Raw genomic sequence first — 57,671 nt, 5'->3', positions numbered from 1 at the left:
TGATGTGCTCCTTCGCCCGCGTCGACGGCTACCGTTCGGCGATGAACGCAGCGGGCATCCCGGTCGACGAGCGGTTCGTGCGCTTCGGAAACTTCCAGGTCGACGGCGGTCGGGAGATCGCGCTCGAGTTGCTCTCCGGTCCCGACCGTCCGACCGCGATCTTCGCGGGCAGCGACCTGCAGGCCCTCGGCGTGATCGAGGCGGCACGCACGCTCGGCATCCAGATCCCCAGCGAGCTCTCCCTGGTCGGGTACGACGACCTTCAACTCGCCCAGTGGTCGAGCCCCGCGCTCACGACCATCCACCAGCCGCTCACCAAGATGGCCGAGGAGGCCGCGCGACTGGTCGTGCGTATGGGTGAGGGTGAACTCGAGTCGATCCCGCGCATGGATCTCGCAACGCGTCTTGTGGTGCGCGAGAGCACCGCACCGCCGCAGGTCTAGGAGCGCGCGCGGTACTGCTCGAGAATGACCGGGCGGTGATCGGGCGCGGGCGCCGCCGCGAGCTCAAGCTCCCAATCCGGCAGCTCGCGCGTGAGGATCCACGCCGCCTGGCGCGCTGCCCCCGCCGCGACATACTCACCCGGTTTCGGGATGACGACCGGCGCATCGAAGACCTGCGCGGCGATCGCCTGTACTGCCCCGTTCTGGGCGGCACCACCGATGAGCAGGATGCGCTCGGCGACCACCCCGTTGGACTCGAGCGCGGCAAGGCCGTCGGCGAGGGCGCTGAGCATTCCCTCGATCGCGGCCCTGGCCAGGTTCGGGCGGGAAGTCGAGGCCAGGGACATCCCGAACAGGCTTGCCGTGGCGTTCGGAAGGTTGGGGGTGCGCTCTCCTTCGAAGTAGGGCTGCAGCACGAGGCCGTCCGCTCCAGCGGGTGCCTCGAGCGCGAGCGTGCCGAGCTCGGTGTGGTCGACGCCGAGCAGGCCGGCGATCGAGTCGAGAATGCGCGCGGCGTTGAGGGTGGCGACGAGCGGGAGGTAGAGGCCGGTGGCATCCGCGAAGCCCGCGACCGTGCCGGACTCGTCCAGCGCGGGCTCGGCGGAGACCGCGAAAACCGTACCGCTCGTGCCGATCGAGACGATCACGTCGCCGGCTCCACCACCCAGGCCAAGGGCGGCGCCGGCGTTGTCACCTGCGCCCGGACCGACCAGCGTCGCGGTGTCACCGACCGTGCCGACGCACTCGTCGGGTGCGGCAACGCGGGGCAGGATCACGTCGTGACCCAGCGCCCGCACCAGCAGGTCGCGGTCGTACTCGCCGCGCTCGGCGCTGAAGTACGAGGTGCCGCTCGCGTCCGAACGGTCGGTGACCAGCTCGTCGAGCTGGGCGTTCTCCGGCCCGAATCCGCGCAACCGCCAGGTCAGCCAGTCGTGCGGGAGCGCGACAGCCGCGACCAGAGCCGCATTCTCCGGCTCGTTGTCGCGCAGCCAGCGCAGTTTCGTCGCCGTGAAACTTGCGACCGGCACGCTGCCGGTGCGGGACGCGAAATCCGCAGCCCCCACCTCGGCGATCAGGTCGCTCGCGGCCGGGGCGGAACGTGTGTCGTTCCAGAGGAGCGCGGGGCGGATCACCCGCCCCGCGACATCCAGAACCACCATGCCGTGCTGCTGCCCCGCGATCGAGACGGCCGCGACGTCGTCGAGCCCGCCCGCCGCCGCGATCGCCTGTTGCAGCGCGACCCACCAGCTTTCCGGGTCGACCTCGCTGCCATCGGGATGGGCGGCACGCCCCTCCCTCACGATCGCGCCAGACACGAGGTCGCGCACGATCACCTTGCAGCTCTGGGTGGAGCTGTCGACGCCGGCTACCAGGGGCATAACTTCTTCCTTCGTTCGCTGCTCTCGACCGTTGGGCTGGGTGGTGCTTCCTTGGTCGATCTCGCCATAGGTGCGGGTCGGCTTTTAGAGGTGCGCACAAGGTCGCGAAGCTAGGGGTGTCCCTACTGCGCGCGCGGGATAAAAGGTCCGCAGGAATTTTTATCCGCGCGCGCCCATGAGGTGCTCCATGGCCAGCTGCTGCAGGCGCACGAAGCCGAAGCCCTTGCCGTCGAAGTAGGCGGCCGAGTCGAAGTCCTCGTAGGAGGAGCGGTCGGCGATGAGGGCGTCGTAGCTCTCGCCGTCGTTCAGCGTCGGGGTGTTGACCTCGTCCACCTTCGCGGCGAGCAGCGCCTCCTGCACCTCGGGGTCGGCGCGGAAGGCTCCGGCACGCTCCTTGAGCAGCAGGTACATGCGCATGTTCGCGGAGACCGAATCCCAGACACCGGTGATGTCCTCGGTGCGCGACGGCTTGTAGTCGAAGTGGCGGGGCCCGGTGTAGGTCTTGCCGCCATCCTTTCCGCCGAACTCGAGCAGGTCGACGAGCGAGAATGCGTTCTGCAGGTCGCCGTGGCCAAAGACCAGGTCCTGGTCGAACTTCACGCCGCGCTGGCCGTTGAGGTCGATGTGGAACAGCTTGTCGGAGTACAGCGCCTGGGCGATGCCGTGCGTGTAGTTGAGGCCCGCCATCTGCTCGTGACCGGTCTCCGGGTTGAGGCCGACCATCTCGGGGCGCGCGAGCGTCGCGATGAAGGCGAGCGCGTGCCCGACCGTCGGCAGCAGGATGTCTCCGCGCGGCTCGTTCGGCTTCGGCTCGATCGCGAACTTCAGGTCATAGCCCTTGTCGGTCACGTAGTCGCCGAGCAGGTCGACGGCCTCGCGGTAGCGCTCGAGCGCTCCGCGGATGTCCTTCGCGGCGTCGTACTCGCTGCCCTCACGGCCACCCCACATAACGAAGGTCTTGGCGCCGAGCTCGGCGGCGAGGTCGATGTTGCGGATGACCTTGCGCAGCGCGAAGCGACGCACGGCGCGGTCGTTCGAGGTGAAGCCGCCGTCCTTGAAGACGGGGTGGCTGAACAGGTTGGTGGTGATCATCGGGATAATGATGCCCGTGTCGGCGAGAGCCTTCTTGAGGCGGTCGATCTCCGTCTGGCGCTCGGCCTCGGTCGCCTCGAACGGAAACAGGTCGTCGTCGTGGAACGTCATACCGTACGCACCGAGTTCGCTCAGTTTGTTGACCGCGGTCACGGTGTCGATGTGCGCGCGGGTCGGTCCGCCGAACTGGTCCTGGGCGTTCCAGCCGAGGGTCCACAGGCCGAACGAGAACTTGTCGTCGCGAGTAGGGGTGAGAGTCATGACAGGAACCTTCTTAATCGGTGACGGAAAAGGGTAAGAACGAGGGGATCAGGTGGTGCTGCGCGAGCCGCGTGAGGCGAAGCGCTGCTGGATCAGAACGGCGGCAATGATGATCGCGCCCTTCGTGATGGCCTGCACCGAGGTGTTGAGGTTGTTGAGGAAGAAGATGTTGATGAGCACGTTGAAGATCAGGATGCCCAGCACGGTACCCACGATTGAACCGCGTCCACCGATCAGCAGCGTTCCTCCGACGACCACCGCGGCGATCGCGTCGAGCTCGTACAGCGTGCCGTGCGTGGAGGTACCGGCGCCGGTACGGCCGAGGATCATCACCGCTGCGATGCCCGAGGTGACGCCCGAGAGGATGTAGACGTAGACCATGTGGCGCTTCACGTTGATACCGGCGAGGCGTGCGGCTTCGTGGTTGCCGCCGATGGCGACCGTGCGGCGGCCGAAGGTGGTGCGATTGAGCAGGATCCAGCCGGCGATGGCGACGATTACGAACATCCAGATCAGGTTCGGTACGCCGAAGACGTCGCCGCGGGTGAACTCGAGGAAGCCGCGCACGTTGACGCCCTGGGTCGTGCGGTTGGACAGGATCTCGGCGAGGGCTCGGGCGGCCAGCAGCATGGCGAGGGTCGTCATAAATGCGACGACCTTGCCGTAGGCGATGATCACACCGTTCACCGCGCCGGCGAGAGCGCCGACGGCGATGGCGATGATGATCATGAGCGGCCACCAGCCCGTGGCCGCCAACTGCACCGCGGCCATGGTGGCGACGATCGAGCTGAGGCCGAGTACGGAGCCGACCGAGAGGTCGATGCCGCCCGCGATGATGACGAACGTCATGCCGATCGAGATGACACCGGTGATCGAGGCGAGGCGCAGGATCGAGAGCACGTTCTGGAAGCTCGCGAAGCGGTCGCCGGCCGTCACCGTTCCGATGATGATCAGGATGATGAGCGCGACGACGAGGCCGATGTTGCGTCCGGCCGAGCTCGCGAGGAAGCGGCGGATCGCGGCGACCGTCGGGTTCTGGGGGCGCGCGGTGTCAGGGTGGAGGCTGACCTCAGCGGGCGGGGTGGTCTGCTCGCTCACGCGGCACTTCCTTTCATCACCAGGTCGAGAACCCCTGACTCATCGATTTCACTGGACTTCACACTGGTGAGCACTTCGCCGTCGGCGATGACGAGAACGTGATCGGCGAGGCCGAGCACCTCCTCGATCTCGCTCGAGACGACAACGATTGCGGTTCCGGCTGCCGCGAGTTCGCGGATCAGGCCGTAGATGTCGGCACGGGCGCCGACGTCGACGCCACGCGTCGGCTCGTCGAGCAGCAGCACCTTGGTGCCGTGCACGAGCCAGCGGGCGAGCATGACCTTCTGCTGGTTTCCGCCGGAGAGCAGGCCCGCGGCACGGTCGGGGTCGGCCGGGCGCAGTTCGAGAGCTTCGAGCTGGGTGCGCGAGGTGCGACGCTCGAGGCCTTCGCGCAGCCATCCGAACGACGCGAACCGCGCGAACGACGACAGGGTCACGTTGCGGTAGATGGGCTCCTCGAGGAGGAGACCCTGGCTCTTGCGTTCCTCGGGGGAGAGGCCGATGCCGCTCGCGACGGCGGCGGGCACCGAGTTGGAGCGGATCTTCCTGCCGCTCACCTCGACGGTTCCGCTGCTGCGCAGCGCGCCGTAGATGGCTTCGAGGATCTCGGACCGGCCGGAACCGACGAGCCCCGCGAGGCCGACGATCTCCCCGGCCCGCACGCTGAAGCTGAGGGGAGTGAAGACGTTCTTGACCGCGAGGTCGGTGACGGTGAGCACCTCGGGGGCGTCATCCCGAATCGCTTGGGCGGGTGGGAAGACGTTCGCGATGTCGCGGCCGGTCATGAGCTTGATGAGCTCGGGCGTTGACGTCGTGGCGACGTCGAGGCCGCCGGCCATGCTGCGGCCGTCCTTGATGACCGTGATGCGGTCGCCGATCTCGCGGATCTCGGCGAGACGGTGCGAGATGTAGACGACGGCGATGCCCTCGCGGGTGAGGTCCTCGACCACGCGGAAGAGGTTCTTGACCTCTTCGGAGTCGAGCACGGCGCTCGGCTCATCCATGATGATGAGCTTGATGTCGCGGGACAGCGCGCGGGCCATCGAGACGATCTGCTTGTTCGCGGGGGAGAGCGAGCCGACCTCGGTCGTGGGGGAGAGGTCGCCGTGGCCGAGGCGCTTCAGTAGTTCGCGTGTGCGCTTGTTAGCCTCGCCGGAACGGAGGTAGCCGACCGTGGCCAGCTCGTGGCCGAGGAAGATGTTCTCGGCGATGGTGAGACCGTCGACGACGTCGAGTTCCTGGTACATCGTCGCGATGCCCATGCCGAGCGCTTCGGTCGGGCCGCCGATGGTGACCGGCTCTCCGAGCCAGGTGAACTCGCCCTCGTCGGGCGTGTAGACACCGGAGAGGATTTTGATGAGCGTGGACTTGCCGGCGCCGTTCTGGCCGAGTACACAGTGCACTTCACCCGGAAGGATCGACAGGTCGACGCCTTTGAGCGCCTGTACTCCGGCGAAAGCTTTTGTGGCGCCCCGTACCTCCAGCAGGGGTGTCCCATGGTCGACTTTGATCATTCACGCAACATAACAGGTTTTGAGGGCTCTGGCGAGAGAAATCCGGGCCGTCAACCGCTTTCCGCCCCATTAATGGGGCACTGAGTCGGCGGGCCACTAGTAATAGCTGTATGTCGGGATGTCTCGACTCGCGACCGATTTTCCCCGAGATCCGGCACTCTTCCGCCAAGTTGCGGGGAGCGTGGCACCGCTCCCATGGCAGCAATCAACTGGTGTCGGCCCTCGCGGCAATGCTGACCCCTCGCAAGCGACTTTCGACGATTCTCAAAATAAGCCTGTGTGTGTGGGCATTTGTTCTGTTATGTTGCATGAAACGTCAATGCGGACACGAGTGATGCAGAACGGCCTGAGTGCCGGAAAGCTCGCCAATGGCACCTCCTCATTGGCTCAAGAGATATCTGCAATTCACTTATCAAGGAGGAAGTACATGCTGGCAACACGCAAGCTCCGCCGCAATCTGTTCATCACGGCGGGTGCAACGTTCGCCGTTGCCGCGCTGCTGACGGGCTGCACCGCAGCACCCGGCACCGGAACCCAGACGGGCGGTGGAACCGTCGAAGGCAACGAGGCTACGGGTGACACCATCGTCATCGGCTTCTCCGGCCCCGCGGCCGACCACGGATGGCTCGGCGCCATCAACTCGGCCGCCAAGGCCGAGGCCGAGAAGTACCCGGACATCGACCTCAAGATCGCGGAGGGCACGAACGACGCCAGCCTGCAGATCAGCCAGGTCGAGGGCTTCATCAACGACAAGGTCGACGCCATCGTGCTTCTGCCCACCGATGGTGCTGCACTCACCGAGGTAGCGATCAAGGCGATGGAGGCCGGTATCCCGGTCATCAACGTGGACCGCGAGTTCTCGAGCACCTTCGCCGCACGCGTCACCATCCTCGGTGACAACTTCGGCATGGGTGTGACCGCCGGTACCTACATCTGCGAGCAGCTCGGCGACAACCCCGACGCGATCGTCGCAGAGGTCGCCGGCATCGACTCCCTTCCGCTCACGCAGCAGCGCAGCGAGGGATTCGCCACGGCACTCGAGGACTGTGGACTCAAGGTGAACAACCGCGTTGCGGCTGACTTCACCATCGCCGGTGGAGAAGCCGTCACCTCGCAGCTGCTCCAGGCCGCTCCGAAGATCGACGCCATCTGGAACCACGATGACGACCAGGGTGTCGGTGTCCTCGCGGCAATCGACGCAGCCGGCCGTGACGAGTTCTTCATGGTGGGTGGCGCGGGTTCGCGTGCGGCCATGGACGCGATCCAGGCCGACAGCGGAGTGCTCAAGGCAACCGTCATCTACCCGTCGACGCAGGCTGCTGACGGAATCCGTCTCGCCCGCCTCGTCGCGCAGGGCAAGTCGCTGAGCGACATCGTCGAGGTCGAGGTGCCGTCGCGCATCGTGCTGAACGCGCCGATCGTCACGAAGGACAACGTCGACAAGTTCATCGACTTCTCCTTCACATAACGAGAACAGTAGTAAGGGGTGCCCGCACGGTTCGCCGTGCGGGCACCCACCCCCGACTCCCCAGCCCTACCCGTCAGCAGAAAGAATCCGACCAACATGACACAGGCACAGGGCCGCTTGCGAGTGGCGATGGTGGGCTACGGCTTTATGGGAGCAGCACATTCCCAGGGGTGGCGCGTCGCCCCCCGATTCTTCGATCTTCCGGCCACGCCGACGATGGACATTCTCGTCGGGCGCAATGCCGAAGCCGTCTCTGCCGCCGCTGACAAGTGGGGCTGGGCCGAGACCGCGACCGATTGGCGCGAGGTGATCGCCCGCGACGACGTGGACGTCATCGACATCGTGACCCCCGGCGACTCCCACGCGGAGATCGCCATCGCCGCCCTCGAGGCGGGCAAGCACGTGCTGTGCGAGAAGCCCCTGGCCAACTCCGTCGAAGAAGCGCGATTGATGGCGGATGCCGCGGCGCACGCAGCGGAACGCGGCGTGTACGCCATGGTCGGCTTCACCTACCGACGGGTCCCCGCCGCGACCTTCGCGCGTGACCTCGTGGCGGCCGGCAGGCTCGGCGAGATCTACCAGGTGCGCGCGAGCTACCTGCAGGACTGGCTCATCGACCCGGAGGCCCCGCTGGCCTGGCGCCTGCAGAAGCACCTCGCGGGATCCGGTGCGCTCGGCGACATCGGCGCCCACGCTGTCGACCTCGCGCAGTACGTCACGGGATCCTCGCTCGCGAGTGTCTCCGGAACGATCGACACGATCATCAGGGAACGCCCGCTCGCCGAGAACGCCCACGGACTGTCCGCGACGGCATCGACCGAGCGTGGCGAGGTGACCGTCGACGACATCGCCCTGTTCACGGGTCGATTCGAGAGCGGTGTGCTCGGCAGCTTCGAGGCCACGCGCTTCAGCACCGGCCGCAAGAACGCGCTGCGCCTCGAGGTATCCGGATCGAAGGGCGCGCTGTCGTTCGATCTCGAGAACCTCAACTCCCTCGAGTTCTACGACGCGACGCTGCCGGCCGGAACGCAGGGCTTCAGTACCATCCAGGTCACCGAGCCGGAACATCCCTACATTGCGGCCTGGTGGCCGGCCGGTCACACGCTGGGCTACGAGCACGGGTTCGCGCATCAGGCGAAGGACTTCGTCGAGGCCGTGGCCGCGGGCTCCCAGCCCACCCCGTCGTTCGCGGACGGCCTGCAGGTTCAGCAGGTGCTCGCGGCAGTGGAATCCAGTTCAGACAGCGGAAGCGCCTGGACAAACGTTACCGACCAGAAGTAGGAGTAGTCATGGCTCGCCCCATCACCCTGTTCACCGGCCAGTGGGCCGACCTCCCCTTCGAAGAGGTGGCGAAGCTCGCCTCCGGCTGGGGCTACGACGGCCTCGAGATCGCCTGCTGGGGCGACCACCTCGATCCGTGGCGCTGGGACGAACCGGGCTACGTGGAGGGCAAGCTCGCGCTGCTCGAGAAGTACAACCTCAAGGTCTACGCGATCTCGAACCACCTCAAGGGCCAGGCGGTCTGCGACGACCCGATCGACCAGCGTCACCGCGACATCCTGCCCGACGTCGTCTGGGGCGATGGAAACCCGGAAGGTGTGCGCCAGCGCGCGGCCGAGGAGATGAAGAACACCGCCCGTCTCGCAGCCTCGCTCGGCGTGAAGACGGTCATCGGTTTCACCGGTTCGTCGATCTGGAAGTACGTCGCGATGTTCCCGCCGGTCTCCCAGGAGGCGATCGATGCCGGCTACCAGGACTTCGCCGACCGCTGGAACCCGATCCTCGACGTCTTCGACGAGGTCGGCGTGCGGTTCGCCCACGAGGTGCACCCGAGCGAGATCGCCTACGACTACTACACGACGGTTCGCGCCCTCGAAGCCATCGGCCACCGCGAGGCGTTCGGTCTCAACTGGGACCCCTCGCACATGGTCTGGCAGGAGATCGACCCCGTCGGATTCCTCTGGGACTTCAAGGACCGCATCTACCACGTGGACTGCAAGGACACGAAGATGCGCGCGAAGGACGGGCGCAGTGGACGCCTCGGTTCGCACCTCGCCTGGGCCGACGGCCGCCGCGGCTGGGACTTCATCTCGACCGGTCACGGCGACGTGCCGTGGGAGGCGTCGTTCCGCATGCTCAATCAGATCGGCTACGACGGCCCCATCTCCGTGGAGTGGGAGGACGCCGGCATGGATCGCCTGATCGGTGCGCCCGAGGCGCTCGAGTTCGTGCGTCGCCTTGCCTTCGACGCGCCCTCCGCCGCCTTCGACGCCGCCTTCAGCTCCAAGTAGGGCGAGTCGCGGCGGGGATGACGTGGTGATGTCGGGGGACGCCCCCGTCGTGGGTCGACACGGGAGCGCGAGCTCCAGCGAGACGACCAGGCGGGCAAACCTCTCCCTTGTGCTCTCGCTCGTGCACCACTCGGGCGCGCTCAGTCGCGCCGAGATCACGCGCATGACCGGACTCAATCGCTCCACCATCGCCACGCTCGTCGCCCACCTCGGCGAGCTCGGGCTCGTCTACGAGACGGCGGCGGCCACGCCGGCACAGATCGGCAGGCCGAGCCCGACGGTGCGCGCGACGTCATCCACAGCTGCGATCGCGGTGAACCCCGAGATCGATGCCGTGACGATCGGGCTGGTCGGGCTGGGCGGCGAAGTGATCCGCAAGATCCGGTTCGCGACCGAGCAGGCTCCGTCGGCACGCGAGGTCGCCAACATCACGGCGGCGATAGTCGAGGGTATGCGCACGGAGCTCGAGCAGAGCTATCGCATCGTCGGCATCGGGGTCGCCGTGCCCGGGCTCACGCGGGCCGACGACGGCGTGGTGAGCTACGCACCGCACCTCGGCTGGCGCGACGAGCCGATCGCGGCCATGATCGCCGAGGCGACGGGCTTCGCGGTGAGCGCGGCCAACGACGCCTCGCTCGGCGCAGGAGCCGAGCTGCTGTTCGGTGCGGGCAAGGGCTCGCACGACCTCATCTACCTGAACGGCGGCGCGAGCGGCATCGGCGGCGGGGTCATCAGCAACGGTGTGCTGCGCACGGGCCGCAACGGCTATGCCGGCGAACTCGGCCACACGCTCGTCAACTCGGCGGGTGTGGCCTGCCATTGTGGTGCGAGTGGATGTCTCGAAACCGAGGTCTCGCTTGCTCGCCTCCAGCGGCTCGTCGGACTGGCAGGCGCCGATCTCGAGGTCGTCGAAGCCGCGCTGCACGCGGGGACCCCGGAGCTCGTGCTCCCCGAGATCCATCGACAGCTCGACTTCCTCGCGATCGCCCTGCGCAACGCGGTGAACGTCTTCAACCCCGAGCGGGTGATCCTGGGCGGGTTCCTCGCGACGGTTTTCTCGCTCGCACCCGACTACCTCATCGACCGAGTCACATCGTTGTCCCTGCACGGTCCGGGCGAGGTCGTGCAGATCTCGCGCGCCGTGCTGGGCACTAACATCCTGATGATCGGGGCGGCAGAACTCGCACTCTCCGGGGTGCTCGCAGACCCTCTGCTGCTTGCCGTAGAGCCCGTCGCCTGAGTCGTCGATCTCCCCCAAACGGGTGGGAAACCAGACCCAATTGTTGTATGTCAGGATTTAGCCAAACCCCGACTTTATAGTGCTCAAAACCGCAATTCGAAACTTTCTTTTGATATTGCTTGACGAACAACAAATAGAGGCGCTAGCGTCGGCTCCACGAAGCCTGTCGCCGTTGACGTTCCGTTGCGGTGTCGGGTTCCCCGACCATCTCGAGGAGAACAACGGTGTTCACTTTTTCCGGCCGCACGATCCTGACAAGGCCGCTCGCTCTCGTAGCCAGCCTCGCCCTGTCCCTCTCGGTACTTGTACCCGTCTCGCAGGCAGCGTCGGCCCAGCCTGCCGCTGCCGCGCCGGCCGCTCCGGCAGTAGAAGCCGCCGCAGCGGGAGACTTCAAGGTGCTGGTCTTCTCGAAGACAGCGGGCTTCGCGCACAGTGCGCGGGATGAGGCCGAGCAGGCCATCGTCGCCCTCGGTGCCGCCAACAACTTCGATGTGGTCATCGACTCCGACGCGGCCCGCTTCACCGAGGCCGGGCTCGCAGAATTCGACGCCGTGGTGTTCAACTCGACGACCGGCGACGTGCTCGACCCCACACAGCAGGCCGCCTTCGAGGCGTACATCCAGGGCGGCGGCGGCTTCGTCGGACTGCACTCGGCGACCGACACCGAATACGACTGGGACTGGTACCGCCAGCTCGTCGGCGGCTACTTCGAGAGCCACCCCGACCAGCAGAATGCGACGATCAAGGTGGAAGACCACGTGCACCCGTCGACGGCGCACCTCGGAGACACCTGGCAGCGCTTCGATGAGTGGTACAACATCCGTAACCAGGACCGCGACAAGATCCACGTGCTGCTCTCCCTTGATGAGAAGAGCTACCAGGGCGGCGCCGACGGTGCCGAGCACCCCATCGCGTGGTGCCAGGACTTCGATGGCGGACGCAGCTGGTACACCGGGCTCGGCCACACCGAGGCCTCGTACACCGAAGCCGCGTTCCTCACCCACCTCCTCGGCGGCATCGAGACCGCGGCCGGAGTAGTAGCCGCCAGCTGCGGCGCCTCGCAGACCTCGAGCTACGAGCTCGTGCCGCTCGACGAGAACACCTCCAACCCGATGCTCCTCGACGTGGCCGACGACGGATCGGTGTTCTACGCCGAGCGCGACGGCCGGCTGCGCCTCATCGACCCGACCACCAATGTCACCACCACCGTCATGACCCTCCCGGTCACGATCGCCAACGAAGACGGGCTGCTCGGCATCATCCTCGACCCCGACTTCACCACCAACGGCTGGATCTACGCGTACTGGGGTCCATCGGCGGTCGGTAGTGAAGGTCCGCACAACAGGCTCAGCCGCTTCACCTACGACTTCACCTCGAAGACCGCGGCACTGAACACCGAGAAGTACCTGCTCAAGGTCGTCACGCAGCGCAATACCTGCTGCCACGCCGGCGGCGACATGGAGTTCGACAACGAGGGCAACCTGATCCTCGTCACCGGTGACAACACCAATCCGTTCGAGTCCTCGGGCTTCAACCCGATCGACGAGCGCGTGGGCCACGAGGACTACGACGCCCAGCGCTCCTCCGGTAACACCAACGACCTTCGCGGCAAGGTGCTGCGCATCACGCCCCAGGATGACGGCACCTACACCGTGCCCGCCGGCAACCTGTTCGCGGCGAACACGGCCCTCACGCGTCCCGAGATCTATGGCATGGGATTCCGTAACCCGTTCCGCATCGGTATCGATCCGAAGACGAACAACATCATCGTCGCCGACTACGGCCCCGACTCCAACGCGGCGAGCGCCACACGCGGACCGGACGGCCGCGTCGAGTGGAACCTGCTCACCGAGGCCGGCAACTACGGCTGGCCGTACTGCCACTCGAACACCTGCTACAACGACTTCAACTTCGAGACGAACGCCTCGGGTGCCGTCTTCAACCCGAACGCCCTCGTGAACAACTCTCCGAACAACACCGGTCTCACGAACCTGCCGCCGGCCAAGTCCGCAACGGTCTGGTACGGCTACGGCACCAACCCGCTCTTCCCCGAGATCGGTGGAGGTGGAGCGCCCATGGGCGGTCCCGTCTACCGCTTCGACGAGGACCTCGACTCCGACGTCAAGTGGCCCGAGTACTGGGACGGCAAGGCTCTCTTCGGTGAGTGGAACCAGGGCAAGATGTACTCGTTCCAGCTCGACACCCCCACCGGCGACACCGTCGTCGACATCAACCGAATCCTGCCCGGAATCTTCGACAACAACGCCGGCTGGGCGCGTCCGATGGACTTCCAGTTCGGACCCGACGGTGCGCTCTACGTGATCGACTGGGGCTCGGGCTTCGGTGGCAACAACGACGACTCGGGCATCTACAAGGTCAACTACACCAAGGGTGACCCGTCGCCGATCGCCAGGGGCTCGGCCGACGTGACCGATGGCGCCGGACCGCTCACCGTGAAGTTCGATTCGACCGGTACACGTCATCCTCTCTCGAAGCCGATCACCCTGCAGTGGACGTTCGGCGACGGCTCCGACCCCGTGAGTACCCCGAACCCGACGCACACCTACCAGCTGAACGGCGAATACACCGCCCAGCTGCTCGTGACCGACTCGGACGGCAAGACGGCGACCGCTAACGTGACGATCGTCGTGGGCAACCAGCGGCCGGTGGTGACGATCAACTTCCCCGACGACGGCGGATTCTTCGAATTCGGCGACCAGGTGCGCTACGAGGTGTCGGTCGTCGACCCCGACGGCGATTTCGACTGTGACGCCGTCACGCTGACACCCGCCCTCGGCCACGACTCGCACGCCCACCCCATGGAGGAGCTCGAGGGCTGCGAGGGATTCCTGCAGACCTCCCGCGATGACGGACACGGCGCCGAGGCGAACCTGTTCTGGGTCGTCGAGGCCCGTTACACCGACGACGGTGGAGCCGCGAACGTGCCCCTCCAGGGCTTCGCGCTCCAGGTGCTGCAGCCGAAGCGACTGCAGTCGGAGTTCTTCACCTCGACCGGACGCGTGGGCGGCACCGGCGGCCCCGACGACGGGGTGCGCATCGAGACCACGAGCGACACGGCAGGCGGAGGCAGCAACATCGGCTTCGTCGAGACCAACGACTGGTGGGCTCACGAGCCCGCGAGCCTGCTCAACATCGAGACGCTCACCCTGCGTGCGGCCAACCCCAATGAGACCGGCATCGTCTCGGCGCGCTGGGGCTCGCCGACCGGTACCGAGCTCGGTCAGTTCACCATCACCAACACGGGCGGCTGGCAGGCTTACCAGGACTTCAGCCTTACCCTGCCCGACGTGGTGCCGACCGGCACCGGCGGACTGTTCTTCGTGCTGCTGAATGGCGGCGTGAACGTCAACTGGCTCGAGGTGAGCGGCGCAGGAGTCACCTCCAACGTGCGACCGACGCTGGCACTGGATGCCTCGCCTCTCGCCGGCCCGGCCCCGCTCGTTGTGGATGCCGAGGCAACGGCTACCGACCCCGACGGCGACACGGCGTCCCTCGTCTACAGGTGGAACAAGGGAGAGGGTGCGGGCCTCGAGGTCGGCACCGCAGCCCAGTCCTTCACCTACACGACACCGGGCACCTACCGCCTGACCGTTCGTGCCACAGACGCCCTCGGCGCCTACCAGGAGAAGTACGTGACGGTCATCGTCACCGACCCGCTCACCGGTATGTGCCTCCAGGGTCGCTCAGACGGCTTCGACGGCACTGTGCTCGATGAGGAACGCTGGCCGACGGTCATCCGCCGCAACCAGGACATCGCCGTCGACAACGGACACCTGGTGATCCCCGCGTCGAAGACCGACATCTACGGCACCGACCCGGGAACCGTCAGCAACATCGTGCTGCAGCCCCTGCAGTCCGGTGCGTGGCAGGCGACCACCAAGGTCACTATCCCTGCTCGTGCCCAGTACCAGCAGGCCGGACTCATCGTCTACGGCGATGACAATAACTACGTGAAGATGGTGATCCAGGGTCGCAGTGCCGCCCCTGACGCCGCCCAGCGTGTGATCCAGTTCGCCATCGAGAAGGGCGGCACGGCAACCGAGACCAACAGCTCCAATCTCGGTACCGCGTTCCCCGACACCGTCTACCTGCGCCTCACCAGCAACGGCACGACGATCACCGGTTCGTACTCGGACAACGGCATCGACTACACGTCGCTGCCGGCCAGCCCGGACTTCACCGCGATCGCGAACCCGAAGATCGGCCTGACGTCCTTTGCGAACAGCGGTTCGCTGCCGGGCATCATCAACGCCGAGTTCGACTGGTTCACGATCACGCCCGACGAGACGGCAGTCGCCGGCCCCGACGACGAGTTCGACGGAACCAGCCTCAACGGCTGCCGCTGGCAGGTGCTGCGCGAGAGCGCGGGCGACTACCGCGTCTCCGATGGATCGCTGCGCATCGACACCAGCCCGCTCGACATCTACGGCGCTGACACCGGGGCTCGCAACTTCGTGCTCCAGGACCAGCCCGAGGGCGACTGGGTAGTCGAGACCAAGGTCGACGGAAGCCTGCTCGACCGCCAGTACCAGCAGGGCGGAATCATCCTGCACGCGGACGACGACAACTACGTGAAGCTCGACATCCTCTCTACCAACACCGCGGGCAGCGCCATCACCCGCAACCTGGAGCTGCGGAGCGAGATTAACGGAGTAGTGCAGGAGCCGCAGCAGAACGCCGACGAGCCGGAGAACGCGATCGTGTACCTGCGACTCGGCAAGACCGGCAACGTCGTCACGGGCTGGCACAGCGCGAACGGAACGGACTGGACACAGTTCGCCCAGACGCTCACCAACCCGGGCCTGAACAACGCGAAGATCGGGCTTTTCGCCCTCGGCGCTCCCGTTCAGACCGCGGTCGGCACCGTTGGGTTCGAGTACTTCCGGGTAGTCCCGCCCGCCGCACCGCTGACCGTGACGGCGACCGTTGATCCTGCGGCTCCGACGGCCTCCGGCTGGTACGACGGTGATGTCTCAGTCACCCTCGCCACCGAGGGCGGCCTCGACACCGTCTACCGCGAGTTCGCGCTCGACGGCGGCATCTGGCAGGAGTACACCACCCCGGTGATCGTCTCCGAGTCGGGCAGTCACTCGCTCGCCTACCGCGCGACGTCGGGCGGTGACGCGACCGACGAGGCCACCGTCACCTTCAAGATCGACACCGATGCGCCGGTCTCCAGTGCGACAGTGGATGAGGTTGCGCGTTCGGTCACGTTGCGCGCCGCAGACGCGGGCAGCGGGCTCGCCCGTATCGAGTACTCGCAGGGCGACACCGCCTGGCTGCCCTACACGGCACCGGTTGTGGTCGGCGACGCCCTCAGCACCGTGAAGTTCCGTGCGGTGGACAAGGCGGGCAACGTCGAGGCGACCAACGCAGCGACCGTTCCCGCGGTCGGCATCGTGCTGACGCCGAGCGCGACGGCGGCGCTCGCTGCCTCGGGCAAGGTCGTCTACGGCGCCGCACACTCGGTCACGGTTCGGGTCAGCGGCCCGGGCGCCACACCGACCGGATCGGTGGACGTGGTGCTCGGCAACGTGTCGGTCGGCACCGCAGTCCTCGTGAACGGTCGAGCTACCGTCGCGGTCAACCGCACAGCGCTGCTGCCAGGGGTGAGCACGCTGAGCGTGCGCTACTCGGGTGACGCGGTGTTCGAGGCATCCACCGATACCGTCGAGGTGACCGTTGTGAAGGCGACCTCCAAGGTGACGGCCAAGGTGGTCAAGAAGATCGTCTACAGCGGCACCCGGCACGTGTTCACTGTCAAGGTGACCTCCTCGGCGCCGGTCACCGGAACCATCACCATCAAGAAGGGCACGAAGGTCGTGGCCTCCGGTTTCTCGGTAGTGAACGGTGTCGCCAAGGTCAGTCTCGCCAAGGGACTGCCGATCGGGACGCATAAGCTGACCGTGCACTACTCCGGCAGCGACGGGGTGGCCGGCAGCAAGACCGGTTCGATCACGGTGACGGTGAAGCGTCGATGATGCGAACACTGGTCCGCATGATCGTGACGATCGTCGCGGCGGGGGCGCTGCTCGTGGGGGTGGCGCTCCCCGCCGCGGCCCACGGCGGCGCGATCCACCTGCAGGTGGTCACCGACGGCGCGGGTGGCGTATCCGTCACCCCGACCTTCGAACGCGACGGGCATCCCGTCGAGGAGCTCGTCGACCCGGTGCTCACGGCCACGTCCGCCTCGGGCAAGAAGGTCGGTCCGGTTCAGCTGGTCTCCTCCGCCGAGGGTGTGGGCGTCTGGGTCACCGAGTCACCGGTGCTCGAGGAGGGTACCTGGATCGTCACCGTCGAGGTCACCACCCCGAGCGCGGCGACGGCGTCGACCGAGATCGTCGTCGCTCCGTTGGCGGAGCCCATCGTGGGCGAACAGGTGGTGCCGGTGGCTCCGGATGCCACTCCGCCCATGTTCCCGTGGGTGCTCACGATCAGCGCACTCCTCGTCGTGACGGCCCTCGTGCTGCTCGCCCTGCGGCTGCGACGACGTGCGACCACTCGCGCGGCCGGAGAGCTCGTCTCCCGCTGAATCCTCAATTTAGAATCGCCCCTTTCTTGCGATACTGTGCCGTGCACGAGAAATACCGGTTTCGGTAGCGCAGGGGAGGGGTGATTTTATGGCTCGACAGCCCGTTTCACCGCGCGCCCCCGGGGATGTACGCGGAAACAACCTCGATGTTGTTCGTCGCCACAATCTCTCGATCGTGCTGGGTCTTGTGCACGCCGAGGGCTCCGTCTCGCGCGCTGAACTCACGCGCCGCACTTCGTTGAACCGCTCTACCATCGCCGCTCTTGTCGCCGAGCTCGTGCAGCTCGGTCTTGTTCTCGAGACAGAACCTGACGCCACCAACCAGGTCGGCCGTCCGAGCCTCGTCATCGTGCCGAGCGACAAGCTCGTCGCGATCTCTGTCTATCCCGAACTCGACGCCGTCACCATCGGCCTCGTCGCCCTCGGCCACCGCGTGCTGCGCACCGTGCGATACGACAACGTGCGCGTTCCCTCGGCTCGCGAGGTGGTCAATATCGTGGGCGCCGTGGTGGCGGGCATGCGCGGCGAGCTCGACGAGCGCTTCCGGGTTGCGGGTATCGGCGTCGCCGTGCCCGGACTCGTGGGCGTCAGCGACGGGGTCGTGAGCCTCGCGCCGCACCTCGACTGGCACAACGAGCCGCTCGCCGACATGCTGCAGGAGGCGACCGGCTACCCGGTCTGGGCCGCCAACGACGCGACGGCGGGAGCGATCGCCGAGGCCCGCTTCGGTTCCGGTCGCGGCGTCGACGACCTCATCTACCTCAACGGCGGAGCGAGTGGCATCGGCGGTGGCGTCGTCTCGAGCGGCACCCTGCTCGGTGGCGCCTCGGGCTTTGCCGGCGAGCTCGGCCACACCCTCGTCAACAGCGAGGGCGAGCTGTGCCACTGCGGTGCGACGGGATGCCTCGAAACCGAGGTACGGCGCGCGCCCCTGCTCGACGCTCTCGGTCTCGCTCCCGGCCAGGCCGCAGCCCTCGACGAGACTCTCGTCGCCGCCTGGGCCGCCGGGCCATCGCCGGAGCTCAGAGAGCTCGTCGAACGACAACTGCGTTTTCTCGGTGTGGCGCTCGCAGGCTTCACGAATATGTTCAACCCCCGACTCATCGTGCTCGGCGGATTCCTCGGCAGCCTGCTCGAGGTCTCCGGCGACGGGCTTCTCGAGGCCGTGCGCGGGCGGGCCATCATCGGATCACGCGACAACGTGGAGATCACCCGCTCGACCTTCGGCTCCAACCTGCTGATGATCGGCGCGGCCGAACTGGCACTCGCCGGAGTGCTCGCAGACCCCGCCGGATAAAACTTCCACGCGGTGGGAATGGCGCGGGACGCCCCGCGGTTGGGTCCCGAGGGGAAGGGACCTCTTTGACTACCGTTGTACACCCGGGGGATTCGCTCACTCCGCGCCAGAAGCTCGTCTATATCGTTGTGCTCGGAGCGCTCACCGCGCTCGGACCGTTCACCATCGACCTCTACCTCCCCGCGTTCCCGGTGCTCGAGGCCGACCTCGGCGTGACATCCGCAGCCATTCAACTCACCCTGACCGCGACGACCATCGGTTTCGCGCTCGGACAGCTGTTCGTCGGACCGTGGAGTGACAAGGTCGGTCGGCGGGTTCCCCTGATCGTCGCGACCTCCGTGCACATCATCGCGAGCTTCGGTGTGGCGCTCGCCCCGGACATCTTCTGGGTCGGTGTGTTCCGGGTGCTGCAGGGCGTCGGCGCTGCAGGCGGTGGCGTTGTGGCCATGGCGATGGTGCGCGACCTGTTCGGCGGGCTGCCGCTCGTGCGTATGCTGTCGCGCCTCGCGCTGGTGAGCGGCCTCGCCCCGATCCTCGCACCGCTGATCGGCTCGCAGCTGCTGCGTTTCATCGACTGGCGCGGCATCTTCTGGTTCCTCACCGCCTACGGCCTGCTCGTCATCCTCGCTGCGATCTTCTTCATCGTCGAGACGCTGCCGGCGGCACGGCGCGGTGACCGTGGGCACAGCACGACCCGCGAGCGCTATAAGGCGCTGTTCAGCGACCGGGTCTTCGTGGGAGTCACGATCATCGCGGGCATGACCTTCTCGGGGCTCTTCGCGTACCTCTCCGCCTCGCCGTTCCTGTTCCAGGACTTCTACGGTCTCGACGCGCAGCAGTATGGCTTCCTGTTCGCCGTCAACTCTCTCGGTGTCGTTGCGGGCGTGCAGATCAGCGCGCGGCTCGCGCGTCGCATCGGGCCGCAGTGGATCCTGCTCGGTGCCGTCTCGGGAATGCTCGTCTCGGCTCTCGTGATCGTCGGCGTCAACCTCGCGGGCGGCGGGCTCGTCGGCGTGCTGATCCCGCTGTGGTTCTTCATCCTGTCCTGCGGGTTCGCGTTCCCGTGCCAGCAGGTGCTCGCGCTCGCCGGTCACGGCGGGGAGGCGGCGACCGCCGCGTCGCTGATGGGAGCCGTCAACTTCGGTCTCGCCGGACTCATCTCGCCGATCGTCGGCCTGCTCGGAATCCACGTCGTCGCGATGGGCGGTGTGATGGCCGTGACCTCGGTCGTGTCGCTCTTCTCCATGTGGATTCTGGTGCGGCCGCGAACTGTACCCGCATTGGCCCGCTGACCGATCGGTCGGTTTTGCGGGTGCCCGCTTCCCCCTATCCTTGTGAGCAATACACAACGACTACCCCCGTTGTGGGGGTAGTCGGTCGGGACGGGTTGCGGGAGGCGTGATGTCACAGGTCTTTCCGACGAGCCTCGCCGTGCCCAGCACCAACTCCGCGTTCGCCCGCGGATCCTTCTGGTTCGGGATCGTGTGCCTCAGCGCGGCATTCCTCGTCATCATGCAGATCGTGCCGTCGTTGCCCGGACTCGGCGCCTACGCCGCGTTCCCCGCCCTGCTGCTGATGGTCGTGGGCGCGGTCGTTCTCGTGCGGATGCGTCGCCGACTCCCCGTTCTCATCGGTGCGGTGGCCGTCGTCGAACTGCTGTCGATGGCCTGGTACACCCACACCGTCATGAGCTACCAGGAGCAGGACGCCCCCTCCGACAACCTGCTGCTCACCCTCCCGGTCATTGCCCTCACCATGTTCGGCGTCACCGCCTCGCGGGTGGTGCGCGGCCTCGTGGCCTGCATCGTGGCCTATCTGGTCGCGCAGGGGATCGTCATCGTCGCCGCCCTGGGCTTCGGGCACCCGGTGGCGCTCGACGTCGGCGCGACATCCATCTTCATCGTGATCGTGCTGACGCTCGGACTCCTCTCGCGAGGACGTCGGATGGCGCGGTCCATTGAGCCGCAGATCCTGCGCGCCGACGAGGTCGACTCGGCGGCACTCACGCGTGAGCTGGCGGAGAGCCGGGCATCCGCTCTCGTGCACGACACGATCTTGAACGAGCTCGCCGTCGTCGCGACGCGGGAAGTCGGCCCGGTGCCGCCGCGCGCGCTGGAACGCATCTCCGCGAGCATCGCCGAGATGCGCGAGGACGCCCCTGTCGCCGGTGTCGACGGGCGGGCGGTGGACGGTGCGCTCGCCGCGGCCATCGAGCACGCCCGCTCGTCGGGACTCGTGGTTACTCTCGCGGGCCAGTTCGGAACAGAGGTGCTGCTCTCCGACGAGACGGCGACGGCGCTCGGCCTCGCGGTGCGCCAGTGCCTCGGCAACGTGGCAGCGCACGCCGGAACCGGCGCGGCCGAGGTGGCGGTCATCGCCGCCGACGCGACCCTCACGGTTATGGTCATCGACTCAGGCGTGGGCTTCGTCGAATCGGCGGTCGGCAGGGACCGACTCGGTCTGCGCAACTCGGTGCGCCGCCGCATCGAGGGCGTCGGTGGCACCGTCCAGCTCTGGACCACACCCGGCGTGGGCACCTCTGTCTCGATCACGGTGCCGCTGCGATGAGCGCCACACCGCAGAGTCTCGACCCGCTCGGCGGCATCACCGCGCGGCTCGTGGTGATCGCCGCGGGCATCTTCGCGATCGTCACGGCCGTGGTGATGAGCGTGGTGGGCGCATCCCAGATCTCCTCGATCCCGCTCGCTCTCGCCGCGATCCTTGTGCTCGTCGCCACCGTCGGCTTCTTCGTGCGGGCCACGAGTGCGTTTCGTCCTCCGTTCAACCTCGCCTCCCACTTTGTCGTCTTCGGCGGCAGCCTCGTCGCCGTGCTGCTGAACGCGCTCAGCCAGTGGGGCACCAACACCTACGTGCGCGACGACTGGGGTCCGGTCGCCATGGCGATCGTCATATTCTCCCTCGGGTCGTACCGTGCCTGGCCCGAGCTGCTCGGCAGCGCCCTGTTCTCCGCCGTCGCCCTCGCCGTGATCGCCGTCGCCGAGTCCGGCAGCCTGACCACCCCCGTGCCGACGGCCGTCTATGCGCTCGCGGCGGCCACCCCCGTGCTCGCAAGCGGGGTGGCCGCCGCAGCCTTCAGCGCGACCCTCGTCGGCATCCTCGTGGCCTGGCGGGCCGGGCTTGACGCGGAGAAGCCGGCGCCCCTCGCATCCTCAGGCGTGCTCGCCGACGCCGCAGCGTCCAGCCACCTCGGCTACCTGCACGGTGAGGTCATCCCGTTCCTCGAATCGATCGTCGAGTCCGGTGCCATCAGTGATCGGGATGGCCCGCGCGCCCGCTCCCTCTCGGCCGAGCTGCGGGCGCTCATGGTGCTCGACGCCGAGCAGAGCTGGGCAGAGCAACTCGTGGACAGCCTCGACGATCCCGATCGCATCGCCCAGCGGCTGAGTCCCGGCCAGCGGGGAAGCCTGCGTGCCCTCGTCGCACACCTTCGCGGTGCCGAGAACTCGGTGTCCGGCAGCATCGCGCTGGCGATGACGCCGGGTGGCGGCGAGCTGACCGCGCGCATCGCACCGGGCAGCAACCCGCGCGTGCGGCTGGCACCCTTCGTCGCAGTGGCTCGCGGCATCTTCCCGACAGCTATCGGTGAGTTCACGGGCACCGAGTTCTGCCTGCGATTCACTCTGTAGGTTGGTCGGATGCCGACGACGTCTGAGACCACCCCGCCCGATTCGCGTGACACCGCGCGCATCTCCCGCTTCTGGCCCCTGGTCAGCGGTGCGGCCGCAGTGGTCACGGCCGTGCTGCTCGGCCTGATCATCCTCATCCGCGGCAACCTCCCGTTCGAGGCGGACGCGGAGTGGATGGAGGAGATCGTCGAGCACAGAACACCGTTCCTCGAGTCAGCCTCCTACGTGATGAACTTCCTCGGCGGCGGGTGGTTCGCCGTGTTCGCTGTCCCTCTCGGCGGCGCGCTCGTGCTTCTCCTGTTCCGTCGCTACTGGGCCGCGACCTTCTACGTGATCGCGCTCGCCGTCTCGGCGGCAGTCGTGCAGCTCCTCAAGGGGCTCTACGACCGGCCACGCCCCGAAGACATCCTCGTCGTCGTTGACGAGGGATCGTTCCCGTCCGGGCACACGGCGAACGCCGCAACCCTCGCCGTGGTTCTCGGGCTGCTGCTCTGGCGCTGGTGGGTCTGGGCGGCGGGCGCGATCTACGTGGTCGCGATGATGGTCAGCCGCACCTACCTGGGCGCGCACTGGTTCAGCGACACGATCGGCGGCCTGCTGCTCGGCGCCGCAGTGGCCATCATCGTGTGGGCGCCGCTCGCGCACAGATTGCGTATAGAGACTGGGCGCTCGGCGCGCTAGCGTCGACACATGAGAATCCTGCTCGTCGGCGCCGGTGGCGTCGGCAACGCGATCGCCAAGATCGCCGCCCGCCGTACATTCTTCGAGCTGATGGTCGTGAGCGACTACGACCTCGCTCGCGCCGAGGCGACGATCGACTGGATCGAGTCCAAGCATGGTTCACAGGACGGCCGGTTCATCGCCGCGCAGATCGATGCCTCGAATCCGGATGACGTCACCCGCGTAGCTCTCGAGCACGGCGCCACGCACGTGATGAACGCCGTCGAGCCCAAGTTCGTGCCGACGATCTTCGCGGGGGCCCTCGCTGCGGGCGCCGACTACCTCGACATGGCGATGAGCCTGAGCGAGCCGCATCCCACCAACCCGCACTCCGAGACCGGCGTGAAGCTCGGAGACGACCAGTTCGCCCAGGCACCCGACTGGGAGACCGCCGGTCGCCTCGCGCTCGTCGGCATGGGCGTCGAGCCGGGCCTGAGTGATGTCTTCGCGCGTTACGCCGCCGACCACCTGTTCAACGAGATCGACGAGCTCGGCACACGCGACGGCGCGAACCTCGTGGTGCGCGACGAGGCCGGCAACGAGATCTTCGCGCCATCCTTCTCCATCTGGACCACCATCGAGGAATGCCTCAACCCGCCCGTGGTCTGGGAGAAGGACCGCGGCTGGTACACGACGGCGCCGTTCTCCGAGCCCGAGATCTTCCACTTCCCCGAGGGCATCGGCCCGGTCGAGTGCGTCAACGTGGAGCACGAGGAGGTGCTGCTGATGCCGCGCTGGGTCGATGCCAAGCGCGTGACCTTCAAGTACGGGCTCGGTGACGAGTTCATCGGAATCCTCAAGACGCTGAACCAGCTCGGCCTCGACCGCACCGACCCGGTGCGGGTGCGCTCCGCCGACGGACCCGTGATGGTCGCCCCGCGCGATGTCGTGGCGGCCGGACTGCCCGACCCCGCCACCCTCGGCCCGCGGATGACCGGCAAGACCTGCGCCGGCCTCTGGGTCACCGGACTCGGCAAGGACAACAACCCGCGCGAGGTCTACCTGTACCACGTGAGTGACAACGAGTGGACGATGGCGGAGTACGAGAGCCAGTGCGTCGTGTGGCAGACCGCCCTCAACCCGGTGATCGCGCTCGAACTGCTCGCCGCCGGAACCTGGAGCGGGCGCGGCGTGCTCGGCCCCGAGGCCTTCGACGCCGAGCCGTTCCTCGAGCTTATGGCGCGCCCCGAGGCCGACGGCGGCTACGGCCAGGCCTGGGGCCTGGAGGACCGCCTCAACGAGCACTGATGGAGCGTGCCGAAAGCAGATCGAGCGAAGTCGAGATCCGCCGCTACCGCCTCACCGATTTCGACGACGTCACCCGCGTCTGCCTGCTGACCGGGCACATCGGCGAGGACGCGACTGGTCGCTACGCCGACGACGACCTCGTGCCCGACATCTTCGTGCGGCCCTACGTGATGCTGCAGCCCGAGTGGGCGTGGGTGCTGGATGACGGTGAGCGCGTCGTCGGCTACATCGTCGCGGCTCCCGACACCCACGCGTTCGTGGCGCAATACCGCGACTTCTGGCTGCCCGGCTTCGCGGTGAAGTACCCGCCCGTCACGGGAACGGGGACACCCGACGAGCACATGCGCGAACTCGGGTTCGGGCCGGAGCGGATGCTGATCGACGAGCTCGAGGAATTCCCCGCGCACCTGCACATCGACCTGCTGCCCGAGGCCCAGGGGAGCGGAATGGGACGACGGCTGGTCGAGACGTTGGTGGGCGCGCTGCGGGAGGCGGGCATCCCGGGCGTGCACCTGTCGATCGACCCGGCCAACCAGCGCGCTCGCGGATTCTATGAACGCCTCGGCTTCATCGAGCTGCCGTCGAGCACACCCGACGGGCCGCTGTTCGGCATGCGCGCCTAGGCCTCGAGAACGTCGAGGAACCAGACGTAGCCGAGCACAACAGCGAAGACCGCCACAAGCACGAGTCCGAAGCCCAGGAACGGGCGGCGGGTGCGGAAGCCGACGGCGAATGGGTAGCGCTCCAGCAGGTCGCGCGCGGTGATGACCTCGGGCAGCACGGTGCGCTTCTCGCCGAAGGAGCTCGTGAGGGCGCGCAGCGCGTCCGAGTCCCAGAACCGGGGGCGCAGGCGCAGCAGGGCGAAACCCTCGGCGTCGAGAAAAGCGAGGCGCGCGGTGGGCGAGAAGCCGGTCTCGACGTGCCGGGCATCCACCAGCTCCGCGACGTCGTCGATCGCGAAGCCGTGGCTCGTGCCGATGAGGGTGCGCACGGTGATGCGATCGCCCTCGGCGGTGATGCGCGAATTCACTCGGAAGGCGAGGGCGACCAGCACCATGACGGCGAGCACGATCAGTGAGGGGATGAACAGTTGTGCGCCGGTGTGCCCGCGGAAGAAACCACTGATCAGCCCGGAGACCGCGAGCCCGAACCCGCTGCCGAGAATCGTGGCCTGGCCGCTGAGGGATGCGCGGACTGTGATCACAATCGGCGAGCCTAGCGGTCGCGTGCGTAAGGTGGGAGCACCGCGAGTTTCACCCGCTGACAGCAACGACGCTGAGGAGCACCATGGACAAGTCCGTCGCGACCGCCCACGAGGCAGTCGCTCGAATTCGGGATGGCGCCACGCTCGCCGTGGGAGGGTTCGGCCTGAGTGGCGTCCCGATCGTTCTGATCCGTGCCCTCATCGCCCAGGGCGCGAGCGAGCTCGAGGTGGTGTCCAACAACTGCGGCGTGGATGGCTGGGGGCTCGGCGAACTGCTCGAGGCCGGGCGCATCCGTCGCATCATCGCCTCGTACATCGGTGAGAACAAGGAATTCGCCCGGCAGTACCTCGGCGGCGAGATCGAGGTCGAGCTCACGCCGCAGGGCACCCTCGCAGAACGGCTGCGCGCGGGCGGCGTGGGCATCCCCGCCTTCTACACGGCGACCGGGGTCGGCACCGCGGTCTCCGAGGGCGGCCTGCCGTGGCGCTACGCGTCCGATGGATCCGTCGCCATCACCTCGCCGCCGAAACCGGTGAGCGAGTTCGACTCGCTCGGGGAGCCGCGCGGCTACGTGCTCGAGCGCGCCATCCGCGCCGACGTCGCCCTAGTGCGCGCCGCCCGCGGGGACCGGCACGGCAATCTCGTCTTCGAGAAGTCGACCCGCAACTTCAACCCGCTCGCCGCCATGGCCGGCCGGTACACGATCGCCGAGGTCGACGAGCTGGTCGAGCCGGGAGTGCTCGATCCCGACCAGGTGCACCTGCCCGGCATCTACGTCGACGCGGTCGTCGAGCTCACGGCGGAGCAGTCTTCTGAGTTGCCGATCGAGAGAACCACCGTGCGCGAAAGGGAGGCGAGCTGATGGCCCTCACCCGCGACGAGATGGCTGCCCGCGCCGCCCGTGAGCTGCGCGACGGCACCTACGTGAACCTCGGCATCGGACTGCCGACCCTGATCCCCAACCACCTCGACCCGTCCATCACCGTTGTGCTGCACTCGGAGAACGGCATCCTCGGCGTCGGACCGTATCCCTGGGCGGGGGAGGAAGACCCGAAGCTCATCAACGCGGGCAAGGAGACGGTCACGGTTCTGCCCGGTGCCTCCTACTTCGACTCGGCGACGAGTTTCGGCATGATCCGCGGCGGCCGCATCGCCACGGCCGTGCTTGGCGCCATGCAGGTCTCGACCGCAGGGGACATCGCCAACTGGGCGGTGCCCGGCAAGCTCATCAAGGGAATGGGCGGGGCCATGGACCTCGTGAACGGCGCCGAACGCGTGATCGTGCTGATGGAGCACACGGCGAAGGACGGCGGCGCGAAGATCGTGAGTGAATGCTCACTGCCGCTCACGGGCATCCGGTGCGTCGATCGCATCATCACCGACCTGGCCGTGATCGACGTGACGGAAGACGGGCTCGTTCTGCGTGAGCTCGCCCCCGGCGTGAGCATCGCCGACGTGCTCGCCGCGACCGAGGCGCCGCTCAGAATCGATCCCGCTGTGGCCGGAGACCCCTCGCTAAACTGACTCCATGACGGATGCAGCAGCCCAGGTCGAAGCAGCACGCAAAGCACTCGCCGAGGCAGAGGCGGCGCTCGCCGCGGAGGCCGAAGCCGCGGCGTCGGCCCCTGAACCTGTCGACGCGCCGCCCGCAGTCGAGGCCACCCCCGGCCCGCTCGCCGAGGCCGACGTGCTGCGCATCCAGGCCGGCTACGCCTTCGACGGCCCCGCCCTCGAGATGGGCGCGCTCGTGAACGGCGATGCCCGACCGGATGTCCCGATCCGCATCCCCCTCGCCATGATGAACCGTCACGGGCTCGTCGCCGGCGCCACGGGCACCGGAAAGACCAAGACCCTGCAGGTGCTCGCCGAGCAGCTCTCGGCGGCCGGTGTGCCGGTGTTCGCCGCCGACATCAAGGGTGACCTGAGCGGCATTGCGAGCCCCGGCGAGTCCAACCCCAAGCTCCTCGAGCGCACCGCGGGCATCGGCCAGCACTGGTCGGCCTCCGCGAGCCCGACCGAGTTCTACACGCTAGGCGGCCTCGGCACGGGCATCCCGATCCGCGCGACCGTCTCGAGCTTCGGCTCGCTGCTGCTCGCCAAAGTGCTCGGCCTCAACGACACTCAGGAGTCGAGCCTCGGTCTCGTCTTCCACTACGCCGACAAGGCCGGGCTTCCGCTGCTCGACCTCACCGACCTGCGCGCCGTGCTGAGCTTCCTGACCAGCGCCGAGGGCAAGGCTGAGCTGAAGGAGCTGGGCGGGCTCTCGAGCGCGACGGCCGGCGTCATCCTTCGCGAATTGATCACCTTCGCCGACCAGGGTGCCGACGTCTTCTTCGGAGAGCCGGAGATCGACACCTCGCTGTTCCTGCGGACCGCCGCCGACGGCCGCGGCATTGTGAGCCTGCTCGAGATCCCTGGAGTGCAGGACAAGCCCGCGCTGTTCTCGACCTTCCTCATGTGGCTGCTCGCCGACCTGTTCAACGACCTGCCCGAGGTCGGCGACATCGACAAGCCCAAGCTGGTGTTCTTCTTCGACGAGGCGCACCTGCTGTTCAAGAACGCGTCGAAGGACTTCATCGAATCGATCACCCAGACCGTGCGGCTCATCCGCTCGAAGGGTGTCGGCATCGTGTTCGTCACGCAGACGCCCAAGGACGTTCCGACCGACGTGCTCTCGCAGATCGGTTCGCGCGTACAGCACCAGCTGCGGGCGCATACTCCGGATGACGCTCGCGCCCTCAAGTCGACCGTCTCGACCTACCCCACCTCCGGCTACACCCTCGGCGAGGTTCTCACCTCGCTCGCGACCGGCGAGGCGATCATCACCGTGATGAACGAGAAGGGTGCGCCGACGCCCGTCGCGTGGACCCGCCTTCGCGCTCCGCTCGGCTCGATGTCACCGACTCCGCACGACGTGATGGCGGCCACCGTCGCCGCGTCGCCGCTGACCGCGCAGTACGGCGCCGTGGTCGACCGTGAGTCGGCGCGCGAGATCCTCGCCGTGAAGATGAACGCGGCCGCCGAGGCAGGCGCGAGTGCGGCCGCAGCAGTCGAGGCGGAGAAGGTGGCTGCTGCGGCAGAGAAAGCGGCTGCCGCGAATGCGAAGGCCAGCGCCAAGGCGTCGGCCGACGTAGAGCGCGCCAAGCGGGAGTGGGAGAAGGCCTCGCGGCCGAAGACCACATCCCGAACCACCACAAAGAAGCAGCCGAACGTCATCGAGGACGTGCTCGGCTCCCGCACCGGCCAGACCGTGGTGCGCGAGGTGCTGCGCGGGATCTTCGGAACGCTGAAACGCCGCTAGGACAGCAGCAGCGTCACGAGCCAGATGACCGAGCCGCCCACGACGACCGAGATACTGAAGACCGCGGCAGCCCAGACCGGGTGGCGTTCGAACCAGTAGAGCAGGCTGCGGTACTCCTGCAGCAGTTCGCTCGGGGTGAGGGACTCCGCGACCTCGGTGATCGGAACGTCGAGGACCTCGGCGACTCGCCGCATGTCGGCCTCCGACCAGAACTGTCCGCGCATCCGCACGAGCTGGGTGTTGTCGAGACCGCAGACGAACAGCTGTGGAACGATGTCGCCACCGCCGTGGAAGGTCTCGACGAACAGGATCGAATCGACGTCGCTCGCCGGGTAGAACGTGCGTCGTCCGAAGAAGCCGCGCTCGGCGATGCCGCTCGGGGACACCCACACGCCCACCGCGAAGAACGACCAGGACGCAATGGCGAACAGGAGGCTCGCGATGATCTGGGTCGCGAGAACCACCTGCCACGGGCCGTCCGGGATGGTAATCCAGTACAGGGCGCCGGTCACCGGGAGCAGGAACGCGAGCGTCGCGATGAGCGCCTGGCGGAAGAGGGATCGGTGGGGGAGCAGGCGCACGGCATCGCTCGGCAGATGCTGCGACGCATCGCCTGGCTGGTGCACTGATCGGTCCACTGGATCCCCCAGTGCAGAACCTTAGCGCCGCAAAGTGCGGGATCGCTCAACAACGTCCGATTGTGGACGATTCGCGCGCGCTGTTGTAGAGGGAGTAGAGCCCTGCGGCTCGTGCGTTTTGTGAGTACTGTGTGGCGGAGAATGGGGGATTCGAACCCCCGAGGGCTTGCACCCAACCAACTTTCCAAGCTGGCGCCATAGGCCACTAGGCGAATTCTCCTGGTAGTAAACACCCCGGCAGGGGCATTGACCTTGGGAAATCATACCCGTAACTTCGGGGGCGTTCGGCACACGGGCATCCGGTACCATGGAATCCGGCTCCCCGCGTGGCGCCATCCAGGCCAACTCCCCCAGGACGGAAACGTAGCAAGGGTAACCGGGCTCTGGCGGGTGCGCGGGGGGTCTTTTACATTTTCGGGCAAGTGCTTCGCGCGCCCGATTCGCGCTTCGCGCGATTTCTGCCACGCGGGAGCGAGACCGGGTCGCCTCGTGCCCCGTTTGTTGTCTCCTCTCTCTTCATTAGGTGATATCGACCGGCGGCGGCGGGGAAGTCCTAACGAAGGGCGTTCTCTGACGAAACTCCTCAAGCGGCGTGCCGTTCCGCAGGATGATCCGTGAGCGGCGGGACCGAATGTCCTGCGGAGGCGTACAAGGGGCAGAAACTCCTGCCGAGGTGCCCGGGGCAGCGCAGGCGGGCGCAGCGATATCCCGAACCGGCGCTCACCCCTGCCGTTCAGGTCGCACCCATAGGGTTGTCACGTGGCTCGCAGCATCTACATCACGTCAGCCGAGGGACACTCGGGCAAATCATCGATCGCTCTGGGAGTCCTCGACACCCTCAGCCACGAGGTCGAGCGTGTGGGGGTGTTCCGTCCGATCGCCCGCTCCATCACCGAGCGTGACTACGTGCTCGAGCTCCTGCTCGCCCACGACGGGGTCGGCCTCGACTATGACGAGTGCGTCGGTGTCACCTACGACGACGTGCACGACGACCCTGATGCGGCCCTCGCGAAGATCGTCGAGCGCTATAAGAATGTCGAGTCGAAGTGCGACGCTGTCGTCATCGTCGGCAGCGACTACACCGACGTCGGCAGCCCGACCGAGCTGAGCTTCAACGCCCGTATCGCCGCCAACCTCGGCGCCCCGGTGCTGCTCGTTCTGACCGGGCGCGCCATGGACGAGTCCCGCGGACGCACCCCCGACGAGATGCGCCAGATCGCCGAGCTCAGCTTTCCCGAGCTGACTGCGGCCCACGCGAGTGTGCTCGCCGTGGTCGCCAACCGGGCCGATTCCGAACAGCTCGACCCGATCTGCGCCGCCATTTCAGCCGTAGCGGATGTCCCGGCCTGGGCTATCCCCGAGGATCCGTTCCTCGTCGCTCCCACAGTGAGCGGCATCATGTCCGCCGTCGACGGCGAGTTGCTGCAGGGGGATTCGGAGCTGCTCGCCCGCGAGGCGATGGGCGTCGTCATCGCGGCGATGTCGATGGAGAACGTGCTGCCGCGGCTGATCGAGGGTGGCATCGTCGTCATCCCGGCAGATCGCAGCGAGATGCTGCTCGCGGCACTCACGGCGCACGCGTCTGACACCTTCCCGTCGCTGGCCGGCATCGTGCTCAACGGTGGCTTCGAGCTCTCGCCGACCATCACGCGTCTCATCGCGGGACTCGACCAGACGCTTCCGCTGATCACGACCGAGCTCGGCACCTACGCGACGGCGCAGCGCATCACCCAGACCCGCGGCCGTCTCGCCGCCGACTCGCAGCGCAAGCTCGACACCGCGCTCGCCCTGTTCGAGAAGCACGTCGACACCCGGGTGCTGCTCGACGCGCTCAGCCTGAGCCCCTCGGGCGCCGTCACGCCGCTCATGTTCGAGTACGGACTCATCGAGCGCGCTCGCGCCGACCTCAAGCACATCGTGTTGCCGGAAGGCAACGACGACCGCATCCTGCGCGCGGCCGGAACGCTGCTCAGCCGCGGGGTCGCGAAGCTCACCATCCTCGGTGACGAGGCGGAGGTGCGGGGTCGCGCCGCCGGACTCGGTGTCGACATCGCGGGAGCCGCCATCCTCAGCCCGACGGATGAGGAGCACCGCCAGCGCTTCGCCGAGGAGTACGCGCGAGTGCGGGCCCACAAGGGCATGACCGTCGAGGCGGCGCGCGACATCGTCACCGACGTCTCCTACTTCGGCACCATGATGGTGCACCTCGGCCTCGCCGACGGCATGGTCTCTGGGGCCGCGCACACCACGGCCCACACCATCAAGCCAGGCTTCGAGGTCATCAAGACGCTCGACGGGGTCTCTGTCGTCTCGAGCGTGTTCTTCATGGCGCTCGCCGATCGGGTGCTCGTCTACGGCGACTGCGCCGTGGTGCCCGACCCGACCAGCGAGCAGCTCGCCGACATCGCGATCTCCTCAGCCGGAACCGCCGGCCAGTTCGGCATCGACCCGCGTGTGGCGATGCTGAGCTACTCGACCGGCGAGTCCGGCTCGGGCGCCGACGTCGAGAAGGTGCGCACCGCGACCGCCCTCGTACACGAGCGTCGACCCGACATCGTCGTCGACGGGCCGATCCAGTACGACGCTGCGGCGGATGCCGCGGTCGGCCAGTCGAAGATGCCCGGTTCGCAGGTGGCCGGCCGTGCCACGGTGTTCATCTTCCCCGACCTCAATACCGGCAACAACACCTACAAGGCCGTGCAGCGCAGCGCCAACGCCGTCGCCGTGGGACCGGTGCTGCAGGGACTCCGCAAGCCGATCAACGACCTCTCTCGCGGAGCACTCGTGCGGGACATCATCAACACGGTCGCGATCACGGCCATCCAGGCGCAAGGAACAGCACAGTGACACAGGTCTTCGTCGTAAATTCCGGCTCGTCGTCGATCAAGTACCAGCTGATCGATGTGGAGTCCGCGGAGTCGATGCTGTCGGGCTCGGTCGAGCGGATCGGCGAGCCGGGGCATCCTGCGAACCACACCGAGGGACTCAACCAGGTGCTGGCCGGACTCGGCGACACGAGCGCCATCGCCGCCGTCGGCCACCGCGTGGTGCACGGTGGCTCGCTGTTCGCCGACGCGACGGTCATCACGCCCGTTGTGGAGAAGGCGATCGACGAGCTCTCCGCCCTCGCGCCGCTGCACAACCCGGCGAATCTGCTCGGCATCCGCGCGGCCCGGGTCGCGCTGCCCGGCGTGCCGCACGTCGCAGTGTTCGACACGGCCTTCCACCAGACCATGCCCGCCGATGCGTACACCTACGCGATCGACCGTGCCCTCGCCGAGAAGCACGGGGTGCGGCGCTACGGCTTCCACGGCACGTCCCACAAGTACGTCTCCGAGCGCGCGGCCCTGTTCGTGAACCGCCCACTCGAGTCGCTGAAGACGATCGTGCTGCACCTCGGCAACGGGGCATCCATCACGGCAATCGACGGAGGTCGTTCGATCGACACCTCGATGGGACTCACCCCGTTGCAGGGTCTGGTGATGGGCACCCGCTCCGGCGACCTCGACCCGGCCGTGCTGACCCACCTGCACCGCGTGGCCGGCCTGTCGGTTGATGAACTGGATGACCTGCTCAACCGTCGCAGCGGGCTGCTCGGGCTCACCGGCTCGGGCGACATGCGCGACGTGCAGCAGGCCGCGGCCGACGGGGATGAGGCGGCACTCGCGGCCCTTGCCGTCTGGAGGCACCGCATCCGCCACTATCTCGGCGCGTACATCGCGCAGCTCGGAGGCGTGGATGTCGTCGTCTTCACCGCGGGCGTCGGCGAGAACAACGCCCTGCTGCGCCGTCGTGCGCTCGCGGGTCTCGAGTTCCTGGGGATCCGAATCGACGACGACCGCAACGAGCTCTCTTCGCGCGCCGAGCGCCGCATCTCACCGGATGGCGCCGCCGTCGAGGTGCTCGTGATCCCCACCAACGAGGAGCTCGAGATCGCGCGCCAGACGCTCGCGGTGACCTCGGCGTAGCTTGCTGTTCACAACCCGCGCTCGCGTCGGTGCCGCCGGGTAGTCTTGACGCGTGGTCACAGCCCTCTATCGCCGCTATCGGCCCGAGACATTCGCGGAACTCATCGGGCAGTCGCAGGTGACGGATCCGCTCCGTACCGCCTTGCGCACCGACCGGGTCAACCACGCGTACCTGTTCAGCGGCCCGCGCGGCTGCGGCAAGACCACGTCGGCCCGCATCCTGGCCCGCTGCCTGAACTGCGCCGAAGGTCCCACCGACACCCCCTGCGGCGTCTGCCCCTCGTGTGTCGAGCTCAGTCGCGACGGTGGCGGCTCCCTCGATGTCGTCGAGATCGATGCCGCTTCACATAATGGTGTGGATGACGCCCGCGACCTCCGTGAGCGTGCGGTATTCGCCCCGGCGCGCGATCGTTTCAAGATCTTCATCCTCGACGAGGCCCACATGGTCACGCCGCAGGGATTCAACGCGCTCCTGAAGATCGTCGAAGAACCGCCGGAGCACGTCAAGTTCATCTTTGCAACGACCGAGCCCGAGAAGGTCATCGGCACGATCCGCTCCCGCACGCACCACTACCCCTTCCGCCTGGTTCCTCCCGCCCAGATGCTCGAGTACGTGCAGCACCTGTGTGACGAGGAGAAGGTCACCGTCGAGCCCGGTGTGCTGCCGCTCGTCGTGCGCTCCGGCGGAGGCTCAGTGCGCGACACCCTCTCGCTGCTCGACCAGCTCATCGCGGGGTCCGAGGGCACCAAAGTGGAGTACGAAAGGGCCGTCGCCCTGCTCGGCTACACCCACGGCGCGCTGCTCGACGAGATCGTCGACTCGATCGGCGCCCGCGACAGCGCGGCGGTGTTCTCCGCCGTCGACCGCATCATCCAGACCGGTCAGGATCCCCGCCGCTTCGTCGAAGACCTGCTCGAGCGCCTGCGCGACCTCATCGTCGTCGCCGCGACAAACGACCACGGCGCCGCCGTGCTGCGCGGCATCCCCGCCGACCAGCTCGAGCGCATGTCGCTGCAGTCGATCAACTTCGGCCAGGCCGAGCTCTCCCGCGCCGCCGACATCGTCAATGCCGCACTCACCGAGATGACCGGTGCCACCTCGCCGCGACTGCACCTCGAGCTGATGATGGCGCGCATCCTCGTTCCGGCGAGCGACCAGACCGAGCGCGGCTCGCTCGCCCGCCTCGAGCGCATCGAGCGTCGCATGGGGGTCGAGGGTGCTGCTGCGCCTGCCGCAACAGCTCCCGCTGCCGCCCCGGTTCGAGCGGCCGAGTCCGTGCGTGCGGCAGAGCCCGCGCGAGCCCCGGAGCCCGTTCGCGCAGCGGAGCCCGTGCGTGCTCCGGAACCCGTCGTCGAGAAGCCGGCCGCCCCCGCAGCGGCCGCTGTCGAAAAGCCCGCAGAGCAGCCCGTCGAAAAGCCCGCCGAGCCCGTCACCGCGGCCGGTCCGGTCACCTTTGCACAGGTGAAGGACTCCTGGCCCGAGATCCTCGAGGTCGTGCGCAGCGCCAAGCTCAACGCCTGGATGGTGCTGCAGACGGCAACCGCGCGCGGCTTCCAGGACGACGTGCTCACCGTGTCGTTCGTGAGCGAGAACGACTCCAACAGCTTCAAGCAGCCCAACCCGAGCGGCGACAGCGTGAGCGAGCACCTGCGCAAGGCGATCGTCTCCGTGCTGGGCGTGCGGGTCAAGTTCATCGCGCGGGTCGAGGCTCAGGCTTCCGCCCCCAGCGACGAACAGGCGCCCGAGCCCGACGCCCCCGCCACGGACAGCTCCGGCTGGGCCGTCGCCTCAATCCCCGAGTCTGAGCCGGTGGCCGGCCCTCGGCAGCCGAGGCCCGTCGTTCGCAAGACGGCGGCAGATGCATCCCTCGACAAGAACGGTGACAAGGCCCGCTACGGCGAATCGGTTGTGCGCGAAATTCTCGGCGCCAGCTTCATCGAGGAGCAGACCGTCGCGCCGCGGGTCGTTCCGCAGGCGGAAGGCAACTAGCCCGTGTACGAAGGAATCGTCCAGGAACTCATCGACGAGCTCGGCAAGCTGCCGGGCATCGGTCCGAAGTCCGCCCAGCGCATCGCGTTCCACATCCTGCAGACCGAGAGCGTCGACGTCACGCGTCTCGCCGAGGTGCTCACCGAGATCCGTGACAAAGTGCGCTTCTGCAGCATCTGCGGCAACGTGACCGAACAGGACACCTGTACCATCTGCCGCGACCCGCGTCGCTCGCCGGCCACCATTTGCGTGGTCGAGGAGGCTAAAGACGTGGTCGCGATCGAGCGCACCCGCGAATTCCGTGGGCTGTACCACGTGCTAGGCGGCGCCATCAGCCCGATCGACGGCGTCGGACCCGACGACCTCAGCATCCGCCAGCTGCTCGCGCGACTGAACGACAGCACGGTCACCGAGGTCATCATCGCGACCAACCCGAACCTCGAGGGCGAGGCGACCGCGACCTACCTTCAGCGCCTGCTCGTGCAGCCGAACCTGCGCGTCACGCGCCTCGCGTCGGGCCTCCCCGTCGGCGGCGACCTCGAGTACGCCGACGAGGTCACCCTCGGCCGCGCCTTCGAGGGCCGCCGTCTCGTCGAGAACTAGCCGGTACCTCTAGTCGCGCGTCATCTCCAGCCACGCAACCTCATCAGGGTGTGCGGGATGCCACGCCTCCGACGTCAGCCGCAGCACACACGACGACCGTTCCTCATCGACATCGAGCACAACCGTCACAAACCCGCCCGCAAGCTCCAGCACCCGCTCCCCGAACGCGATGGCGATCGCCACGGCTTCGTAGCACCACGGTTCGGAGCCCTTCTCGAGCCGCTGCACGGTCTTCAAAGAGTCGATCGACACCTGGTTCACAAAGGCCTCGAGCTCGGCGGCCGGAAGTCGCGTCACGAGGTCGGCCGAGGGCTCGCTGAAGTAGGTGCCGCCCGCAACCTGGGCGAGTCCGCCGTCGAGCAGCAGCCTGAGGCGCGCCGGCACCGCGCGCGGGTAACGCGCGGCGTCATCCACCCACCGCTGCATCTCGTCGTTCGCGGTAATCACGGCGCTCACGACTCGACCCGGGAGAGGAGGAGGAAGGGCTCCGTGTCGTAGGCGGACGGCTCGGCGAAATACTCGGGCACGCCCGGGCGGATGCCCCAGAATCTGAGGGTGCAGCTGGGCACGCTGCCCTCCTCGTCGCCGGGGAAGAGCTGGGTGCCCTGGTCGAGCGTGATCGCTATGCGTATCGGCTGGGGGAACGCGTTCGCGGCCATCTCGAGCACGTCGCGGCCGAACTGCACGGCAAGCCCCACGCACTGCCGTGCCCATGCATCGGAGCCGACCCCGAGTTTCGCGGAGACGAAATCCTCGATGTGGAACGAGTTGATGAGCGCCTCGGACCCGACGATGTCGCTGGGAGAGAGGAGGTGCCGATTCGCCCGCAGGTGGCTCCCGAAGAACAGGCCGCCGCTTTCTCGGCTGATGCCCTGGCGGAGCAGCGTGCGAAGGGGCCGTGGGTAGGTGTACTCGTCACCGCCCGCGGGGAGCAAACGGCGCATCAGGTCGTTCGACGCTATGACGTATTCGACGACCATGCCTGCCTCTCGTAACCTCGCGATCCGGGTCTGCCGGATTGGCTAAGATCGACCGGTGGGCGCGAATTCTGCGCCGCACATCGAGACTGCCCGGGAGTACCACGTGAGCCTGATCGTACAGAAGTACGGTGGATCCTCCGTCGCTGACGCCGAAGGCCTCAAGCGCGTCGCCAAGCGAATCGTCGAGACCCGCAAGGCCGGCCACGAGGTCGTCGTCGTTGTGAGCGCCATGGGCGACACCACGGACGAGCTGCTCGACCTCGCTGAGAAGGTGGTGCCCGTTCCGGGCGGCCGCGAACTCGACATGCTGCTGAGCGCGGGCGAGCGCATCTCGATGGCCCTGCTCGCCATGGCGATCAAGGGTCTCGGCGTCGAGGCCCGCAGCTACACCGGCAGTCAGGCCGGCATGATCACCGATGCCCAGCACGGCTCTGCCAGAATCGTGGATGTCACGCCCAAACGTGTGCGCGAAGCTCTCGACCAGGGAGCAGTCGCCATCGTGGCCGGGTTCCAGGGCTTCAACCGCGGCACGGGCGACATCACCACCCTCGGCCGGGGCGGATCGGACACGACCGCGGTGGCCCTCGCGGCAGCGCTCGGAGCCGAGGTCTGCGAGATCTACACGGATGTTGATGGAGTCTTCACGGCGGATCCGCGAGTCGTGCCATCCGCTCGAAAGATCGACAGGATCACGAGCGAAGAGATGCTCGAGCTGGCGGCCGGCGGGGCGAAGGTCCTGTACATCCGCGCCGTCGAGTACGCGCGTCGCCACGGTGTGACGCTGCATGTGCGGTCATCGTTTAACAACAACGAGGGAACGCTGGTCGTCGCCTCGATCGAGGGAGAGAACGTGGAAGAGCCGATCATCACGGGCGTCGCCGCCGACCTGAGCGAGGCCAAGATCACCGTTGTCGGTGTGCCGGACATCCCGGGCAAGGCAGCGCAGATCTTCACCATCGTCGCGAAGACGAACGCGAACATCGACATGGTCGTGCAGAACGTGTCGACGGCTTCGACCGGTCGCACCGACATCTCCTTCACGCTGCCCAAGTCGGACGCGCAGGCAGCCCTCACCGCGCTCACCGCGGAGCAGGCCGAGGTCGGCTTCGACTCGCTGCAGCACGACGACCAGATCGGCAAGCTCGCTGTCGTCGGTGCAGGCATGCGCTCGAGCGCCGGCGTCACCGCCCAGCTCTTCACAGCGTTGTTCGAAGCAGGCATCAACATCGAGATGATCTCCACCTCGGAGATCCGCATCTCCGTCGTCACCCGCGCGGACACGGTCAACGAGGCTGTGCGCGTTGTGCACAAGGCCTTCGGTCTGGATGCCGACACCGAGGCCGTCGTTCACGGCGGAACCGGCCGCTGATCGGCCAACCTTCGTCGATGCACTGCCACCGCCCGTAACATCAGCCGCCTCGCGGATAGAATGGGCACTTCCATATGCCCCAGGGAGTAGCAGCATGAGCGGTGTACGTATCGGTGTCGTCGGAGCGACCGGACAGGTCGGCGCGGTTGTGCGCACGCTGCTCGCTGAGCGCGACTTCCCCATCGAGGAGATCCGTTTCTTCGCTTCCGCCCGCAGCGCCGGAACCACGCTCACCTTCAAGGGCGAAGACATCGTCGTGGAAGACGCGTCGCTCGCCGACCCGACCGGTCTCGACATCGCGATCTTCTCCGCGGGAGGCGCGACCTCCAAGGCCCAGGCGCCGCGCTTCGCCGCTGCCGGTGTGCTCGTGATCGACAACTCGTCCGCGTTCCGCATGGACCCCGACGTGCCGCTCGTCGTCAGCGAGGTCAACCCGCACGCGATCGCCGAGGCCCGCAAGCGCATCATCGCGAACCCGAACTGCACCACCATGGCAGCGATGCCGGTGCTGAAGGTGCTGCACGAGGAGGCCGCCCTCGAGCGCCTCATCGTCTCCACCTACCAGGCCGTCTCCGGCGCCGGACTCGTCGGCGGCGAGGAGCTCTACGCCCAGACGAAGGCGGCTATCGAGCAGGACCCGCGCTCACTCGTGCACGATGGCTCGTCGATCGACTTCGGTGCCGCCGAAACCTTCCCGAAGACGATCGCGTTCGACGTCATCCCACAGGCCGGAAGCTTCGTCGACGACGGCCTCTTCGAGACCGACGAGGAGAAGAAGCTGCGCAACGAGAGCCGCAAGATCCTCGAGCTTCCCGACCTGCTGGTCAGCGGACTCTGCGTGCGTGTTCCGGTCTTCAGCGGCCACTCGCTCGCCATCAACGCCGAGTTCGCCTCGCCGCTGTCCGTTGCGCGCGCCAAGGAGCTGCTCGCTGACGCCCCCGGTGTTGTGCTGGTGGATGTCCCTACCCCCCTCGAGGCGGCAGGCAAGGATCCGTCGTACGTCGGGCGCATCCGCCAGGACGAGGGTGTGCCGAACGGACGCGGTCTCGCGCTCTTCATCTCCAACGACAACCTGCGCAAGGGTGCAGCACTTAACGCGGTGCAGATCGCGGAGCTCGTGGCGGCCCAACTCGCCGCGGTGTAGTACTCGGGTTGGCCCGTACCGCTCCGCAGGAATTTCATGCGGCTGTACCGTTGCGCAGGACTTGCGTTGCGGGACTGGCCCGAACTTCCTGCTAAGCGGTACGCGCCGGACGCGTCGCGGGCGGGTTTCGAAGCATCTCAATGATTGACGCCTCAACTTTGGGCCACTCGTAGATCACCTCGGAGTAGTCGAAGTGCTTGATGCGGTAGCCGCGACGGATCAGGTCGGTGTCACGTCGACTGTCGGCGACGCGGGTCCCTGAGTGCCACTTCTCACTGTCAATCTCGATGATCAGCCAGCCGTCGACGAGCAGATCAACACGGTGAGGTCCGATCTGCACCTGAATGTCGATTGACCGACTCAATGGAGCCAGACGCAGTCGTGCGAGCGACTCGCATCCCGCCTCGGACCTTTCGTCTACCAGGTCGAGGAGTCTCCGCAGTCGACGCGGGAGCAGGGCTCGCAACTCCGGCATATCGGAGGGCTTCACGACCTTCTCGTGCAGCGCGCTGTCGACCGCCGCGACGAACATCTCTGCGGATTGCGTGAGTGCGAATGACGCAAGAGCGTGAATCGGTGGCACCCGCCATTCCCGGTTGCCTGGTGGAGCGCCGCCCCAGTGCCTCACCACTCCGTTGGTGGGATGCTCCGGAGCGACGAACACCTCGAGTGACACCGGGGGAGCTGTGGCAGCGCCGCGATCCGTCCTGGGTACGAGGACATGAACGGCGCGATCGAGGCCGCGCCACACCCCATAGCTTCCGAGGGCCGACGCGTTGGTGAGTCGGCCGTGATGACTCACGGCGATGATCGCGTCCCGCTCTGCGCTTCTCAGCGCGACCCATGGACGAAAGACGCGGGTCATGCTCCTTTCCTTGAGTCCGGCCTCGATGTCGCGGCGTGTGAACCCGAGGCGTCGCAGCGTGCTCGTGCGGATGAGCCCGCCGGCGCTCTGCATAGTCGTGCGGAGTTCGGTCTTCATCTCACGAACATTGTCGGACTGGTCTATTCATCGGAGCGTTCCTGCGAAAAGTGCGTAGGGACATCCCGAATCGTCATCGGGGGAGGAGAGGACGTGCCCGCCCCCGTGTGCAGTTGCGCAGGAAGAACCGTCTCGAAGGGCGTCGAGAATCCTGCGGAGCGGTACGTGCCCCCGGAAAGTCCTGCAGAAGCGCACTCACCAGCGCGCCCCCAACCCACCCAAACCCGCGACGGTGTCGAATAGCTGACATGAAGCGAACTCTTGCGGCCGCCACCATCCTCATCGTGGCGGGCCTCGCCGGCTGCGCGACCCCCGACGCGACGGGAGTCACGGGCACCGGCGACAAGGTCGCGTTCTACGGCGACTCCTACACTCTCGGCACGGGCGCCAGCGCAGCCGACCTCCGCTGGTCCACGATCGTGTCGAAGGCCCGCAACTGGCAGGAGTTCAACCCGAGCGTCAACGGCCTCGGCTTCGTCACCAACCGCGGAAGCGTCGACGACCTGCCCGATCAGGTCATCGCCAACGATCCCGACATCGTATTCGTCACGATGGGGCTGAACGACAACTTCTCGTACCCCGAAGAGGCGAACGCGATCTACGACGCCATCAACGCCGACTTCGACAAGCTCACCGCAGCCCTGCCCGACGCGCGCTTCATCGTGGTCGAGCCGTTCTGGTACACGGATGACCGCCCCGAATCGGTCGAGGTCATCATCGGCTGGGTTCGGGATGCGGCCGAGCGCACCGGGTCCGACTACATCGCCGGCGCCTCGCACTGGATCGAGGGTCACCAGGAATGGATGGCCGCGGACGGGCTGCACCCGAACAACGACGGTTACGCGGAGATGGCAAAGCGCATGGACTCTGAGCTCACGAAACTGGGCCTGCCCGCGGGCGGGTAAAGTTGAAGCCGTGAAGAAGCCCATCGACGTCGCGCTGATTGGTGGCGGCATCATGAGTGCCACGCTCGGCACCATCCTCAAGCAGCTGCAGCCCGACTGGGAGATCCGCATCTTCGAGCGGCTCGACCAGGTCGCCCTCGAGAGCTCGAACCCGTGGAACAACGCGGGCACCGGACACTCGGCCCTGTGCGAGCTCAACTACACGCCCGAGCGTCCCGACGGCACCATCGACATCGCGAGTGCCGTGAAGGTGAACGAGCAGTTCCAGGTGTCACGCCAGTTCTGGGCGCACCTCGTGGACACCGGCAAGCTTCCGGAACCGTCATCCTTCATCAATGCGACAGCCCACATGAGTTTCGTCTGGGGCGAGGACAACGTCGAATACCTTCGCAAGCGGTACGACGCACTCAAGGACCACCCGCTGTTCGCCGGACTCGAGTTCAGCGAAGACGCCGAGGTGATTCGTGGCTGGTCGCCGCTGCTCATCCCGGGGCGAGCGAAGTCGCAGCCCATCGCTGCCACCCGCATCGCTGCAGGCACCGATGTCGACTTCGGCGCCCTCACCCGAACCCTCATCCGCTACCTGACCGACAATGGTGCGGAGTTCACCGGGCACGCCCGGGTCACGGGACTCAAGCGTGAGAAGGACAACACCTGGCGCGTGTCCTGGCGCGACGAGGTCGGCCAGACGCCCATGCAGACGCACGCACGCTTCGTCTTCGTGGGTGCAGGCGGATACGCCCTCGGCCTGCTGCAGAAGTCGGGCATCAAAGAGATCCGCGGTTTCGGCGGCTTCCCGGTGAGCGGCGAGTTCCTGCGCACCGACAACCCCGAGGTCGTCGCCCGCCACGTCGCCAAGGTCTACGGCAAGGCCTCGGTCGGCTCGCCGCCCATGTCGGTGCCGCACCTCGACCTGCGTGTCGTCGACGGCAACCCGAGCCTGATGTTCGGGCCGTACGCGGGGTTCAGCCCGAAGTTCCTGAAGTCCGGCTCGCTGCTCGACCTGTTCGCGTCGATCCGCTGGCACAACCTCGTGCCGATGGTTGCGGCCGGTGCGAGCAACCTAAGCCTTGTGAAGTACCTCCTCAGCCAGCTCACCGCGAGCAAGAACACCAAGTTCGATGCGCTGCGCGAGTTCGTGCCCAGCGCCGATCCCGCCGACTGGTACCGCATCACCGCGGGCCAGCGCGTGCAGGTGATCAAGAAGGACGACAAGAAGGGCGGAGTGCTGCAGTTCGGCACCGAGGTCGTAGCGTCCGCTGATGGTTCGATCGCCGGCCTGCTGGGTGCCTCTCCGGGAGCCTCGACCGCCGTGCCGATCATGCTCGGTCTGCTCGAGAAGTGCTTCCCCGATCGCATCGAGGGCTGGAAGCCCGCCCTCACCGCCATGGTGCCGAGCTACGGAACGCTGCTCTCCGACGACCCGAAGCGGGCTGACGAGGTCATGACGAATACTGCTCGCTCGCTGCAGATCGCGCGCTAGCTCCTGTTGACAGGTTGCGAGGGTCGGGGCTAGCCTCGATCCTCGTGAACCTGTAACGCCCCCTCCGTCCCGCGCCCGAGGCTCCGCCCGGCGGGAATCTCTCGTATCTCGAGAAGGGGCGTCTCCGTGCGCACATCACACATCTCCCTCAGCGGCATCTCCCACTCCTTCGGTGACCGCGCCGTGTTCTCCGACCTCTCGCTCGTGATCGACGGTGCCGAGCGCCTCGGCCTCATTGGTGAGAACGGTGCAGGCAAGTCGACCCTGCTCGGCATTCTTGCGGGCGACATCGAGCCCGACCGCGGTATCGTCTCGCGCCCAGGTCGCACCGGCCTGCTGCGCCAGGAGGTTGTGCACGGCCCCCGCGAGACGGTCGGCGATCTCATCAAGCGGGCGATCGCGCCTCTGCGAGCTCTCGAGACCGAGGTGCGGGATGCCGCAGCCCACCTCACCGCCGCGACGAGCCAGACGGCCTCCGAAAGGTACGAACGAGCCCTCGCCGCGGCCGAGGCTGCCGAGTTGTGGACTGTCGACTCGCGCCGCGACGCTCTCCTCGCGGGCCTCGGGGTGGGGCGGCTGCCGCTCGACCGTCCACTGGCCGCGATCTCGGGTGGGCAGCGCAGCCGGGTGGCGCTGGCCGCGCTACTGCTTTCCCGTCCTGATGCACTGGTGCTGGATGAGCCGACCAACCACCTCGACGACGCTGCGGTCGGTTTCCTGCGCGAGCAGCTGCTCGACTGGCGGGGTCCGGTGATCTTCGCGAGTCACGATCGGGCCTTCCTCGACGAGGTCGCCACGGCGCTCGTGGACATCGACCCCAATTCGGGCGCTCGCAGCACCGTGAGTCGGTTCGGCGGCAGCTACACCGACTACCTCGGGGCGAAGGCCGCCGAGCGTGCCCGTTGGGAGGCGAGGTTCGAGGCGGAGGAGCAGGAGCTGCGCGAGCTCGAGCTCTCCATCGCCACGACCTCGCGGGACATCGCGCACAACCGACCGTGGCGTGACAACGACAGGATGGCGAAGGGTCTCAAGAAGAACACGGTGGAAGGCCAGATCAGTCGTCGGGTGCGTAACGCGCGGGGGAGGCTCGACGACCTCGAGCGGAGCCGCGTGGAGCGGCCGACGGAGATCCTGAGCTTTGCGGGCATCCCGAACGGCTGGCATTCACTGGAGGATGCGGACGCCCTCATCAGCGTTGAGAACGCGCGGGTCGAGGGGCGTCTCGCCATCGACGACCTGACCGTGGGGCCGACGACCCGGCTGCTGCTCACGGGTGCGAACGGCGCGGGAAAGTCGAGCCTGCTCGAGCTGCTCGCCGGGCAGCTCGCCACGACGTCGGGCTCGGTGCGCAGGCGTCGCGGGCTGCGCGTCGGTCTGCTCGCGCAGGACGTTCGGTGGAAGGACGCGACACGATCGGCCCGCGTGATCTACCGCGACGCGGTGGGGGATCGGCGCGAAGAGACCGTGCCTCTCTCGAGCCTCGGCCTGCTGCCGCAGCGCGACCTCGACCGGGCCGTGGGCTCGCTCTCGATCGGGCAGCAGCGCAGGCTCGCCCTCGCCACGATCATCGCGCGGCCACCGCACGTGTTCCTGCTCGACGAACCCACGAACCACCTGTCGCTCGGCCTTGCGACAGAGCTCGAGGATGCGCTCGGCGGCTATCCCGGCGCGGTCATCATCGCGAGCCACGACCGGTGGCTGCGACGCCGCTGGTCGGGGCCACACCGGGCTCTCATCGCGGGAAGCCTGGCCTGAACCCGAACTGGGGGAGGTAGTCGGGGTTAGGGTGACCTACGCTCGTAACACTGGTGGGCACGAAGGGGCGTACGGATGTCGTTGGGGTTCCCCATCCATCTCGCATCCCACGGTGTGAGCTGGGCCTACGCGCGGGCCTGCCACGTGACTGCGGCGGTCTGCCTTCTGCTCACGATCGCCTCTACGCTCCTGCTGCAGACCGCGTACCCCGAGAGGCTGCTCTGGCCCACGACTCTCGCCCTGCTGCCCATGCTCGCGATGCTGTGGCTGCTCGCCTGGCGACCCAGTCTCGCCGCAACCGTGGGCTACCTGCTCATCGGGTCGGCGAGCATCTTCTGGTTCGTGCTGGCGTCGAGCCAGCTCTACCCCACCGCGACGACCACGGACACCTTCATCTTCACCCTGCCCAAGGTTGCGCTGATCCTGATCGGCGGGGTTGGCTCCGGCGTGCTTCCCGCCGCCGGCTGGATGTTCGCCGCCTTCGTCTTCGGCGGCTTCGCGACGGTGCTGGGCGCGATGCCGAGCGGAATGCCCGCGCGACTGGACGGTACAACGATCATCGTCGTCGCCCTGCTCGGAATCGTGCTCGCCCTCATCGCCGCCGGACGCACCCGGGTGCTCGCTGCGGGACCCGGCCTGTACCGCGCCGCGCGTGACGAGCACCTCTCCACGGTGCGGCAATCGCTCGAGATCCGTGCCGCCGCGATGCTTCACGACACGGTGCTCGGCAACCTCGCGGCAATCGCCGAGGCGGGGGACGAACAGCTTCCGCGCAAGCTGCGGGAGCAGATCGAACGGGACCTGTCTGCCCTGGTCGGCGAGGAGTGGCTTCTCGGCCACGGGGAGAGTGCCGCAGAGACATCGACGGTCTGGACGACGAGCAGGCTCGCGAAAGTCATCGACGAGATCGGTGCACGGGGTCTCACGATCGACGTGAGCGGCGACCTGTCGGCGCTCTCCCGGCTCGCGGTCGACGGCGCGACGGCAGTGGCACTCGCCGTGCGGCAGTGCCTCGTCAACGTGGTCGACCACGCGGGAACCGATCGCGCCGAGGTCGTTCTCTACGGATCCGAATCCGACGTGTCGGTCATGGTCGTCGATGCGGGAGTCGGATTCGTCATCGGCGAGACGGGTTCCGATCGACTGGGACTTCGGCATTCCGTGCGCTCGCGCATCGAAGGCGTTGGGGGGTCCGTGCAGCTCTGGTCGACCCCCGGGCGGGGCACGTCCGTGCTGATCCGGGTGCCGGCATCCACCGATACCGAGCCCGGCGGCTCGCGAGCGTCCGCGGCGGTGCGGCGATGATCCGGGAACGCACCCTGCAACAGCGCGACCCCCTAGCCGCCCTCGTCGGGCGTCCGACGAGCCTGCTCGCCGCCATCGCCGTGCCGTTCTACGCCGCGATCATGATCGCGCTCAACGTCGAAGACGTGGTCGATCCGATCCTCGCGGTGATGTCGCTGCTGCTGACCGTCGCAACCGGTGTCGTCTTCGCCCGGGCATCGAATCCGATGCGGGCGCCGTTCGACCGCCCGAGCATGGTGCTCGTCGTCGGTGGAGCGCTGCTCGCCCACGTCTTCGGGGCAGCATCGATGTGGGGTGAGAACGCTTACGTGCGCGACGACTGGGGCCCCTCCGTCGTCGGGCTGTTCCTGCTCGCCGTCGCACCCTTCCGTCCGGCACGCAGCATCGCGGTCGCGGGGGTCATCTCCACGATCGTCGTCGCCGTCACTACCGTGGCGCAGTACGGCACGCTCGCCTCGGCGGCTCCCATCCACGTTCTCGTGGTGGTCGCGGTGACCCCTGTGCTCGCCCTCGCTGCGGGCTCCGCGGTCTTCGCCCACGAGCTCGTCGCGAGCCTCGATCGCTGGGAGAGCCTCGCAACGATGTCCACCGACGCGCTGGTCGGCTCGCGCAGTGACGGCATCGCCCGATCCGTGCAGCAGGACCGCGTGACGATCCTCAACCAGGACGTGGTGCCCTACTTCACAAGGGTGCTCGCGGCATCGTCCGTGACCGACGCCGACCGGGGGGATGCCCGGTCCCTGGCCGAGAACATCCGCGCGGTGATGGTGGCCGAGGCAGACAGGAGCTGGCTCGACGGAGTGCTCGAGCAACTCGGCGGCGTCGCGGGCGGGAGCGCGGGCATCCGGGATGAATCGCACCTCGCCGACCTGATGACCATCGACCAGCGCACGGTGTTGCGCGCCGTGCTCGTCGCCCTGCACGGCCAGGCCGGCTTCGAACCCGGCTCCCTCGACATCAAACTCGTGCCCCACGGAGTCGGCTACCGACTCTCGCTGGGCGCACGGGTCGACGTTCCCGCCGGCGCCCTGCACGAATTGCTCGACCCCTATCTCGCCGTGATGCAGATCCTGTTCCGCGATCTCCGGGTCGAGATGGAGCGTCCTGCGCTCCGACTAGGATTTGGCTATGGACATCGATGAAGCCGGATCGCTCTTCGCGCCCGGTTTCGAGGTACCAGAGCGAACCGGCGTGCGCCTCGCGATCCTCGACGACCACGAGGTGCTGCTCGACAGCCTGACCAGCTGGATCGCCGCCAACGCCCCCGACTTCGACCTCGTGCTCAGCGCGAGCACCTGGCTGCAGCTCGTGCACAGCGACAAGTTTCCGACCGACCTCGTGTTCCTCGATTTCCAGCTCAAGGAGCCCGTCTCGATCGAAGCCCGCGTGCGCACCTGCCGTGCGGCCGGGGCGAAGGTGATCGTGCTCTCCAGCCTCGACAGCCGCGAGTCCCGCGAGCGCGCCCTCGATGCCGGTGCCTCCGCCTTCCTCTCGAAGACCCTCTCGATGCGTGAGGTGATGGATGCAGCCCGCACGGTCATGGGAGTGCGCAGTGACTCCACTCTCCCTCGTGACTGGCGCCCACTGCCCGTGGGTGCGAGCACAACGATCCGGCCCAAACTGAGCCCCGGTGAGATCGAAGCCCTCAGGCACTACGTGACGGGAGCGAGCACCGCCGAGGTCGCCGCCGCGATGAACGTGCAGTACGAGACCGCCAAAACCTACCTGCGCCGTGTGCGTGAGAAGTACGTCAAAGCCAATCGACCCGCGAGCAAGCGAGCGGAACTGATCCGTCGCGCCGCGGAGGACGGATACCTCAACTGATGTCCAAGCTCTACTTCCGTTACGGAGCCATGAACAGCGGCAAGAGCACAGCGCTGTTGCAGGCCGCCTACAACTACGAGGAGCGTGGCCAGCAGGTGCTGCTCACGAAGCCGCAGGTCGACACCAAGGGCGACTCCGACATCGTCTCGCGCCTGGGCGTCACCCGCCCAGTGGACTTCACCGTCGCCCGCGACGAAGACATCTACGAGGCGTTCTCCGCCCAGCGCGCGCGAGTGCGCAAGCAGACCGGGCTCGACGTTAGCTGCCTGCTCGTGGATGAGGCGCAGTTCCTCACCGAGAGCCAGGTCGACGACCTCCTGCGCATCGCGATCCTCGAGGGCGTGCCCGTGCTGGCCTACGGCATCCGCACCGATTTTCAGACAGTCGCTTTCCCGGGCAGCCGACGCCTTCTGGAGGTCGCGCACTCGCTCGAAGAGCTCAAGACCATCTGCCGCTGCGGTCGCAAGGCCGTGTTCAACGCCCGCACGATCGACGGGCAGTTCATTTTCGATGGCGATCAGGTGGCGATCGACGGAGCTGAGGTCTCCTACGAGAGCCTCTGCGGAAAGTGCTACCTCGAGGAGAGCGACGGGGTGCTCAACAACGGCCGCCGACCACGTGCCGCCTTCAGCTATGTCGAGGGGCCGGATCCCGACTTCGAGTAGGGACAGAAAAAGGGCCGCATCTCTGCGGCCCTTCTGTGTTGCTGTCGGGGTAACAGGATTTGAACCTGCGACCTCGTCGTCCCGAACGACGCGCGCTACCAAACTGCGCCATACCCCGATTGTTTCGCCCCTTGCGAGACGAGCCTCATCAAGAATAGCCGATATCTCCGGCTGTCAGAGTCACTACGACGGCTTCGGGCCTGCAGGCGAACCGAACCGGGGCATAGATGGAGGTTCCGAGGCCCGCAGACACGTTGAGGTACGCGGTCTGGCGGGCGTTGTGCCACAGGCTGAGCCCCTGCGCCTGGTCACGCGGGATGTCGCAGTTCGTGACGAGCGCGGGCAGCCCGGGCACCCGAACCTGCCCGCCGTGCGTGTGCCCGGCGAAGATCACGTCCGCGCCGTTGTTCACGAAGGAGTCGAGCACCCGCTGGTAGGGGGCATGCGTGACGCCGATGCTCAGGGTGTCGACACCGGAGCGACCGTCGGCCCAGTCCACGTTCTCACGCACCGTCTCGATGGCTCCGGGGAGGTCGCCGAGCCTGTCCCAGTTGCGGTGTGCGTCGTTGGTGCCGAAGAACTCGATGCGTGAGCCCTTGATCGACATCGCCCGGGCCGTGTTGTTGAGGCTCAGCCAGCCGAGCTGATCGGTGAAGTGCCCTTCGAGGCGAGCAGTGTCGAGGTGGACGGCGGCCTTGCCTGCGGGGGAGGGGGCCGTGAAGTACCGCATCGGGTTCTTGAAGTGCGGCCCGTAATAGTCGTTCGATCCGTTGACGAAGACACCCGGAACTCCCGCGAACGGCTCGAAGGCGTACTCGAGGGCGTCGTAGGCGTCGGTGTGCCCGAGGTTATCGCCGGTGTTGACGACGAGGTCGGGCTCGAGGCGCGCGAGTTCGCGCACCCAGTCCATCTTGCGCTGCTGCCACGGGGCCAGATGCAGGTCGGCGATGTGCAGCACGGTGATCGGCCGCGCACCGGGGTCGAGCACGGGCAGGACTTCGTGGCGAACCCGGAACCAGTTGCGCTCCACGAGGGAGCCCCACGCGAACGCTCCCAGACCGGCAGCGGCCGCCACGCCTAGCGCAGCGGCCGCGACCGAAGAGGGCTTACTCACGGACAGACCAGGTGGCCCACGCCCAGCTTGACCTGTTTGGCCTTCGACCAGGCGGCGCCGGGAGATGGACTACTCGAGACGACCTTGTTCTCCAACTGCGGATCGGTGATGACCGCACAGGTCTCCGCAACATTGGTGAATCCTGCGTTCACGAGGATGTCACGGCCGTCGTTGAAACTCGGGTTGCCGGTGACGGCGTCGGGGAGTTTCACGAGCGCTCCGTTGCTGCGCCAGACCTTGACCGACTGACCACGTGCCATGACGGTTCCGGCACCGGGAGAGGTGCGGGCGACCTGGCCCTTGGGGAGAGCGGAATCCATCTCTCCTCCGGCGGCGTAGGTCAGGCCGAGACCCTCGATAGCCGTCTTGGTGGAGCCGGATGACGCGCCGATGAAATTGGGGAGCGGGATACCGGTGCCCGTCATCAGTCTCGCGGGCGGCTCGGGGAACTCGCCGCCGCCGTAGATGTTGTTGGCCGCGCCCATGATGATGCGACCGATGGTGTGCCGCAGCGTTCCACCGCTCGGGTAGCTGCGCATCGGATAGGTGCCCTTGATGTTTCCCACCCATACGATGGTCGATACCTTCGTGGTCGCGCCGATGATGTACGTCTGCTTCGACTCGTTGGTGGTACCCGTCTTGCCGATGATCGGGATGCCGTCGTGCGGGTTGGCGCCGTACGCGTTCATCGCTCCCGCGAGGGCGAACTGCGTCGCAGCCGCGACCTCGGGGTCGATTCCGGGGCGGCAGTCACGCGCCTGACCCGCAACCTTCTCGCCGTCGGAGTTGATGAAGAAATCGACGGCGATCGGAGCGCAGTAGGTGCCGTTGTTGGCGATACCTGCATAGGCCGCGGCCATCGTCATGGGGGCGATGTCGTTGGTGCCGAGGATGGAGGACGGGTTCGTCTCAAGGACGTTCTCGACGAACTTCGTCTTCGGGTTGTCCTTGAGGATTGCGGTGTGAACGCCCAGCGACTCAGCCGCCTTCTTGGTGTTGCACTGGTCGAGCTGCAGCGCCATGGTCACGAAGGCGCCATTGACCGATCCGGCGGTTGCCGACATGACCGTGCGGGTTCCCGTCTCACCGGAGTCATTGCGGAACTTCCACGGACCACTCCACGGACCGCCGCAACTGTCGGCGAATTCGGCCTGGTTGACAGTTCGCGGGTTCGCATTCACAACCTCTTTGAGTCCGAGACCCTGCTGAAGCCAGTTGATGAGCGTGAAGACCTTGTACGTCGACCCGACCTGGAAGCCACGCGAGCCGCCGTAGGCGTCATCCGTATTGAAATTCAGGGCGGTGGCGCGAATATTCTTTTTGGCCGCCGAGGTGTCGTCGAAGTCCTTGTTCTGCGCCATGGTGAGGATGCGTCCGGTGCCGACCTGGATGGTCGTGGACGATGCTCCGAGCTCCATGCGGGTCTCGTTGTTCGGCGCGTACTGCTGCACCGTCTCGACGGCGACCTTCTGCAGGTCCATGTTCAGGGTCGTGTAGACCTTGTATCCGCCGATCGCCCACTTGGCCTTGCGCTCGACCTCGCTCGAACCGAGAGCTTCGAAGTCCTTGACGCTCTTCACCACGTAGTCGCAGAACTGGCGCGCGTACTTGTTGGCTGCGACACAACCGTTCTTCGGGTTGGTGAGGATGACGGTGGTCTTGTCCACCGGGGTCGCCAGGGCCTCGTCACGTTCGGCCGCGGTGATGTACTTCTCGGTGTACATCGTCTTGATGATCGAATCGCGGCGAACCTGGTTCGCGGCGTAGTGGTCGGGAGTGTCGAGGCTTCGGGCCCCGGGCTCCTGCACGATGGCCATGAGGCTCGCTGCCTGGGCAACGGTGACGTCGGCTGCCGAGACGTTGTAATAGCGCTGGGCCGCGGCCTGGATGCCGTAGGTGGTACCGCCGAATCCGGCGATGTTCAGGTAAGCGAGGAGAATCTCGTCCTTCGTGTAGCGCTTCTCGAGGCCGATGGCGAGCTTCATCTCCTTGAGCTTGCGCTCGAAGCTGGCCTCCTGTGCCTTCTTGATACCGGCCTTGCGGAGCTCTTCCGTGGGCTCCTCGAGTGCCTGCTGAATGTAGATGTTCTTGACCAGCTGCATGGTGAGTGTGGATGCACCACCCTCGACTCCACCGGCCGCGGCGTTCTTGACTGCCGCGCGAATGACACCGGTGACGTCGACTCCGCCGTGCTCGTAGAAGCGGCGGTCCTCACCGGACAGGGTGGCGTGCTTGAGGTTGTCGCCAACCTGCTCCCACTTGATCTCTTCGCGGTTCTGGTTGAAGACGCTTGCGATGCGGACCGGCTTGACCGGCATGCCGGTTTCCTTGTCGACCTTGCTGTACGTGTAGATCTCGTTCTTCTGCGGCTGGTCGCCGATGGCGATAAAGTCGGGGAGGCTCTCGAAGATTCCGATGGTGTTGTTTGCCGTCATGCCGGTCACGGCAAGGGCTGGCGTCACCATGACCGTGACGAGAAGTCCAGCGAGTGCGCTGAAACCGACCATCCCGCCTATGGCGCCAAGGACACCGCGGGGCTGAAGCTTTTGGGCAGACATATGATCGATGGTACGCGACCGATGCGTATACCAACCTGAGCGAAAGCCGACAAATGACAACCTGGGAGTACCTGACTACCCCCCTCATCGTCCACAACACTTCGGCGATCCTCAATAACTGGGGCTCCGAGGGGTGGGAACTGGTGCAGGTGGTGACCGGCCCCGAGGGCGGACTCGTCGCCTACCTGAAGCGCGAAAAGAAAGAGGACGCATCATGACGACAGTGGATGAACGGCTCGCGGAGCTCGGAATCACCCTCCCCGAGCTCGCCAAGCCGGTGGCCGCCTATGTGCCGGCCATCATCTCCGGCAACCTCGTCTTCACGGCGGGCCAGCTGCCGTTCGTGGATGGCGCACTCCCCGAGACCGGCAAGCTCGGCGCCGGTGTCTCCGACGAGTCCGGTAAGGCGCTCGCCCGCCAGAGCGCGCTCAACGGCCTCGCCGCCGTCAAGAGCGTCATCGGGTCGCTCGATCGCATCACCCGCATCGTCAAGGTCGTGGGCTTCGTGGCCTCCGATCCGGCGTGGTCGGGCCAGCCGGGCGTCATCAACGGCGCCTCAGAGGTCCTCGGCGAGATCTTCGGCGACGCGGGCATCCACGCGCGCAGCGCCGTGGGTGTCGCGGTGCTTCCGCTCGACTCGCCCGTCGAGGTCGAACTGATCGTCGAGTTCGCCTAGCCCCTACTTCAGCCGGTCGGAGATGATCTGCATCACCGAGGTGTCTGCGAGTGTCGTCGTATCGCCGATCTCGCGCCCCTCGGCGACATCCTGAAGCAGGCGACGCATGATCTTGCCGGAGCGCGTCTTCGGCAGCTCGGCCACGATGAAGATCTCCCGTGGCCGGGCGATCGCGCCGATGGTCTTGGCGACGTGGGCGCGCAGCAGGGCGCTCGCCTCATCGGCGGTCTGCGCGTCTGCCTGATTCGATTTCAGGATGACGAACGCGACCACTGCCTGGCCCGTGGCCTCATCAGCCGCACCGACGACCGCTGCCTCGGCCACGATCGGGTTCGCGACCAGGGCGGACTCGATCTCGGCCGTCGACAGGCGGTGGCCCGAGACGTTCATCACGTCGTCGACGCGTCCGAGCAGCCAGATGTCGCCGTCGGCATCCACGTGGGCACCGTCGCCGGCGAAATACTTGTTGCCCTCGATGGCGCTGAACTTCGACCAGTAGGTCTCCTGGTAGCGATCGGGATCGCCCCAGATGCCGCGCAGCATCGACGGCCACGGCTCGGAGACGACGAGCAGGCCGCCGTGCGGGGGGTCCACGCGGGTGCCGTCCTCGGAGAGGATGTCGATCTTGATGCCCGGCATGGGAACCTGCGCCGATCCCGGCTTCGCGCCCGTGATGCCGGGGAGGGCGGAGATCATGATCGCGCCCGTCTCGGTCTGCCACCAGGTGTCGACGATGGGCGTGGTGCCCGCGCCGATCACGTCGCGGTACCAGATCCACGCCTCGGGGTTGATCGGCTCGCCCACGCTGCCCAGCAGGCGCAGGCTCGACAGGTCAAACTTCTGCGGGATCTGCCGTCCCAGCTTCATAAAGGAACGGATGGCCGTGGGCGCGGTGTAGAAGATGGAGACCTTGTACTTCTCGATGATCTCCCACCAGCGGCCGGGGTGCGGGGTGTCGGGGGTGCCCTCGTAGAGCACCTGGGTTGCGCCGTTCGCGAGCGGACCGTAGACGACGTACGAGTGACCGGTGATCCAGCCGACATCGGCCGTGCACCAGTAGACGTCGGTCTCGGGGTGCAGGTCGAACACGTTCTTATGCGTGAACGCCGCCTGCGTGAGGTAGCCGCCGCTCGTGTGCAGGATCCCCTTCGGCTTACCCGTTGTGCCCGAGGTGTAGAGGATGAAGAGCGGGTTCTCCGCGTCGAAGGCCTCGGCTTCGTGCTCCGGCTCTGCTGCCTCGACCTGGTCGTGCCACCAGAGGTCGCGGCCATCGGTCCAGTCCACGGCGTTCTCGCCGCGTTTGACCACGAGCACGTGCTCGACGGACGATCCGGGGGCGGAGAGAGCGTCATCCACCGCTGCTTTAAGAGGGAAGACCTTGCCCTTGCGCCAGCCGCCGTCGGCGGTGATCACCAGCTTCGCGCTCGCGTCGTCGACGCGAGAGCGGATGCTCTCGGCGCTGAACCCACCGAAGACCACGGAGTGCACGGCGCCGATGCGGGCGACGGCGAGCATCGCGATGACCGCCTCGGGGATCACCGGAAGGTAGATCGCCACGCGATCGCCCTGCTCGATGCCGAGGGAGAGCAGCACGTTCGCCACCTTCTTCACCTCGGCAGTCAACTCGGCGTATGTCACGGTGCGGGTGTCGCCCGGCTCGCCCTCCCAGTGGAAGGCGACACGGTCGCCGTTGCCGGCGAGCACGTGACGGTCGAGGCAGTTGTAGGCCACGTTGATCTGGCCGTCGGCGAACCAGGTCGCGAACGGCGGATTCGACCAGTCGAGGGTCTCGGTGAACGGCTTGTGCCAGTGCAGGTCGCGAGCCTGTTCGGCCCAGAACTCGAGGCGATTCTCTGCCGCGCGGGCGTAGAGACCGGCGTCGGCGACCGAGTTGGCGGCGAACTCCGGGGAGGGCGGGAAAACCCGGGTTTCGTTCTGCAGGCTGTCAATCGAAGAGTTGGACATCGTTATCCTTGTCGATCTCGCCGGTGCCAGGGATGACGGCGAACTGGGTTGAAGTAATGCCCTCGATACTAGACCGCAAGCTGAGAACGGCCTGCCAGCCTGTGGAATTGTCCCTTGCGTGGGGGACTCCGCGGGGTACACTTGTTGACGTCGATTGTTAACGTTCTGTTTCCAATTCGGCTGGCAACGCACTCATGATTCCCCCCAATCAGCGTTGCTGTGGCGGCGCCTGTTCCCCCCAATAGGCGCCGCCCCTCTTTGTTTAATGTCACGCTTTTAAGATGGTGACCGAGCCTAAGTGGCGGACACGACCGCGAGGTGGTCATGTCCCGCATTGCGGCTCGGCACCGTGTTTCACGCCCTGAGTTGAATTCCTCCCCACCTGCAGTCCGGCACGGTGTTCGCACTGTTTTCATGTGTGGTGGATAGCGCGGCTCACGATCGACGTAGGTTCGGCGGGTGAACGACTCTCCTTCCCCAGTTATCGGCGGCTTCGTGGCGGTGCGCCCTTCCGCGGGCAAGACGCCGGTCACGGTCGCGACCGACGCACCCTCCTACCCGGTCGAGTTCGGCGTACTCGCCGACTTTGTTGCCGATGCCCGGGTCACCGACGTATTCGTCAATGCGCCGGGAGAGATCTGGGTCGACCGTGGGGATGGCCTCGAGCGGCCGGACCGTGCACCGCTCACCGAACAGCAGGCGCACGATCTGGCGGTGCACCTCGTCGCCCTGGGCGGTCGGCACATCGATGAGGCGAGCCCGTGCGTCGACGCCCGGTTGCACGGCGGAATTCGCGTGCATGCGGTGTTGCCACCGATCTCGCCACGCGGCACCCTCATCTCGGTGCGCCTGCCCCGCCGCGGCGGATTCAGCCTCGACGACCTCGCCAGGGCCGGCTTCTTCGCGCCGACCGTGCTCGAGACCGTTCGCGACCTGATCGCGCGGCGCGAGAACATCCTCGTAACGGGCGCGGGCGGCAGTGGCAAGACGACTCTTCTCTCCGCGATGTTGTCGGCGGCCAGCCCCATCGAGCGGATCGTCGCCATCGAAGACGTGGCCGAGCTGCGGGTGGCGCATCCGCACTTCGTCTCGCTCGAATCGCGGCAGGCCAACCTCGAGGGCGCCGGTGAGGTGAGTCTCACGCGACTTGTGCGTGAAGCCCTGAGGATGCGCCCCGACCGCCTCGTGCTCGGCGAGTGCCGCGGAGCCGAGCTGCGCGAGATGCTCAGCGCGCTCAACACGGGCCACGACGGCGGTGCCGGTACGCTGCACGCCAACTCCCTCGCCGACGTGCCCGCCCGGCTCGAAGCGCTCGGAGCGCTCGCCGGGATGTCGGCGACGGCCGTTGCGAGGCAGGCCGTGAGTGCGATCGGAACGGTGTTGCACCTCGAGCGGGATGCGTCTGGCGTGCGGAGGCTCGTGGCATCCGGTCGCTTTCGCGTCGACGAGCGGGATCGGCTGGCGATCACGTGAAGGGCGGGCGCGGCGAACTGGATGCCGTGGCGGGAGCCGCGCAGCGGCTGGCTGTGCTGCTCGCGGCGGGGGTCGCCCCGGTCGGGGCGTGGGGTTATCTCGAGCAGCCCGTGCTCGCCGTGCGGGTCGCAGCCGCGGCGCGCGCGGGGGAGCGGGTGTCCGATGCGCTCGTCGCCGCCGTGATCGAAGCGCCATCGGATCGGGCCGGCCCCGCCTGGCGCGGACTCGCGGCGGCCTGGCGGGTGGCGACGGAGGCGGGTGCCCCGCTCGCCCCGGCGCTCAGGTCGTTCGCCGCTTCCCTCCGTTCGTTCGCGCAGGCCGCGCGCGCCGCCGAGGAAGCGCTCGCCGCACCCGTCGCCACGGCGCGAATGGTCATGGTGCTGCCCGCCGTCGGGGTGCTGTTCGGAATGGTGCTCGGCTTCAACACGATCGCGACGCTGTTCACGACCCCGATCGGACTCGGCTGCCTGGCGCTCGGCGTGGCGCTCCTGCTCGGTGCGTGGCGCTGGAACCGGCGGCTGGTCGCGGCCGCACAGCCGCGCGAACTCACCCCGGGGCTGCGCTTCGAGCTCATGGCCATCGCGGTCGGTGGCGGCGCATCCCTCGACCGCGCTGCCGCGTCGGTCGAGGAGGCGCTGGCGGCTGCCGGTCTGGATCCGCTAGCCGACGCCGCCGAGGTGGAGTCCGTCGTCTCGCTCTCGCGTCGCGCGGGAGTGCCCGCGTCCGAACTGTTGCGCAGCGAGGCCGAGGAGGCCCGCAGGGACGCGGCGAGCCGTGCGGCGGAGCGCGCCTCGGTGCTCGCGGTGAAGCTCATGCTGCCGCTCGGAGTCTGCATCCTTCCCGCATTTATGCTGCTCGGCGTCGCGCCGCTGCTCGTGACGGTCATCTCGTCCACACTCGGCGGCTTTCCCGGGTGATCCACCGATTGCCGAGTTCCTCCCCGCTCGCGCCGCCGCTCGCCCAGACTGGATGTGCTCGCGCCGCAGGACACAGTAAAGGGGTGCGGCATGCACAAGATACGTCAGCGATTTATGAGGATTCAAGAGCGTGACGAGCAGGGGTCCGCCACGGCCGAGTACGCGATCGCGACCATGGCGGCCGTCGGGTTCGCCGGCCTGCTGGTCGTGATCATGCGCAGCGATGAGGTGCGGGGAATCCTGACCGACCTGGTGCGTAATGCCCTGTCGTACGGGGGCTAGCCGAGTTCGGCGCGGAACAGAAGGAGCCGGTGAACGCGGCAGCGTTACTGCCGAGTTCGCCGCGGTGGTGCCGGCCGTCGTGCTGCTGCTCGCGTGTGCCCTCGCGAGCGTGCAGCTCGCGGCGCAGCAGGTGCTGGTTCAGGATGCCGCGGCCGACGCAGCGCGCTCCCTCGCGCGCGGCGACCCGCCGGGCACCGTCGCAAGTCGAGCCGCGCACTCCGTGCCGGGTGTCCGGCTGTCCTCGAGCGGATCGGGTGACCTGTTGTGCGCGAGACTCACCGCACGCTCCCGGTCCCCGGTGGGCACGATCCTCGGCCT

48 protein-coding genes, 2 tRNA genes and 1 other RNA gene (2 of these 51 cut by a window edge) are annotated in these 57,671 nt (G+C 67.2%); 37 read left to right on the top strand and 14 right to left on the bottom strand.

Features of this window, described 5'->3' with window-relative positions:
- Positions 1–443, top strand: partial view of a LacI family DNA-binding transcriptional regulator gene (locus EYE40_RS14720; protein ID WP_130983027.1) — the end only. Its footprint begins 571 nt before the window's first position; the window shows 443 of its 1,014 coding nt (coding positions 572–1,014); its start codon lies off the left edge, out of view; it ends in the stop codon at positions 441–443.
- Here EYE40_RS14720 and xylB read toward each other — a convergent pair.
- The 4 genes from xylB to EYE40_RS14700 all read right to left on the bottom strand — a co-directional run bounded on the left by xylB (position 440) and on the right by EYE40_RS14700 (position 5,787).
- Complete coding sequence (gene xylB / locus EYE40_RS14715; RefSeq protein WP_130983026.1) at positions 440–1,822, bottom strand: xylulokinase; 1,383 nt, start codon at positions 1,820–1,822, stop codon at positions 440–442. The two genes, EYE40_RS14720 and xylB, sit on opposite strands and share 4 nt — an antisense overlap.
- Positions 1,823–1,981: 159 nt before the next feature.
- A complete protein-coding gene (gene xylA / locus EYE40_RS14710; RefSeq protein WP_130983025.1) occupies positions 1,982–3,175 on the bottom strand; it encodes a xylose isomerase in 1,194 nt (397 codons plus the stop codon).
- A 48-nt stretch (positions 3,176–3,223) separates the two neighbouring features.
- Entirely contained in the window at positions 3,224–4,273 is a 1,050-nt protein-coding gene (locus tag EYE40_RS14705) for an ABC transporter permease (protein ID WP_130983024.1), read from the bottom strand.
- Positions 4,270–5,787: a sugar ABC transporter ATP-binding protein gene (locus EYE40_RS14700; protein ID WP_130983023.1), complete on the bottom strand. Its 1,518-nt coding sequence runs from the start codon at positions 5,785–5,787 to the stop codon at positions 4,270–4,272. The genes EYE40_RS14705 and EYE40_RS14700 overlap by 4 nt, the downstream gene beginning before the upstream one ends.
- A gap of 427 nt (positions 5,788–6,214) precedes the next feature.
- Here EYE40_RS14700 and EYE40_RS14695 point away from each other — a divergent pair, with 427 nt between their 5' ends.
- The 13 genes from EYE40_RS14695 to EYE40_RS14635 all read left to right on the top strand — a co-directional run bounded on the left by EYE40_RS14695 (position 6,215) and on the right by EYE40_RS14635 (position 24,874).
- On the top strand, positions 6,215–7,255 hold the full coding sequence (locus EYE40_RS14695; protein ID WP_130983022.1) for a substrate-binding domain-containing protein: 1,041 nt from the start codon (positions 6,215–6,217) through the stop codon (positions 7,253–7,255).
- A gap of 129 nt (positions 7,256–7,384) precedes the next feature.
- Positions 7,385–8,536 carry a Gfo/Idh/MocA family protein gene (locus tag EYE40_RS14690; protein ID WP_130983145.1) on the top strand — a complete coding sequence of 384 codons (1,152 nt, stop codon included), beginning with the start codon at positions 7,385–7,387 and terminating at the stop codon, positions 8,534–8,536.
- An 8-nt stretch (positions 8,537–8,544) separates the two neighbouring features.
- A complete protein-coding gene (locus EYE40_RS14685; protein ID WP_130983021.1) occupies positions 8,545–9,546 on the top strand; it encodes a sugar phosphate isomerase/epimerase family protein in 1,002 nt (333 codons plus the stop codon).
- 28 nt (positions 9,547–9,574) lie between these two features.
- A complete protein-coding gene (locus EYE40_RS14680; protein ID WP_130983020.1) occupies positions 9,575–10,786 on the top strand; it encodes an ROK family transcriptional regulator in 1,212 nt (403 codons plus the stop codon).
- 224 nt (positions 10,787–11,010) lie between these two features.
- Entirely contained in the window at positions 11,011–16,788 is a 5,778-nt protein-coding gene (locus tag EYE40_RS14675; protein ID WP_130983019.1) for a ThuA domain-containing protein, read from the top strand.
- On the top strand, positions 16,785–17,339 hold the full coding sequence (locus EYE40_RS14670) for a hypothetical protein (RefSeq protein WP_130983018.1): 555 nt from the start codon (positions 16,785–16,787) through the stop codon (positions 17,337–17,339). The genes EYE40_RS14675 and EYE40_RS14670 overlap by 4 nt, the downstream gene beginning before the upstream one ends.
- Before the next feature lie 88 nt (positions 17,340–17,427).
- A complete protein-coding gene (locus EYE40_RS14665) occupies positions 17,428–18,636 on the top strand; it encodes an ROK family transcriptional regulator (RefSeq protein WP_130983017.1) in 1,209 nt (402 codons plus the stop codon).
- A gap of 65 nt (positions 18,637–18,701) precedes the next feature.
- Positions 18,702–19,928 carry a multidrug effflux MFS transporter gene (locus tag EYE40_RS14660; RefSeq protein WP_130983016.1) on the top strand — a complete coding sequence of 409 codons (1,227 nt, stop codon included), beginning with the start codon at positions 18,702–18,704 and terminating at the stop codon, positions 19,926–19,928.
- Positions 19,929–20,037: 109 nt separating this feature from the next.
- Positions 20,038–21,204, top strand: a complete 1,167-nt coding sequence (locus tag EYE40_RS14655) for a sensor histidine kinase (RefSeq protein WP_130983015.1) — start codon at positions 20,038–20,040, stop codon at positions 21,202–21,204.
- Entirely contained in the window at positions 21,201–22,283 is a 1,083-nt protein-coding gene (locus EYE40_RS14650; RefSeq protein WP_130983014.1) for a hypothetical protein, read from the top strand. Before EYE40_RS14655 ends, EYE40_RS14650 begins: the two co-directional genes overlap by 4 nt.
- A 9-nt stretch (positions 22,284–22,292) precedes the next feature.
- Complete coding sequence (locus tag EYE40_RS14645) at positions 22,293–22,964, top strand: phosphatase PAP2 family protein (protein ID WP_130983013.1); 672 nt, start codon at positions 22,293–22,295, stop codon at positions 22,962–22,964.
- Between the two features lie 9 nt (positions 22,965–22,973).
- On the top strand, positions 22,974–24,251 hold the full coding sequence (locus EYE40_RS14640; RefSeq protein ID WP_130983012.1) for a saccharopine dehydrogenase family protein: 1,278 nt from the start codon (positions 22,974–22,976) through the stop codon (positions 24,249–24,251).
- Positions 24,251–24,874: a GNAT family N-acetyltransferase gene (locus tag EYE40_RS14635; RefSeq protein WP_130983011.1), complete on the top strand. Its 624-nt coding sequence runs from the start codon at positions 24,251–24,253 to the stop codon at positions 24,872–24,874. Before EYE40_RS14640 ends, EYE40_RS14635 begins: the two co-directional genes overlap by 1 nt.
- On the opposite strand, the gene EYE40_RS14630 is transcribed toward EYE40_RS14635, so the two are convergent.
- On the bottom strand, positions 24,871–25,455 hold the full coding sequence (locus EYE40_RS14630) for a hypothetical protein (protein WP_130983010.1): 585 nt from the start codon (positions 25,453–25,455) through the stop codon (positions 24,871–24,873). The genes EYE40_RS14635 and EYE40_RS14630 overlap by 4 nt on opposite strands.
- Before the next feature lie 83 nt (positions 25,456–25,538).
- Between EYE40_RS14630 and EYE40_RS14625 the strand changes: the two genes are divergently transcribed.
- Genes EYE40_RS14625 through EYE40_RS14615 form a run of 3 tightly spaced genes read left to right on the top strand, consistent with a single transcriptional unit; the run spans position 25,539 to position 28,757 of the window.
- Positions 25,539–26,318 (top strand): CoA transferase subunit A, encoded by a 780-nt coding sequence (locus EYE40_RS14625; RefSeq protein ID WP_130983009.1) that lies wholly within the window; start codon positions 25,539–25,541, stop codon positions 26,316–26,318.
- Positions 26,318–26,980: a CoA transferase subunit B gene (locus tag EYE40_RS14620; protein ID WP_130983008.1), complete on the top strand. Its 663-nt coding sequence runs from the start codon at positions 26,318–26,320 to the stop codon at positions 26,978–26,980. Before EYE40_RS14625 ends, EYE40_RS14620 begins: the two co-directional genes overlap by 1 nt.
- Positions 26,981–26,984: 4 nt before the next feature.
- Positions 26,985–28,757: a helicase HerA-like domain-containing protein gene (locus EYE40_RS14615; protein ID WP_130983007.1), complete on the top strand. Its 1,773-nt coding sequence runs from the start codon at positions 26,985–26,987 to the stop codon at positions 28,755–28,757.
- Here EYE40_RS14615 and EYE40_RS14610 read toward each other — a convergent pair.
- Entirely contained in the window at positions 28,754–29,395 is a 642-nt protein-coding gene (locus EYE40_RS14610; protein ID WP_130983006.1) for a hypothetical protein, read from the bottom strand. The genes EYE40_RS14615 and EYE40_RS14610 overlap by 4 nt on opposite strands.
- 132 nt (positions 29,396–29,527) lie before the next feature.
- Positions 29,528–29,615 (bottom strand) — tRNA-Ser (locus EYE40_RS14605).
- A 93-nt stretch (positions 29,616–29,708) separates the two neighbouring features.
- Between EYE40_RS14605 and ffs the strand changes: the two genes are divergently transcribed.
- The 5 genes from ffs (at position 29,709) to recR (ending at position 35,956) form a co-directional block, all read left to right on the top strand.
- Positions 29,709–29,805, top strand: an RNA gene (gene ffs / locus EYE40_RS14600) — signal recognition particle sRNA small type.
- Positions 29,806–30,154: 349 nt separating this feature from the next.
- On the top strand, positions 30,155–32,242 hold the full coding sequence (gene pta / locus EYE40_RS14595) for a phosphate acetyltransferase (protein WP_130983005.1): 2,088 nt from the start codon (positions 30,155–30,157) through the stop codon (positions 32,240–32,242).
- Complete coding sequence (locus tag EYE40_RS14590; RefSeq protein WP_130983004.1) at positions 32,239–33,363, top strand: acetate/propionate family kinase; 1,125 nt, start codon at positions 32,239–32,241, stop codon at positions 33,361–33,363. Before pta ends, EYE40_RS14590 begins: the two co-directional genes overlap by 4 nt.
- Before the next feature lie 52 nt (positions 33,364–33,415).
- A complete protein-coding gene (locus EYE40_RS14585; protein WP_130983003.1) occupies positions 33,416–35,353 on the top strand; it encodes a DNA polymerase III subunit gamma and tau in 1,938 nt (645 codons plus the stop codon).
- A 3-nt stretch (positions 35,354–35,356) separates the two neighbouring features.
- Entirely contained in the window at positions 35,357–35,956 is a 600-nt protein-coding gene (gene recR / locus EYE40_RS14580) for a recombination mediator RecR (RefSeq protein WP_130983002.1), read from the top strand.
- A gap of 9 nt (positions 35,957–35,965) precedes the next feature.
- Here the strand turns inward: recR and EYE40_RS14575 are convergent, their stop codons facing one another.
- Together EYE40_RS14575 and EYE40_RS14570 are read right to left on the bottom strand one after the other, a co-directional pair.
- On the bottom strand, positions 35,966–36,412 hold the full coding sequence (locus EYE40_RS14575) for a hypothetical protein (protein WP_130983001.1): 447 nt from the start codon (positions 36,410–36,412) through the stop codon (positions 35,966–35,968).
- A complete protein-coding gene (locus tag EYE40_RS14570) occupies positions 36,409–36,936 on the bottom strand; it encodes a hypothetical protein (protein WP_130983000.1) in 528 nt (175 codons plus the stop codon). Before EYE40_RS14570 ends, EYE40_RS14575 begins: the two co-directional genes overlap by 4 nt.
- A 103-nt stretch (positions 36,937–37,039) precedes the next feature.
- Between EYE40_RS14570 and EYE40_RS14565 the strand changes: the two genes are divergently transcribed.
- Together EYE40_RS14565 and EYE40_RS14560 are read left to right on the top strand one after the other, a co-directional pair.
- Positions 37,040–38,305 (top strand): aspartate kinase, encoded by a 1,266-nt coding sequence (locus EYE40_RS14565; protein WP_130982999.1) that lies wholly within the window; start codon positions 37,040–37,042, stop codon positions 38,303–38,305.
- Between the two features lie 94 nt (positions 38,306–38,399).
- Positions 38,400–39,449 (top strand): aspartate-semialdehyde dehydrogenase, encoded by a 1,050-nt coding sequence (locus EYE40_RS14560; RefSeq protein ID WP_130982998.1) that lies wholly within the window; start codon positions 38,400–38,402, stop codon positions 39,447–39,449.
- Between the two features lie 91 nt (positions 39,450–39,540).
- Here EYE40_RS14560 and EYE40_RS14555 read toward each other — a convergent pair whose 3' ends face one another.
- Complete coding sequence (locus EYE40_RS14555; RefSeq protein ID WP_130982997.1) at positions 39,541–40,431, bottom strand: endonuclease domain-containing protein; 891 nt, start codon at positions 40,429–40,431, stop codon at positions 39,541–39,543.
- Between the two features lie 248 nt (positions 40,432–40,679).
- On the opposite strand from EYE40_RS14555, the gene EYE40_RS14550 reads away from it, so the two are divergent.
- The 7 genes from EYE40_RS14550 (at position 40,680) to EYE40_RS14520 (ending at position 48,368) form a co-directional block, all read left to right on the top strand.
- A complete protein-coding gene (locus EYE40_RS14550) occupies positions 40,680–41,336 on the top strand; it encodes an SGNH/GDSL hydrolase family protein (RefSeq protein ID WP_130982996.1) in 657 nt (218 codons plus the stop codon).
- Positions 41,337–41,346: 10 nt separating this feature from the next.
- Positions 41,347–42,819, top strand: coding sequence for a malate:quinone oxidoreductase (locus EYE40_RS14545; protein ID WP_130982995.1), 1,473 nt, complete (start codon positions 41,347–41,349; stop codon positions 42,817–42,819).
- Between the two features lie 126 nt (positions 42,820–42,945).
- Positions 42,946–44,574: an ABC-F family ATP-binding cassette domain-containing protein gene (locus tag EYE40_RS14540; protein WP_204742278.1), complete on the top strand. Its 1,629-nt coding sequence runs from the start codon at positions 42,946–42,948 to the stop codon at positions 44,572–44,574.
- Between the two features lie 75 nt (positions 44,575–44,649).
- A complete protein-coding gene (locus EYE40_RS14535; protein ID WP_130982994.1) occupies positions 44,650–45,879 on the top strand; it encodes a sensor histidine kinase in 1,230 nt (409 codons plus the stop codon).
- Positions 45,876–47,021 carry a hypothetical protein gene (locus tag EYE40_RS14530; RefSeq protein ID WP_130982993.1) on the top strand — a complete coding sequence of 382 codons (1,146 nt, stop codon included), beginning with the start codon at positions 45,876–45,878 and terminating at the stop codon, positions 47,019–47,021. The genes EYE40_RS14535 and EYE40_RS14530 overlap by 4 nt, the downstream gene beginning before the upstream one ends.
- Positions 47,008–47,703: a response regulator transcription factor gene (locus EYE40_RS14525; protein WP_130982992.1), complete on the top strand. Its 696-nt coding sequence runs from the start codon at positions 47,008–47,010 to the stop codon at positions 47,701–47,703. Before EYE40_RS14530 ends, EYE40_RS14525 begins: the two co-directional genes overlap by 14 nt.
- A complete protein-coding gene (locus tag EYE40_RS14520) occupies positions 47,703–48,368 on the top strand; it encodes a thymidine kinase (RefSeq protein WP_130982991.1) in 666 nt (221 codons plus the stop codon). Before EYE40_RS14525 ends, EYE40_RS14520 begins: the two co-directional genes overlap by 1 nt.
- Before the next feature lie 44 nt (positions 48,369–48,412).
- Here the strand turns inward: EYE40_RS14520 and EYE40_RS14515 are convergent.
- The 3 genes from EYE40_RS14515 to EYE40_RS14505 form a co-directional block, all read right to left on the bottom strand.
- A tRNA-Pro gene (locus EYE40_RS14515) sits at positions 48,413–48,486 on the bottom strand.
- Between the two features lie 30 nt (positions 48,487–48,516).
- Entirely contained in the window at positions 48,517–49,482 is a 966-nt protein-coding gene (locus tag EYE40_RS14510; RefSeq protein ID WP_130982990.1) for a metallophosphoesterase, read from the bottom strand.
- Positions 49,479–52,040, bottom strand: a complete 2,562-nt coding sequence (locus EYE40_RS14505) for a transglycosylase domain-containing protein (protein WP_130982989.1) — start codon at positions 52,038–52,040, stop codon at positions 49,479–49,481. The genes EYE40_RS14510 and EYE40_RS14505 overlap by 4 nt, the downstream gene beginning before the upstream one ends.
- Positions 52,041–52,093: 53 nt before the next feature.
- On the opposite strand from EYE40_RS14505, the gene EYE40_RS15530 reads away from it, so the two are divergent.
- Entirely contained in the window at positions 52,094–52,258 is a 165-nt protein-coding gene (locus EYE40_RS15530; RefSeq protein ID WP_193554539.1) for a Sp36 family protein, read from the top strand.
- Positions 52,255–52,716: a RidA family protein gene (locus EYE40_RS14500; RefSeq protein WP_130982988.1), complete on the top strand. Its 462-nt coding sequence runs from the start codon at positions 52,255–52,257 to the stop codon at positions 52,714–52,716. The genes EYE40_RS15530 and EYE40_RS14500 overlap by 4 nt, the downstream gene beginning before the upstream one ends.
- Before the next feature lie 3 nt (positions 52,717–52,719).
- Here the strand turns inward: EYE40_RS14500 and acs are convergent, their stop codons facing one another.
- On the bottom strand, positions 52,720–54,681 hold the full coding sequence (gene acs, locus EYE40_RS14495; protein ID WP_130982987.1) for an acetate--CoA ligase: 1,962 nt from the start codon (positions 54,679–54,681) through the stop codon (positions 52,720–52,722).
- A 459-nt stretch (positions 54,682–55,140) separates the two neighbouring features.
- Here acs and EYE40_RS14490 point away from each other — a divergent pair, with 459 nt between their 5' ends.
- From EYE40_RS14490 to EYE40_RS14475, 4 genes are all read left to right on the top strand, one after another.
- A complete protein-coding gene (locus EYE40_RS14490; RefSeq protein WP_130982986.1) occupies positions 55,141–56,154 on the top strand; it encodes a TadA family conjugal transfer-associated ATPase in 1,014 nt (337 codons plus the stop codon).
- On the top strand, positions 56,151–57,071 hold the full coding sequence (locus tag EYE40_RS14485; RefSeq protein ID WP_130982985.1) for a hypothetical protein: 921 nt from the start codon (positions 56,151–56,153) through the stop codon (positions 57,069–57,071). The genes EYE40_RS14490 and EYE40_RS14485 overlap by 4 nt, the downstream gene beginning before the upstream one ends.
- A gap of 90 nt (positions 57,072–57,161) precedes the next feature.
- Positions 57,162–57,353, top strand: a complete 192-nt coding sequence (locus EYE40_RS14480) for a DUF4244 domain-containing protein (protein WP_130982984.1) — start codon at positions 57,162–57,164, stop codon at positions 57,351–57,353.
- Positions 57,331–57,671: the 5' portion of a TadE family type IV pilus minor pilin gene (locus EYE40_RS14475; protein ID WP_130982983.1), read on the top strand. Its footprint extends 43 nt past the window's final position; the window shows 341 of its 384 coding nt (coding positions 1–341); it begins with the start codon at positions 57,331–57,333; its stop codon lies off the right edge, out of view. The genes EYE40_RS14480 and EYE40_RS14475 overlap by 23 nt, the downstream gene beginning before the upstream one ends.

The organism is Glaciihabitans arcticus (assembly GCF_004310685.1).
Classification (GTDB): domain Bacteria; phylum Actinomycetota; class Actinomycetes; order Actinomycetales; family Microbacteriaceae; genus Conyzicola; species Conyzicola arctica.
Note: the sequence above shows the minus strand (reverse complement) of the source record. Positions and strands in the feature narration are given on the sequence as shown.

Excerpts from the sequence above, each read along its gene's own strand:
- xylB (WP_130983026.1), bottom strand. The coding sequence starts at position 1,822 with ATGCCCCTGGTAGCCGGCGTCGACAGCTCCACCCAGAGCTGCAAGGTG.
- EYE40_RS14570 (WP_130983000.1), bottom strand. The coding sequence starts at position 36,936 with ATGGTCGTCGAATACGTCATAGCGTCGAACGACCTGATGCGCCGTTTG.
- EYE40_RS14635 (WP_130983011.1), top strand. The coding sequence starts at position 24,251 with ATGGAGCGTGCCGAAAGCAGATCGAGCGAAGTCGAGATCCGCCGCTAC.
- EYE40_RS14530 (WP_130982993.1), top strand. The coding sequence starts at position 45,876 with ATGATCCGGGAACGCACCCTGCAACAGCGCGACCCCCTAGCCGCCCTC.
- EYE40_RS15530 (WP_193554539.1), top strand. The coding sequence starts at position 52,094 with ATGACAACCTGGGAGTACCTGACTACCCCCCTCATCGTCCACAACACT.
- EYE40_RS14535 (WP_130982994.1), top strand. The coding sequence starts at position 44,650 with ATGTCGTTGGGGTTCCCCATCCATCTCGCATCCCACGGTGTGAGCTGG.
- EYE40_RS14500 (WP_130982988.1), top strand. The coding sequence starts at position 52,255 with ATGACGACAGTGGATGAACGGCTCGCGGAGCTCGGAATCACCCTCCCC.
- xylA (WP_130983025.1), bottom strand. The coding sequence starts at position 3,175 with ATGACTCTCACCCCTACTCGCGACGACAAGTTCTCGTTCGGCCTGTGG.
- EYE40_RS14640 (WP_130983012.1), top strand. The coding sequence starts at position 22,974 with ATGAGAATCCTGCTCGTCGGCGCCGGTGGCGTCGGCAACGCGATCGCC.
- EYE40_RS14650 (WP_130983014.1), top strand. The coding sequence starts at position 21,201 with ATGAGCGCCACACCGCAGAGTCTCGACCCGCTCGGCGGCATCACCGCG.
- EYE40_RS14680 (WP_130983020.1), top strand. The coding sequence starts at position 9,575 with ATGTCGGGGGACGCCCCCGTCGTGGGTCGACACGGGAGCGCGAGCTCC.
- EYE40_RS14555 (WP_130982997.1), bottom strand. The coding sequence starts at position 40,431 with ATGAAGACCGAACTCCGCACGACTATGCAGAGCGCCGGCGGGCTCATC.
- EYE40_RS14480 (WP_130982984.1), top strand. The coding sequence starts at position 57,162 with ATGCACAAGATACGTCAGCGATTTATGAGGATTCAAGAGCGTGACGAG.
- EYE40_RS14645 (WP_130983013.1), top strand. The coding sequence starts at position 22,293 with ATGCCGACGACGTCTGAGACCACCCCGCCCGATTCGCGTGACACCGCG.
- EYE40_RS14505 (WP_130982989.1), bottom strand. The coding sequence starts at position 52,040 with ATGTCTGCCCAAAAGCTTCAGCCCCGCGGTGTCCTTGGCGCCATAGGC.
- EYE40_RS14670 (WP_130983018.1), top strand. The coding sequence starts at position 16,785 with ATGATGCGAACACTGGTCCGCATGATCGTGACGATCGTCGCGGCGGGG.
- EYE40_RS14700 (WP_130983023.1), bottom strand. The coding sequence starts at position 5,787 with ATGATCAAAGTCGACCATGGGACACCCCTGCTGGAGGTACGGGGCGCC.
- EYE40_RS14665 (WP_130983017.1), top strand. The coding sequence starts at position 17,428 with ATGGCTCGACAGCCCGTTTCACCGCGCGCCCCCGGGGATGTACGCGGA.
- EYE40_RS14550 (WP_130982996.1), top strand. The coding sequence starts at position 40,680 with ATGAAGCGAACTCTTGCGGCCGCCACCATCCTCATCGTGGCGGGCCTC.
- EYE40_RS14685 (WP_130983021.1), top strand. The coding sequence starts at position 8,545 with ATGGCTCGCCCCATCACCCTGTTCACCGGCCAGTGGGCCGACCTCCCC.
- acs (WP_130982987.1), bottom strand. The coding sequence starts at position 54,681 with ATGTCCAACTCTTCGATTGACAGCCTGCAGAACGAAACCCGGGTTTTC.
- EYE40_RS14625 (WP_130983009.1), top strand. The coding sequence starts at position 25,539 with ATGGACAAGTCCGTCGCGACCGCCCACGAGGCAGTCGCTCGAATTCGG.
- EYE40_RS14690 (WP_130983145.1), top strand. The coding sequence starts at position 7,385 with ATGGTGGGCTACGGCTTTATGGGAGCAGCACATTCCCAGGGGTGGCGC.
- EYE40_RS14655 (WP_130983015.1), top strand. The coding sequence starts at position 20,038 with ATGTCACAGGTCTTTCCGACGAGCCTCGCCGTGCCCAGCACCAACTCC.
- EYE40_RS14615 (WP_130983007.1), top strand. The coding sequence starts at position 26,985 with ATGACGGATGCAGCAGCCCAGGTCGAAGCAGCACGCAAAGCACTCGCC.
- EYE40_RS14620 (WP_130983008.1), top strand. The coding sequence starts at position 26,318 with ATGGCCCTCACCCGCGACGAGATGGCTGCCCGCGCCGCCCGTGAGCTG.
- EYE40_RS14525 (WP_130982992.1), top strand. The coding sequence starts at position 47,008 with ATGGACATCGATGAAGCCGGATCGCTCTTCGCGCCCGGTTTCGAGGTA.
- EYE40_RS14695 (WP_130983022.1), top strand. The coding sequence starts at position 6,215 with ATGCTGGCAACACGCAAGCTCCGCCGCAATCTGTTCATCACGGCGGGT.
- EYE40_RS14560 (WP_130982998.1), top strand. The coding sequence starts at position 38,400 with ATGAGCGGTGTACGTATCGGTGTCGTCGGAGCGACCGGACAGGTCGGC.
- EYE40_RS14520 (WP_130982991.1), top strand. The coding sequence starts at position 47,703 with ATGTCCAAGCTCTACTTCCGTTACGGAGCCATGAACAGCGGCAAGAGC.